This window comes from Salmonella sp. JXY0409-18 (assembly GCF_020268625.1).
Lineage (GTDB): Bacteria > Pseudomonadota > Gammaproteobacteria > Enterobacterales > Enterobacteriaceae > Salmonella > Salmonella enterica.
The window spans coordinates 3,965,464-4,022,196 of sequence record NZ_CP084216.1 but is presented as its reverse complement, the minus strand read 5'-3'; the positions used below and the strand labels follow the sequence as shown (position 1 = coordinate 4,022,196).

Annotated in this window: 56 protein-coding genes (2 of these 56 cut by a window edge); 27 read left to right on the top strand and 29 right to left on the bottom strand. The window is 53.3% G+C overall.

The window, feature by feature from the left end:
• Positions 1-546, bottom strand: the 5' portion of a protein-coding gene (gene msrA / locus LDB27_RS19570) for a peptide-methionine (S)-S-oxide reductase MsrA (RefSeq protein WP_000051465.1). Its footprint begins 93 nt before the window's first position; the window shows 546 of its 639 coding nt (coding positions 1-546); it begins with the start codon at positions 544-546; its stop codon lies off the left edge, out of view.
• 212 nt (positions 547-758) lie between these two features.
• Here msrA and tamA point away from each other — a divergent pair, with 212 nt between their 5' ends.
• The 3 genes from tamA to LDB27_RS19555 are packed head-to-tail and all read left to right on the top strand — an operon-like array spanning position 759 to position 6,615.
• On the top strand, positions 759-2,492 hold the full coding sequence (gene tamA / locus LDB27_RS19565; RefSeq protein ID WP_001120237.1) for an autotransporter assembly complex protein TamA: 1,734 nt from the start codon (positions 759-761) through the stop codon (positions 2,490-2,492).
• Positions 2,489-6,268, top strand: a complete 3,780-nt coding sequence (gene tamB / locus LDB27_RS19560; protein ID WP_000060823.1) for an autotransporter assembly complex protein TamB — start codon at positions 2,489-2,491, stop codon at positions 6,266-6,268. The genes tamA and tamB overlap by 4 nt, the downstream gene beginning before the upstream one ends.
• Positions 6,269-6,270: 2 nt before the next feature.
• Positions 6,271-6,615, top strand: coding sequence for a gamma-glutamylcyclotransferase (locus LDB27_RS19555; protein WP_001219167.1), 345 nt, complete (start codon positions 6,271-6,273; stop codon positions 6,613-6,615).
• 54 nt (positions 6,616-6,669) lie between these two features.
• Here the strand turns inward: LDB27_RS19555 and LDB27_RS19550 are convergent, their stop codons facing one another.
• From LDB27_RS19550 to fbp, 4 genes are all read right to left on the bottom strand, one after another.
• Positions 6,670-7,878, bottom strand: a complete 1,209-nt coding sequence (locus tag LDB27_RS19550) for an MFS transporter (RefSeq protein WP_000203136.1) — start codon at positions 7,876-7,878, stop codon at positions 6,670-6,672.
• Positions 7,875-9,038 carry a metallo-dependent hydrolase gene (locus tag LDB27_RS19545; RefSeq protein ID WP_000977205.1) on the bottom strand — a complete coding sequence of 388 codons (1,164 nt, stop codon included), beginning with the start codon at positions 9,036-9,038 and terminating at the stop codon, positions 7,875-7,877. Before LDB27_RS19545 ends, LDB27_RS19550 begins: the two co-directional genes overlap by 4 nt.
• Before the next feature lie 409 nt (positions 9,039-9,447).
• Complete coding sequence (gene ppa, locus LDB27_RS19540; protein ID WP_000055079.1) at positions 9,448-9,978, bottom strand: inorganic diphosphatase; 531 nt, start codon at positions 9,976-9,978, stop codon at positions 9,448-9,450.
• A 226-nt stretch (positions 9,979-10,204) separates the two neighbouring features.
• The gene (fbp, locus tag LDB27_RS19535) at positions 10,205-11,203 is read right to left on the bottom strand and encodes a class 1 fructose-bisphosphatase (RefSeq protein ID WP_000853764.1); all 999 of its coding nucleotides are present in this window, start codon (positions 11,201-11,203) and stop codon (positions 10,205-10,207) included.
• 174 nt (positions 11,204-11,377) lie between these two features.
• Here fbp and mpl point away from each other — a divergent pair, with 174 nt between their 5' ends.
• Positions 11,378-12,751: a UDP-N-acetylmuramate:L-alanyl-gamma-D-glutamyl-meso-diaminopimelate ligase gene (gene mpl, locus LDB27_RS19530; protein ID WP_001219832.1), complete on the top strand. Its 1,374-nt coding sequence runs from the start codon at positions 11,378-11,380 to the stop codon at positions 12,749-12,751.
• 106 nt (positions 12,752-12,857) lie between these two features.
• Here the strand turns inward: mpl and yjgA are convergent, their stop codons facing one another.
• Positions 12,858-13,409 carry a ribosome biogenesis factor YjgA gene (yjgA, locus tag LDB27_RS19525; RefSeq protein ID WP_000166287.1) on the bottom strand — a complete coding sequence of 184 codons (552 nt, stop codon included), beginning with the start codon at positions 13,407-13,409 and terminating at the stop codon, positions 12,858-12,860.
• A gap of 95 nt (positions 13,410-13,504) precedes the next feature.
• On the opposite strand from yjgA, the gene pmbA reads away from it, so the two are divergent.
• The 13 genes from pmbA to LDB27_RS19460 all read left to right on the top strand — a co-directional run bounded on the left by pmbA (position 13,505) and on the right by LDB27_RS19460 (position 23,643).
• The gene (pmbA, locus tag LDB27_RS19520) at positions 13,505-14,857 is read left to right on the top strand and encodes a metalloprotease PmbA (protein ID WP_000852994.1); all 1,353 of its coding nucleotides are present in this window, start codon (positions 13,505-13,507) and stop codon (positions 14,855-14,857) included.
• 98 nt (positions 14,858-14,955) lie between these two features.
• On the top strand, positions 14,956-15,342 hold the full coding sequence (gene cybC, locus LDB27_RS19515; RefSeq protein WP_001232231.1) for a cytochrome b562: 387 nt from the start codon (positions 14,956-14,958) through the stop codon (positions 15,340-15,342).
• A 277-nt stretch (positions 15,343-15,619) separates the two neighbouring features.
• Positions 15,620-15,958, top strand: a complete 339-nt coding sequence (locus tag LDB27_RS19510) for a glycine dehydrogenase (RefSeq protein ID WP_001255103.1) — start codon at positions 15,620-15,622, stop codon at positions 15,956-15,958.
• 10 nt (positions 15,959-15,968) lie between these two features.
• The gene (locus LDB27_RS19505) at positions 15,969-16,331 is read left to right on the top strand and encodes an SFCGS family glycine-rich protein (protein ID WP_000435389.1); all 363 of its coding nucleotides are present in this window, start codon (positions 15,969-15,971) and stop codon (positions 16,329-16,331) included.
• Complete coding sequence (locus LDB27_RS19500; protein ID WP_000975187.1) at positions 16,331-16,633, top strand: DUF4312 family protein; 303 nt, start codon at positions 16,331-16,333, stop codon at positions 16,631-16,633. The genes LDB27_RS19505 and LDB27_RS19500 overlap by 1 nt, the downstream gene beginning before the upstream one ends.
• 22 nt (positions 16,634-16,655) lie before the next feature.
• Positions 16,656-17,432: a DUF4311 domain-containing protein gene (locus LDB27_RS19495; RefSeq protein ID WP_000478578.1), complete on the top strand. Its 777-nt coding sequence runs from the start codon at positions 16,656-16,658 to the stop codon at positions 17,430-17,432.
• Positions 17,433-17,443: 11 nt separating this feature from the next.
• Positions 17,444-18,088 carry a DUF4310 family protein gene (locus LDB27_RS19490; RefSeq protein ID WP_000392130.1) on the top strand — a complete coding sequence of 215 codons (645 nt, stop codon included), beginning with the start codon at positions 17,444-17,446 and terminating at the stop codon, positions 18,086-18,088.
• Between the two features lie 58 nt (positions 18,089-18,146).
• A complete protein-coding gene (locus LDB27_RS19485) occupies positions 18,147-19,280 on the top strand; it encodes an amidohydrolase/deacetylase family metallohydrolase (RefSeq protein WP_000459952.1) in 1,134 nt (377 codons plus the stop codon).
• Positions 19,264-20,382 (top strand): DgaE family pyridoxal phosphate-dependent ammonia lyase, encoded by a 1,119-nt coding sequence (locus tag LDB27_RS19480; protein ID WP_001139165.1) that lies wholly within the window; start codon positions 19,264-19,266, stop codon positions 20,380-20,382. The genes LDB27_RS19485 and LDB27_RS19480 overlap by 17 nt, the downstream gene beginning before the upstream one ends.
• Entirely contained in the window at positions 20,379-21,119 is a 741-nt protein-coding gene (gene dagF / locus LDB27_RS19475) for a 2-dehydro-3-deoxy-phosphogluconate aldolase (protein WP_000779262.1), read from the top strand. The genes LDB27_RS19480 and dagF overlap by 4 nt, the downstream gene beginning before the upstream one ends.
• Before the next feature lie 16 nt (positions 21,120-21,135).
• A complete protein-coding gene (locus tag LDB27_RS19470; RefSeq protein WP_001212145.1) occupies positions 21,136-23,049 on the top strand; it encodes a BglG family transcription antiterminator in 1,914 nt (637 codons plus the stop codon).
• A gap of 77 nt (positions 23,050-23,126) precedes the next feature.
• On the top strand, positions 23,127-23,369 hold the full coding sequence (locus tag LDB27_RS19465; protein ID WP_000212724.1) for a type II toxin-antitoxin system RelB/DinJ family antitoxin: 243 nt from the start codon (positions 23,127-23,129) through the stop codon (positions 23,367-23,369).
• Positions 23,359-23,643, top strand: coding sequence for a type II toxin-antitoxin system RelE family toxin (locus LDB27_RS19460; protein WP_000220578.1), 285 nt, complete (start codon positions 23,359-23,361; stop codon positions 23,641-23,643). The genes LDB27_RS19465 and LDB27_RS19460 overlap by 11 nt, the downstream gene beginning before the upstream one ends.
• Positions 23,644-23,646: 3 nt before the next feature.
• On the opposite strand, the gene nrdG is transcribed toward LDB27_RS19460, so the two are convergent.
• From nrdG to treR, 5 genes are all read right to left on the bottom strand, one after another.
• Positions 23,647-24,111, bottom strand: a complete 465-nt coding sequence (gene nrdG / locus LDB27_RS19455) for an anaerobic ribonucleoside-triphosphate reductase-activating protein (protein WP_001009178.1) — start codon at positions 24,109-24,111, stop codon at positions 23,647-23,649.
• A gap of 216 nt (positions 24,112-24,327) precedes the next feature.
• On the bottom strand, positions 24,328-26,466 hold the full coding sequence (gene nrdD / locus LDB27_RS19450) for an anaerobic ribonucleoside-triphosphate reductase (protein ID WP_000187827.1): 2,139 nt from the start codon (positions 26,464-26,466) through the stop codon (positions 24,328-24,330).
• A gap of 408 nt (positions 26,467-26,874) precedes the next feature.
• On the bottom strand, positions 26,875-28,527 hold the full coding sequence (gene treC, locus LDB27_RS19445) for an alpha,alpha-phosphotrehalase (RefSeq protein WP_000155039.1): 1,653 nt from the start codon (positions 28,525-28,527) through the stop codon (positions 26,875-26,877).
• A gap of 49 nt (positions 28,528-28,576) precedes the next feature.
• A complete protein-coding gene (treB, locus tag LDB27_RS19440) occupies positions 28,577-29,995 on the bottom strand; it encodes a PTS trehalose transporter subunit IIBC (RefSeq protein WP_000048817.1) in 1,419 nt (472 codons plus the stop codon).
• Between the two features lie 137 nt (positions 29,996-30,132).
• Positions 30,133-31,080 (bottom strand): trehalose operon repressor TreR, encoded by a 948-nt coding sequence (gene treR, locus LDB27_RS19435; RefSeq protein WP_001181294.1) that lies wholly within the window; start codon positions 31,078-31,080, stop codon positions 30,133-30,135.
• Positions 31,081-31,231: 151 nt separating this feature from the next.
• Between treR and mgtL the strand changes: the two genes are divergently transcribed.
• Positions 31,232-31,330: a mgtA regulatory leader peptide MgtL gene (mgtL, locus tag LDB27_RS23990; RefSeq protein WP_107320725.1), complete on the top strand. Its 99-nt coding sequence runs from the start codon at positions 31,232-31,234 to the stop codon at positions 31,328-31,330.
• Between the two features lie 140 nt (positions 31,331-31,470).
• The gene (gene mgtA, locus LDB27_RS19425; RefSeq protein ID WP_000920860.1) at positions 31,471-34,179 is read left to right on the top strand and encodes a magnesium-translocating P-type ATPase; all 2,709 of its coding nucleotides are present in this window, start codon (positions 31,471-31,473) and stop codon (positions 34,177-34,179) included.
• A 115-nt stretch (positions 34,180-34,294) separates the two neighbouring features.
• Here mgtA and LDB27_RS19420 read toward each other — a convergent pair whose 3' ends face one another.
• The 5 genes from LDB27_RS19420 to pyrL form a co-directional block, all read right to left on the bottom strand.
• Entirely contained in the window at positions 34,295-34,741 is a 447-nt protein-coding gene (locus LDB27_RS19420) for a transposase (RefSeq protein WP_000252559.1), read from the bottom strand.
• Positions 34,742-34,815: 74 nt separating this feature from the next.
• Positions 34,816-35,202 carry a 2-iminobutanoate/2-iminopropanoate deaminase gene (gene ridA / locus LDB27_RS19415; RefSeq protein ID WP_000047544.1) on the bottom strand — a complete coding sequence of 129 codons (387 nt, stop codon included), beginning with the start codon at positions 35,200-35,202 and terminating at the stop codon, positions 34,816-34,818.
• A 76-nt stretch (positions 35,203-35,278) separates the two neighbouring features.
• Positions 35,279-35,740: an aspartate carbamoyltransferase regulatory subunit gene (gene pyrI / locus LDB27_RS19410; protein WP_000148566.1), complete on the bottom strand. Its 462-nt coding sequence runs from the start codon at positions 35,738-35,740 to the stop codon at positions 35,279-35,281.
• A 12-nt stretch (positions 35,741-35,752) separates the two neighbouring features.
• On the bottom strand, positions 35,753-36,688 hold the full coding sequence (pyrB, locus tag LDB27_RS19405; protein ID WP_000013055.1) for an aspartate carbamoyltransferase: 936 nt from the start codon (positions 36,686-36,688) through the stop codon (positions 35,753-35,755).
• A gap of 35 nt (positions 36,689-36,723) precedes the next feature.
• Positions 36,724-36,825 (bottom strand): pyr operon leader peptide, encoded by a 102-nt coding sequence (pyrL, locus tag LDB27_RS19400; RefSeq protein WP_000249504.1) that lies wholly within the window; start codon positions 36,823-36,825, stop codon positions 36,724-36,726.
• On the opposite strand from pyrL, the gene LDB27_RS19395 reads away from it, so the two are divergent.
• Positions 36,805-36,945 carry a hypothetical protein gene (locus LDB27_RS19395; RefSeq protein ID WP_077905461.1) on the top strand — a complete coding sequence of 47 codons (141 nt, stop codon included), beginning with the start codon at positions 36,805-36,807 and terminating at the stop codon, positions 36,943-36,945. The genes pyrL and LDB27_RS19395 overlap by 21 nt on opposite strands.
• Here the strand turns inward: LDB27_RS19395 and LDB27_RS19390 are convergent.
• The 5 genes from LDB27_RS19390 to arcA all read right to left on the bottom strand — a co-directional run bounded on the left by LDB27_RS19390 (position 36,915) and on the right by arcA (position 42,328).
• Complete coding sequence (locus tag LDB27_RS19390; RefSeq protein ID WP_000666051.1) at positions 36,915-37,403, bottom strand: arginine repressor; 489 nt, start codon at positions 37,401-37,403, stop codon at positions 36,915-36,917. The two genes, LDB27_RS19395 and LDB27_RS19390, sit on opposite strands and share 31 nt — an antisense overlap.
• Before the next feature lie 186 nt (positions 37,404-37,589).
• Positions 37,590-38,993 carry a YfcC family protein gene (locus LDB27_RS19385; RefSeq protein ID WP_000514437.1) on the bottom strand — a complete coding sequence of 468 codons (1,404 nt, stop codon included), beginning with the start codon at positions 38,991-38,993 and terminating at the stop codon, positions 37,590-37,592.
• A 55-nt stretch (positions 38,994-39,048) separates the two neighbouring features.
• Complete coding sequence (gene argF, locus LDB27_RS19380) at positions 39,049-40,053, bottom strand: ornithine carbamoyltransferase (protein WP_000237031.1); 1,005 nt, start codon at positions 40,051-40,053, stop codon at positions 39,049-39,051.
• 111 nt (positions 40,054-40,164) lie between these two features.
• A complete protein-coding gene (gene arcC / locus LDB27_RS19375; RefSeq protein ID WP_000428751.1) occupies positions 40,165-41,097 on the bottom strand; it encodes a carbamate kinase in 933 nt (310 codons plus the stop codon).
• A gap of 10 nt (positions 41,098-41,107) precedes the next feature.
• Positions 41,108-42,328 (bottom strand): arginine deiminase, encoded by a 1,221-nt coding sequence (gene arcA, locus LDB27_RS19370; protein WP_000410843.1) that lies wholly within the window; start codon positions 42,326-42,328, stop codon positions 41,108-41,110.
• A gap of 675 nt (positions 42,329-43,003) precedes the next feature.
• Between arcA and LDB27_RS19365 the strand changes: the two genes are divergently transcribed.
• Positions 43,004-43,456: a YhcH/YjgK/YiaL family protein gene (locus LDB27_RS19365; protein WP_000583457.1), complete on the top strand. Its 453-nt coding sequence runs from the start codon at positions 43,004-43,006 to the stop codon at positions 43,454-43,456.
• A 72-nt stretch (positions 43,457-43,528) separates the two neighbouring features.
• On the opposite strand, the gene argF (LDB27_RS19360) is transcribed toward LDB27_RS19365, so the two are convergent.
• Entirely contained in the window at positions 43,529-44,533 is a 1,005-nt protein-coding gene (gene argF, locus LDB27_RS19360; RefSeq protein WP_000103041.1) for an ornithine carbamoyltransferase, read from the bottom strand.
• Entirely contained in the window at positions 44,503-44,598 is a 96-nt protein-coding gene (argL, locus tag LDB27_RS23985; protein ID WP_223148976.1) for a putative translational regulatory protein ArgL, read from the bottom strand. The genes argF (LDB27_RS19360) and argL overlap by 31 nt, the downstream gene beginning before the upstream one ends.
• Positions 44,599-44,698: 100 nt before the next feature.
• Here argL and rraB point away from each other — a divergent pair, with 100 nt between their 5' ends.
• Both rraB and miaE read left to right on the top strand, forming a co-directional pair.
• A complete protein-coding gene (gene rraB, locus LDB27_RS19350) occupies positions 44,699-45,115 on the top strand; it encodes a ribonuclease E inhibitor RraB (protein ID WP_000002940.1) in 417 nt (138 codons plus the stop codon).
• A gap of 11 nt (positions 45,116-45,126) precedes the next feature.
• Positions 45,127-45,939 carry a tRNA isopentenyl-2-thiomethyl-A-37 hydroxylase MiaE gene (miaE, locus tag LDB27_RS19345; protein ID WP_000218450.1) on the top strand — a complete coding sequence of 271 codons (813 nt, stop codon included), beginning with the start codon at positions 45,127-45,129 and terminating at the stop codon, positions 45,937-45,939.
• Between the two features lie 244 nt (positions 45,940-46,183).
• On the opposite strand, the gene LDB27_RS19340 is transcribed toward miaE, so the two are convergent.
• Positions 46,184-46,672 (bottom strand): DUF3617 domain-containing protein, encoded by a 489-nt coding sequence (locus tag LDB27_RS19340; protein WP_000826191.1) that lies wholly within the window; start codon positions 46,670-46,672, stop codon positions 46,184-46,186.
• A 106-nt stretch (positions 46,673-46,778) separates the two neighbouring features.
• A complete protein-coding gene (locus LDB27_RS19335) occupies positions 46,779-47,282 on the bottom strand; it encodes a GNAT family N-acetyltransferase (RefSeq protein WP_001519079.1) in 504 nt (167 codons plus the stop codon).
• 194 nt (positions 47,283-47,476) lie between these two features.
• Between LDB27_RS19335 and LDB27_RS19330 the strand changes: the two genes are divergently transcribed.
• Positions 47,477-48,664 (top strand): YjgN family protein, encoded by a 1,188-nt coding sequence (locus LDB27_RS19330; RefSeq protein ID WP_001045141.1) that lies wholly within the window; start codon positions 47,477-47,479, stop codon positions 48,662-48,664.
• Positions 48,665-48,805: 141 nt separating this feature from the next.
• On the opposite strand, the gene LDB27_RS19325 is transcribed toward LDB27_RS19330, so the two are convergent.
• From LDB27_RS19325 to pepA, 3 genes are all read right to left on the bottom strand, one after another.
• Positions 48,806-51,661, bottom strand: a complete 2,856-nt coding sequence (locus LDB27_RS19325) for a valine--tRNA ligase (RefSeq protein ID WP_000416333.1) — start codon at positions 51,659-51,661, stop codon at positions 48,806-48,808.
• Positions 51,661-52,104 (bottom strand): DNA polymerase III subunit chi, encoded by a 444-nt coding sequence (gene holC, locus LDB27_RS19320; protein WP_001523689.1) that lies wholly within the window; start codon positions 52,102-52,104, stop codon positions 51,661-51,663. The genes LDB27_RS19325 and holC overlap by 1 nt, the downstream gene beginning before the upstream one ends.
• Before the next feature lie 136 nt (positions 52,105-52,240).
• Complete coding sequence (gene pepA, locus LDB27_RS19315; RefSeq protein ID WP_000397158.1) at positions 52,241-53,752, bottom strand: leucyl aminopeptidase; 1,512 nt, start codon at positions 53,750-53,752, stop codon at positions 52,241-52,243.
• Between the two features lie 280 nt (positions 53,753-54,032).
• Here pepA and LDB27_RS19310 point away from each other — a divergent pair, with 280 nt between their 5' ends.
• From LDB27_RS19310 to lptG, 3 genes are all read left to right on the top strand, one after another.
• Positions 54,033-54,083: a hypothetical protein gene (locus tag LDB27_RS19310; RefSeq protein ID WP_212724070.1), complete on the top strand. Its 51-nt coding sequence runs from the start codon at positions 54,033-54,035 to the stop codon at positions 54,081-54,083.
• Positions 54,084-54,146: 63 nt separating this feature from the next.
• Positions 54,147-55,247, top strand: a complete 1,101-nt coding sequence (lptF, locus tag LDB27_RS19305) for an LPS export ABC transporter permease LptF (protein ID WP_000584132.1) — start codon at positions 54,147-54,149, stop codon at positions 55,245-55,247.
• The gene (lptG, locus tag LDB27_RS19300) at positions 55,247-56,329 is read left to right on the top strand and encodes an LPS export ABC transporter permease LptG (protein WP_001182242.1); all 1,083 of its coding nucleotides are present in this window, start codon (positions 55,247-55,249) and stop codon (positions 56,327-56,329) included. Before lptF ends, lptG begins: the two co-directional genes overlap by 1 nt.
• Before the next feature lie 216 nt (positions 56,330-56,545).
• Here the strand turns inward: lptG and idnR are convergent, their stop codons facing one another.
• On the bottom strand, positions 56,546-56,733 hold the 3' end of the coding sequence (gene idnR / locus LDB27_RS19295; protein WP_001244065.1) for a DNA-binding transcriptional regulator IdnR. Its footprint extends 811 nt past the window's final position; only the last 188 of its 999 coding nucleotides appear in the window; its start codon lies beyond the right edge, outside the window; its stop codon occupies positions 56,546-56,548.

Here is a 56,733-nt window from a genome sequence, read left to right as displayed (position 1 = left end):
GTAGTAAAACGGCGTCGCATGGGTGATTTCCGTGGTAATAGGGCGATGGTTTCCGGCGGCGGCCATTGCCGACTGAAAGCGCTCGCGACTGGCGTGAGCAGCGGCACTCTGTTCCGGCGTTAAGGGATAAATCGCAGAACGGTATTGCGTACCGTGATCGTTACCCTGTTGCATCCCCTGCGTTGGATCGTGATTTTCCCAGAAAATCTGTAAAAGCTGCTCATAACGGATAACGGCAGGATCGTACACTATCCGTACCGCTTCGGCATGACCGGTCTGCCCGGAGCAGACTTCCCGGTAGGTTGGATTAGGCGTGTAACCGCCCGCATACCCTGCCGCGGTGCTATATACGCCGGGCAATTGCCAGAATAAACGTTCTACGCCCCAGAAACAGCCCATAGCGAAGTAGGCGATCTCCATCCCGGCAGGGACATTGGTCATAGAGTGTTCATTTACCGCATGCAGAGTGGCGATCGGCATCGGGGTGTTGCGTCCTGGTAACGCATCTGCTTGAGTAACCAGATGTTTTTTATCAAATAAACTCATGAGCTATTCTCCCGAAAGCGTTAATTGGCGTTAAGGTTGTAACGAGACGCATCTTTGCACACAATAACAACATTAATGTATCTGGATTTAACCATAAGAAATATTTGGGCAGTCGTCTGCTTTTCAATCGCAATTGTTGATTTTATGTTAAGCCGCGGAGCGGTAGTGTGATTTTTTCCAGGGGTGGGAATAGGGGATATTCAGGAGAAAATGTGCCACATATCCGTCAGTTATGTTGGGTTAGCTTACTGTGCCTGAGCAGTTCTGCGGTAGCCGCAAATGTTCGTCTGAAAGTCGAAGGGCTATCCGGAGAACTGGAAAAAAACGTTCGCGCACAGCTCTCTACGATTCAGAGCGATGAGGTGACGCCGGATCGGCGCTTTCGCGCCCGAGTTGATGATGCGATTCGCGAAGGGCTTAAAGCGTTAGGCTATTACGAACCCACTATCAAATTCGACTTGCTTCCACCGCCTGCGAAAGGACGGCAGGTATTAATCGCCAGGGTTACGCCCGGCCAGCCGGTGTTGATTGGCGGTACAGAAGTCATTTTACGCGGCGGCGCGCGCACGGACAAAGATTATCTGGCCTTACTGAAAACGCGTCCGGCAATCGGCACGGTGCTGAACCAGGGAGACTATGACAATTTTAAAAAGTCGTTAACCAGCGTGTCGCTACGTAAAGGCTATTTCGACAGCGAATTCGTTAAAAGTCAGTTGGGAATTGCTCTGGGCCGTCATCAGGCGTTTTGGGATATTGATTATGATAGCGGTGAGCGCTATCGCTTCGGGCCTGTCACCTTCGAAGGTTCGCAGATTCGTGATGAATATTTACAAAATCTGTTGCCGTTTAAAGAGGGCGATGAGTACGAGTCGAAAGATTTGGCGGAACTAAACCGCCGACTTTCCGCTACCGGATGGTTTAATTCTGTCGTGGTGGCGCCGGAATTTGAGAAATCGCGTAAAACAAAAATTCTGCCGTTAAAAGGCGTGGTATCGCCGCGAACCGAAAACACGATTGAAACTGGGGTGGGGTACTCCACCGACGTCGGGCCGCGCGTGAAAGCGTCGTGGAAAAAACCGTGGATGAACTCCTACGGTCATAGCCTGACCACCAGCACCAGTATTTCTGCGCCGGAACAGGTGCTGGATTTTAGTTATAAAATGCCGCTGCTGAAAAACCCGCTGGAGCAATACTATCTGGTACAGGGCGGTTTTAAACGTACCGATTTGAATGATACGGAGCAGGACTCGACCACGCTTGCCGTGTCGCGTTACTGGGACCTTTCCAGCGGTTGGCAGCGGGCGATTAACCTGCGCTGGAGTTTCGACCACTTTACCCAGGGGAACGTCACCAATACCACCATGCTGTTCTACCCGGGCGTGATGATCAGCCGAACCCGCTCGCGAGGGGGACTGATGCCAACCTGGGGCGATTCGCAGCGCTATTCAGTAGACTATTCGAATACGGCCTGGGGCTCCGACGTGGATTTCTCCGTACTGCAGGCGCAAAACGTCTGGATTCGGACTTTGTACGATCGCCACCGTTTTGTGATGCGCGCCAATTTGGGCTGGATAGAAACCGGTGATTTCGACAAAGTTCCGCCGGATTTACGTTTCTTCGCCGGGGGCGACCGCAGTATTCGCGGCTATAAATACAAATCTATTTCGCCTAAAGATAGCGACGGCAATCTTAAAGGCGCCTCAAAACTGGCAACCGGATCGCTGGAGTACCAGTATAACGTCACCGGCAAATGGTGGGGGGCGGTGTTTGTCGATAGCGGCGAGGCGGTGAGTGATATTCGCCGCAGCGATTTCAAAACCGGGACCGGGGTCGGCGTGCGCTGGGCGTCGCCGGTTGGGCCTGTCAAACTCGATTTTGCCGTACCGGTCGGCGACAAAGACGAACACGGTTTACAGTTTTATATCGGTCTGGGGCCTGAATTATGAGTTTATGGAAGAAAATAAGCCTCGGCGTGTTGATTTTCATTGTGGTGTTACTGGCGAGCGTTGCGTTTCTGGTCGGGACGACGACGGGGCTGCATCTGGTATTCAGTGCGGCGAACCGCTGGGTGCCGGGGCTGGAGATTGGGCAGGTCACCGGCGGCTGGCGGGACTTATCGTTAAAAAATATCCGCTATGAGCAGCCGGGCGTTGCGGTGAATGCGGGCGAAATTCATCTGGCCGTCGGGCTTGATTGCCTGTGGCGCAGTAGCCTGTGCGTCAATGATCTGGCGCTAAAAGACATCAATGTCGCTATCGACAGCAAAAAAATGCCGCCTTCCGAACCGGCGCAAGAAGAGGAAGAAAGCGGACCGCTGAACCTCTCCACCCCCTGGCCCATCACGCTGTCGCGCGTGGCGCTGAATAACATCAATATCAAGATTGATGACACTACCGTTTCGGTGCTGGATTTTACCTCCGGGCTGGCATGGCAGGAGAAAAACCTGACCCTGAAACCGACGCGGCTTCAGGGACTGCTGATCGCTCTGCCGAAGGTCGCTGACGTGGCGCAGGAAGAGGTGGTTGAACCCAAAATCGAGAAACCTCAACCGGATGAAAAGCCGCTTGGCGAAACGCTAAAAGATCTGTTTGCAAAACCGGTAATGCCGGAGATGACCGATGTTCACCTGCCGCTCAATCTGAATATCGAGTCATTTCGCGGCGAGCAGCTACGCATCACCGGCGATACCGATCTGACGGTGCGCACGATGCTGCTTAAAGTCAGCAGTATCGACGGTAATATGAAGCTGGATACTCTGGATATCGACGCCAACCAGGGCACGGTGAAAGCCTCCGGTACGGCGCAGCTCGCCAATAACTGGCCGGTCGATATTACGCTCAACAGTACGCTGAATATCGATCCGCTAAAGGGTGAAAAGATAAAACTCAAGGTCGGCGGCGCGTTACGCGAACAACTGGAGGTCGGGGTGAACCTTTCCGGGCCGATGGATGTCGCGCTTCGCGCCCAGACGCGGCTGGCGGAGGCCGGTTTACCGCTCAATCTTGAGGTCGTCAGCCAACGCATTGCCTGGCCATTGACGGGTGATACCCAGTTTCAGGCTGACGATCTGAAGCTCAAACTGAGCGGTAAGATGACCGACTATACGTTGTCGATGCGAACCGCCGTGAAAGGACAAGATATTCCGCCGGCGACCATCACGCTGGATGCCAAAGGGAATGAGCGGCAGATTAATCTCGATAAACTCACCGTCGCCGCTCTGGAGGGAAAAACCGAACTGAAAGCGCTGGTGGACTGGCAGCAGGCGATTAGCTGGCGTGGCGAACTGACGCTGAATGGCATCAATACCGCTAAAGAGATCCCGGACTGGCCCGCGAAGCTTAACGGCGTCATGAAAACCAAAGGCAGCCTCTACGGCGGCACCTGGCAGATGGATGTCCCGGAGCTCAAGCTGACCGGCAATGTGAAGCAGAACAGCGTTAACGTCAACGGGACGCTAAAGGGCAACAGCTACATGCAGTGGACGATCCCGGGGCTGCACCTTGCGCTGGGCCCAAACAGCGCCGATATAAAAGGCGAGCTTGGCGTTAAGGAGCTGAATCTTGACGCCGCCATCGATGCGCCAGGGCTGGATAATGCGCTGCCAGGACTGGGCGGCATGGCAAAAGGAATCGTTAAAGTCCGCGGTACGGTAGAAGCGCCGCAGCTGTTGGCGGATATCACCGCCCGCGGCTTGCGCTGGCAGGAGCTGTCTGTCGCCCAGGCGCGCATTGAGGGCGATATTAAATCCACCGATCAGATAGCGGGCCATCTCAACGTTCGCGTAGAGCGGATTTCGCAGCCCGACGTTAACATCAATCTGGTGACGCTTGACGCCAAAGGCAGCGAGAAGCAGCATCAGCTACAGCTCCGTGTTCAGGGAGAACCGGTATCCGGTCAACTCTCCCTGACAGGCAGTTTTGATCGCGAGGCGGCGCGCTGGAAAGGGACGTTAAGCGACACCCGTTTCCAGACGCCAGTGGGGCCATGGTCGTTAACCCGCGCGATTGCGCTGGACTACCGTAATAAAGAACAGAAAATCAGTATCGGGCCGCATTGTTGGCTGAACCCGAACGCCGAGCTGTGCATCCCGCAAACCATTGATGCGGGCGCCGCAGGGCGGGCGGTGGTCAATCTCAACCGCTTTGATCTGGCGATGCTGAAGCCATTTATGCCTGATACCACTCAGGCCAGCGGGGTCTTTAGCGGGAAAGCGGACGTGTCGTGGGATACCACCCAGGAGGGATTGCCGCAGGGGAAGGTCACGCTTTCCGGTCGTAACGTGAAGGTCACGCAGACCGTCAATGACGCGCCGTTACCGGTCGCGTTTGAGACGCTGAACCTCAGCGCCGAACTGCATAATAATCGCGCCGAGCTGGGATGGCTGATTCGCCTGACGAACAATGGTCAATTCGATGGCCAGGTGCAGGTAACCGATCCTCAGGGGCGGCGCAATCTCGGCGGTAACGTCAACATGCGCAATCTCAATCTGGCGATGGTCAACCCTGTCTTTTCGCGCGGCGAAAAAGCGGCGGGAATGTTAAACGCCAGGCTACGTCTGGGCGGCGATGTGCAAAGCCCGCAGTTGTTTGGTCAGTTGCAGCTTAGCGCGCTGGATATTGACGGTAATTTTATGCCGTTTGAGATGCAGCCGAGCCAGCTCACCATGAACTTTAGCGGTACGCGTTCGACGCTCGCCGGTATCGTGCGAACACAACAAGGGCAAATTAACCTGAACGGTAACGCCGACTGGAGCCAGATTGACAACTGGCGCGCGCGGGTGACGGCGAAAGGCAGCCGGGTGCGGATTACCGTTCCGCCGATGGTGCGCCTGGATGTCTCGCCGGATGTGGTCTTTGACGCGACGCCTTCGCTGTTCACGTTGGATGGGCGTGTGGACGTTCCGTGGGCGCGAATTGTGGTGCACGACCTGCCGGAGAGCGCGGTTGGCGTCTCCAGCGATGTGGTTATGCTCAATAATGACCTGCAACCAGAAACGCCGCAGACAGCGTCTATTCCCATCAACAGTAATCTGACGGTCCACGTCGGCAACAACGTGCGCATCGACGCCTTCGGGCTTAAAGCGCGTTTGACCGGCGATTTGAAAGTCGCGCAGGATAAGCAGGGACTGGGGCTGAATGGTCAAATCAATATTCCTGACGGCCGATTCCGCGCCTACGGCCAGGACCTGCTTGTCCGTAAAGGCGAGCTGCTGTTCTCCGGCCCGCCGGATCAGCCGCTGCTCAATATCGAAGCGATCCGTAACCCTGACGCCACCGAAGACGATGTCATTGCGGGCGTGCGTGTCACAGGCACTGCTGATGAACCCAAAGCGGAAATCTTCTCCGATCCGGCGATGCCGCAGGCTGAAGCGCTTTCTTATCTGCTGCGTGGGCAGGGGTTGGACAGCAATCAGAGTGATAGCGCAGCAATGACCTCCATGCTTATTGGCCTGGGGGTTGCGCAAAGTGGTCAGGTTGTGGGTAAAATCGGAGAGACATTCGGCGTAAGTAATCTGGCGCTGGACACGCAAGGGGTGGGCGATTCGTCTCAGGTTGTGGTCAGCGGCTATGTACTGCCGGGTCTACAGGTGAAGTATGGTGTAGGGATATTTGACTCTCTGGCGACGCTCACGTTACGTTATCGCCTGATGCCTAAGCTATATCTGGAAGCAGTGTCTGGCGTAGATCAGGCACTTGATTTGCTCTATCAGTTTGAGTTTTAGCAATGCGAATATTTGTCTATGGCAGTTTACGACAGAAACAAGGCAACAGTCACTGGATGACCAATGCCCAATTGCTTGGCGATTACCGTATCGATAACTACCAGTTGTATAGTCTGGGCCACTATCCAGGCGCAGTTCCGGGAAACGGAGCGGTATACGGTGAAGTTTATCGAATTGATAACGCCACGCTGGCCGAACTTGATGCTTTGCGCACCAGGGGCGGTGAATACGCACGCCAGTTAATCCAGACGCCTTACGGCAGCGCATGGATGTATGTATATCAACGTCCTGTTGATGGGTTAACTCTGATTGAAAGCGGTGACTGGTTAGACAGAAACCAGCCCTGAACTGAACACGCCACCCTCGGGTGGCGTTGTTTTTTTACATTCTGGCTGATGGCGCTAGCGCCGGGCATGGTGAGCTCTTATTCTGCCGTAGATCAATAATGACGCGCCGCCCAGGATAACAATGCATCCGAGAACCATAAATCCCTGCATGTAGCTGCCGGTTGTCCGGTAAAAATAGCCGACCATTAGGCCTGCCAACGTACCGCCGCCGCCAGCGCCGATGCCATTAATAATACCGGAGGCTGGGCCAATCGCATGGGGTTTAACGTGCGACTGGATAATCGACCAGATATTGGGGGTAAAGCTGGCGGCATAATAACCCATCGCCAGGGTAATGAGCGTGATTTTAAAGCCTGGCGCATCGACAAATGGCAGGAGAAATAACATCACGCCGGGGATTAGTAGGCCCAGTGAAGCAATAAGTACACGTTTTTGTGTCTTATCACTGATCCATGAGATAGGGATTGCCAGTATAACCGCAGTCAGATAAGGCAGAGAACTGACCAATGCTTTACTGAATCCAGTATAGCCGAGAGAATTGACAACCATGGGGATCCATAACGTAATTCCCCAGAACAACATCCCTTGAGTGATGTAGGTAAAAATAAGGAGTAGGAAGGGGGTTCCGCCCAGCGATTCCAGGGTAAGTTTAGTTTGCTCTGTTGGCGCCGGCGCACGATAATAAGGCGCTTCTTCCTGTTTTTTCAGCATTGTTATATAAAGTGGAACCACGACAACAATGCCGATCACACCAGTGATAATAAAAACATTTCGCCAACCGAAGGCAGCATCCAGCGGGGACAAAATCATAAATCCCAGGCCTAATGCCAGGAACTGTCCATAATACTGGATAATACTGTTCGCCTGCGTCCGTTCTTTGTCTGAAAACCAGTCGCTGGCGAAGCGGGACTGCTGCGGCCAATAAATGCCTTCGGTAATGCCAAGCACCAGCCGACAAATCAAAATAACGTACACTGACGAGGTAAATCCGACAAAAACGGTCGCAATCGACCAGATTAGCACCATCAGAATGACTATTTTTTTCGGATCGTATCGCTGGGTAAATACGCCGCCAAAAATATTTGAAAAGGCATAGCCAATAAGAAATATGGTTAATACAATGCTGGCCGTTGCGCCATCAATATTCAGGTCGTGTGTAATCGTAGGTAACGTAACGGAAAGATTAGAACGGTCAAGATAAGCAACAAAAAGGCCGAACATTAATGTCGCGCCGATCCGTAGCCATTTTTGCATTGAGGTCATTTTTCAACTCCGTTTGGCCGCGCGCCAAAATCAATTTGACGAAATAATATCTCACCGGATTTTATGGTCATTTGTGGTACCAGCACATGCGTCCCCGTGAGCGTTTCACCATGAATATCGGCAAATTCAACATGCCTGTTTTTTAATTTAAAGATGGCGATATCGGCAAATGCCCCAGGGGCCAGCGTACCAATTTCTGCTGCCATGCCCAATAAAACTGCTGGGGTATGGGTACAGGCGTTAATGACATCGGTAAGCGCGACGCCGAGTGCTAAATATTTCGATAAAATCCATGGTAAGGCGTAAACAGGCCAGGCGAGTTTAGTGATGGTTGAGAGATCGCTACTGATGATATCCGGAAGAAAGCCATTGGCGATGGCCCGGCGTGCCGTGTTCATTGAAAAATGGCTGCGACCATTGGCGGCATCAAATATAACGCCTCTTTCCCTTGCCTGACGGACTTCGGCTAAGACAGCGCCTTCATCAGTAAGAATGGTGCTACCTTTGCCGTGAAACGCATGAGCGATAATATCGCCGTGGCGTAGCAAGGAGACAAGTTCTTTCATGGGAACGACGGGATGAGTCGAGTGTATTGCCACGGGGCACCTTAAATCGTTGGCAATACGAAGGGATTCAGTCAGCGGTTTTAAGCCATATTCAGCAATGTCCTCAGTCTGAACCTTGAGTTTTAATCCCTGAAGAACATTGCGATACTGGCGAAACAGCGCGTGGATCTTATTTTCATCAATGTTGTCAGGATCATAATTTTCTTGTGACCAGGTTTGGCCCGGCGGCGACACGGTCAGAAACGCTTTGATTCGAACTTTGCTGGCGCAAATCACCGTTCGGTAGAAGGCATCAAAGTTTGCCGTACCGGCAGAACCTGCATCCACGACGGTGGTGACGCCATTCGGCGGCATGTACATATCAGGCCTGACGCCGCCTTCCGTCGCGTCATAAAAAACATGCGCGTGATAATCGATAAGACCGGGAGTGACGATCATACCGTCGGCATGGATAATCCGGGTCTCCGAAGTTACAGGATATTTATCGGCATCAACGATAATATCGTTAATGATGCGTAAATTGTTAATCTCATTAATATTACGAGCGGGATCGATGATATGTCCACCGGTAATTAATATATCATTTTTCATCATAATCTCTTAAAATAGTAAATAATTATGGCAGCCCTTAAAAATATATTAAAAAGTGTGTTTTGAGCGGATATTATGTTGGATTAAAAATACGGTTATTGGTAGGGAGAGCTTAGGATACCTTATTAAAAAGGTAATCGGGCCTATGCACTAAATAAGAATTTGGCGCTTGCTAATATTTAGGGCGTAAGTCCAGAGGAGTCTGCGGGCATTCACAAAACAATTATTATCTTAAGCTTTTTAGAGAAAATGTGAGCGTATTCAACCCTTTTTAATAAAAAATAAGGTAAAGTCTTATTCATTCCGTGAATGTTAAACTAATAATGATAAAAATTGTGTTCTATTCATTAGCCAATAAAAAGGCCCTCATTACTATGAGAGCCTTTATCTTGACGCTTATGTAAAAGCGGACTTATTTCTTCGCTGCGCGCTCGAAGGAGGCAACGATTTCCGCTTTAGCCGCTTCGGCGTTGTCCCAACCGTCAACTTTCACCCATTTGCCTTTTTCGAGATCTTTATAATGCTCGAAGAAATGAGTGATCTGCGCTTTCAGCAGTTCCGGCAGATCGTTCACATCTTTAATGTGATCGTACTCTTTGCTCAGTTTGGTGTGCGGTACGGCAACCAGTTTCGCATCTTCACCGGATTCGTCGGTCATTTTCAGTACGCCAACCGGACGGCAACGGATGACGGCGCCTGGCTGCAGCGGGTACGGCGTCGGGACCAGAACGTCTACCGGGTCGCCGTCCAGAGACAGGGTATGGTTGATGTAACCGTAGTTGCACGGATAGAACATCGCGGTGGACATGAAGCGGTCAACGAACAGCGCGCCGCTCTCTTTGTCAACTTCGTATTTGATCGGATCTGCGTTAGCCGGGATCTCGATAACGACGTAGATATCTTCCGGCAGTTCTTTACCCGCCGGGACGTTGAGTAAGCTCATGTCTGTTTCCTTTGAATTTATGACAAACAAGTGGCGAGTATTATAGCCAACTCACGCCGAAAGTCTTCGCTTGTTTTCGTTTCCGCCTCATCTGGCGCGTCGTTGCGGAGCATGAACTACAAAGGTTAAGAAACGAAAAAATCACGGGCCTGATAAGGCAACGCCGCCATCGGACATGTTATTGCCCAATGGCGGCTTCATGCGTTATTCCGCATGGTGGTAAAGATTACGCGTCCGGGTATTCGCGGATAAAGCGTTCCACATCGTCAACCATATGGCGGTTGCCGACGAAGAACGAGCGGCGCTGGTGCAGGCTTTCCGGAATGATATCCAGAATACGTTCTTTACCATCGCTTGCTTTGCCGCCGGCCTGTTCTGCGAGGAACGCCATCGGGTTGCACTCATACAGCAGACGCAGTTTTCCCTGCGGATGGCTGGCGGTGCTGGGGTAGAGATAGATGCCGCCTTTCAGCAGGTTGCGATGGAAATCGGCCACCAGAGAGCCAATGTAACGTGAGGTATAAGGGCGACTTGTTGAACTATCTTCTTCCTGGCAGAATTTGATGTACTTCTTCACGCCATTCGGGAATTTAATGTAGTTGCCTTCGTTAATGGAGTAGGTTTTACCCTTTTCCGGGAAACGCATACGTTCCTGGCACAGACAGAACACGCCCAACGACGGATCGTAGGTGAAAGCATGTACGCCGCAGCCAGTGGTGTAAACCAGCATGGTGGACGAGCCATACACGACATATCCCGCAGCGACCTGTTTGTTGCCGGGTTGCAGGAAATCTTCTTCGGTGACCGGCGTGCCGACGGGCGTCACGCGGCGATAAATCGAGAAAATCGTACCGACAGAGACGTTAACGTCGATGTTAGAAGAGCCATCCAGAGGGTCCATCAGCACCACATATTTCGCGTGTTCGCAGCCTTCAAAGACGACGATTTCGTCCTCTTCTTCCGATGCGATGCCCGCTACAATATCGCGCGCTTTTAGTGCAGCTTTCAGTTTCTCGTTCGCGAACAGATCGAGTTTCTGCTGAACCTCGCCCTGTACGTTCTCAGCACCGCTGGCACCCAGGATATCGACCAGACCGGCCTTGTTGATATCGCGGTGGATGATCTTGGCGCCCAATTTTATTGCCGACAGCAAAGCAGTGAGCTCACCGGTAGCCTGAGAGAACTCGTGCTGCTTTTCGACAATAAATTCACCTAACGTTTTCATAACACTTTCCCTGCAATTGATTGGAGTAAAGCGACCGTAACAATCTTAACAAACATTTCAGATGATGCGCTCAGGTGAATCGCGCCAGCAAAGTACAGATTTACCTGAAATGCGTTTCTCACTTGCCAGACATGTGCGTAAAATGGCTCGCAGATAAAAAAAGGATAGTGACGTATGCGCATTCATATTTTGGGAATTTGTGGCACTTTCATGGGGGGGCTGGCGATGCTGGCTCGCTCGCTTGGTCATGAAGTAACGGGTTCGGACGCCAATGTGTATCCGCCGATGAGTACCTTACTTGAGAAGCAAGGCATTGATCTGATCCAGGGTTATGACGCCAGCCAGCTCGATCCGCAGCCGGATCTGGTGATTATCGGCAATGCGATGACGCGCGGGAATCCGTGCGTGGAAGCGGTGCTGGAAAAAAACATTCCCTTTATGTCTGGTCCACAGTGGCTGCACGACTTTGTGTTGCGCGATCGCTGGGTACTGGCGGTCGCCGGTACCCACGGCAAAACCACGACCGCAGGCATGGCGACCTGGATACTGGAAGCGTGCGGGTACAAACCGGGCTTTGTGATTGGCGGCGTACCGGGTAACTTTGAGGTTTCCGCGCGCCTGGGCGAGAGCCCGTTCTTTGTTATCGAAGCGGATGAGTACGACTGCGCGTTCTTTGATAAACGTTCTAAATTTGTGCATTACTGCCCGCGGACGCTGATCCTCAACAACCTTGAGTTTGATCATGCCGACATCTTCGACGATCTGAAAGCGATCCAGAAGCAGTTCCACCATCTGGTGCGCATCGTACCGGGGCAGGGGCGCATCATCTGGCCGGAAAACGACATCAACCTGAAACAGACCATGGCGCTGGGCTGCTGGAGCGAGCAGGAGCTGGTGGGCGAGCAGGGACACTGGCAGGCGAAGAAGCTGACTACGGATGCTTCCGAGTGGGAAGTGTGGCTGGACGGCGAAAAAGTCGGCGATGTGAAATGGGGCCTGGTCGGCGAACATAACATGCACAACGGTCTGATGGCGATTGCCGCCGCGCGCCACGTGGGCGTCGCGCCCGCAGAAGCGGCCAGTGCTCTGGGGTCATTTATTAACGCCCGCCGCCGTCTGGAACTGCGCGGTGAAGCGAACGGCGTGACGGTGTATGACGATTTTGCTCATCACCCGACGGCAATTCTGGCCACGCTGGCGGCGCTGCGCGGTAAAGTGGGCGGCACCGCGCGCATTATCGCAGTGCTGGAGCCGCGTTCTAACACGATGAAGATGGGGTTATGCAAGGATGACCTGGCACCGTCGTTAGGGCGTGCGGATGAAGTGTTCCTGCTGCAGCCGCCGCATATTCCGTGGCAAGTGGCGGAAGTCGCTGAAGCCTGCGTACAGCCTGCTCACTGGAGTGGCGATGTCGATACGCTGGCGGAAATGGTGGTGAAAACCGCACAGCCTGGCGATCACATCCTGGTGATGAGCAACGGCGGTTTCGGCGGCATCCATCAGAAATTGCTGGATGGGCTGGCGAAAAAAGCACTGGTTGTGGAGTAAAAAATGCCCGGTGGCGCTGCGCTTACCGGGCCTACAATACGTACATTCCTGTAGGCCGGATAAGGCGCCAGCGCCGCCATCCGGCAGACGCTACCAACGTGTAAAATTACCCTTCGTTTTCCGCCAGCTCGCGCAGATACTGGAAAATCTGACGCGCTGATTTCGGCGGTTTGTTGCCTTCTTTCTCTTTCTTCGCATTGCGGATCAATGAACGAAGCTGTTGACGATCGGCGTGCGGCCACAGGGTCAGTACTTCGGCTACCGCGTCATCGCCTTCGACGATCAGACGATCGCGCAGATGCTCAAGCTTGTGAAACAGCACCACCTGCTGATTATGGCGGTTCTTCAGCTTGTCCAGCGCCTGGCGAATAGGTTCAACGTCGCGTTGGCGCAGCATTTTTCCGATAAGCTGCAACTGGCGGCGGCGTCCTTCCATTTTGATTCGCTGGGCCAGTTCAATGGCGTCGCGCAGATCGGCGTCCAGCGGGATCTTATCCAGCGCGTTTTTCCCCAGATCCACCAGTTCCGCGCCCAGGCGTTTTAATTCCTCGGCATCGCGTTTAATTTCACTTTTACTGACCCAGATAATTTCATCGTCTTCGTCTTCGATGTCATCACCGGGAACGTCGTCGAGCCAGTCTTCGGGCTGCTTTGTCATGTCAGGCTCCTTAAAAAAAGAGGCTAATGTTACCAGTTAAGATGCGCACTGAAAAACGGTTCTCTGTTAGACTTCAGAGAAACTCTCTCTACATTATGGCATTTGCAATGAAAGTAATCTCACAAGTTGAAGCGCAGCGTAAGATTCTGGAAGAAGCAGTTTCGACAGCGCTGGAGTTAGCCTCAGGCAAATCGGATGGGGCGGAAGTCGCCGTCAGCAAGACCACCGGCATTAGCGTCAGCACCCGTTATGGTGAAGTAGAGAATGTCGAATTTAATAGCGACGGCGCGCTGGGCATTACGGTGTATCACCAGAACCGCAAAGGCAGCGCCTCTTCGACGGATTTAAGCCCGCAGGCGATTGCCCGTACCGTGCAGGCCGCGCTGGATATCGCGCGTTACACGTCGCCGGACCCGTGCGCAGGCGTGGCGGACAAAGAACTGCTGGCGTTTGACGCGCCGGATCTGGACTTGTTCCACCCGGCAGAGGTTACGCCAGACGAAGCCATTGAACTGGCCGCGCGTGCGGAACAGGCTTCTCTAAAGGCGGATAAACGCATCACCAATACCGAAGGCGGGAGCTTTAACAGCCATTACGGCATTAAAGTGTTCGGCAACAGCCACGGCATGTTGCAGGGATATTGCTCCACGCGCCATTCGCTCTCAAGCTGCGTCATCGCTGAAGAGAACGGCGATATGGAGCGTGATTACGCTTACACCATCGGTCGGGCAATGGCGGATCTGCAAGCGCCGGAATGGGTCGGGGCCGAGTGCGCGCGCCGTACCTTATCCCGCCTGTCGCCGCGCAAGCTCTCCACCATGAAAGCGCCGGTCATTTTCGCCAATGAAGTGGCGACAGGGCTATTTGGTCATCTGGTCGGGGCGATTGCCGGCGGCGCGGTATACCGTAAATCCACTTTTCTGCTCGACTCGCTGGGCAAACAAATTCTGCCGGAATGGTTAACCATCGAAGAACACCCGCATCTGCTAAAAGGGCTGGCGTCTTCACCGTTCGACAGCGAAGGCGTGCGTACAGAGCGCCGGGACATTGTGAAGGATGGCGTACTGACGCAATGGTTGCTGACCAACTATTCCGCCCGCAAACTGGGGCTGAAAAGTACCGGTCATGCTGGCGGCATTCATAACTGGCGTATCGCCGGGCAGGGGCTGAACTTTGAGCAGTTACTGAAAGAGATGGGCACCGGCCTGGTGGTGACGGAACTGATGGGCCAGGGCGTCAGCGGTATTACCGGCGACTACTCCCGCGGCGCTGCGGGATTCTGGGTTGAAAATGGTGAAATCCAGTACCCGGTAAGTGAAATTACCATTGCCGGTAATTTAAAAGAGATGTGGCGTAATATTGTCACCGTGGGTGATGATATTGAAACGCGCAGTAATATACAGTGCGGTTCGGTATTGTTACCGGAGATGAAAATCGCCGGACAATAATACCCGTCATACTTCAGGCTGCAGGCGCGTTGGCTGCCTGCAACTCGAATTATTCAGGGTATTACACTTATCGTTAATAATAAAAAAGGAAGTGAGCAATGCGTAAAAGCCTGTTAGCTATTCTTGCTGTGTCATCGCTGGTATTCGGTTCGGCTGTTTTTGCTGCCGATCTTGAAGATAATATGGATATTCTCAATGATAACCTGAAAGTTGTTGAGAAAACGGATAGTGCCCCTGAACTGAAAGCGGCATTAACCAAAATGCGCGCGGCCGCGCTGGATGCTCAAAAAGCTACGCCGCCAAAGCTGGAAGATAAAGCGCCGGATAGCCCGGAGATGAAGGATTTTCGTCACGGTTTTGACATTCTGGTCGGCCAAATTGATGGCGCGCTGAAGCTGGCGAACGAAGGTAACGTTAAAGAAGCGAAAGCGGCGGCGGAAGCGCTAAAAACCACCCGCAATACGTATCATAAAAAGTATCGTTAATTTTTGTGGGATGGCGGCTTCGCTTTATCCGCAGGTCGCCATCCGGCAAAATGTAATACCCATCACACTTTCTCACTTTATACGGCAACGTCATTGTTTCGCCATTTCCTCTTTATGCCGCGATAGATCTCACACTTTCCCGGCGATAATTCATTAATGCCGCCTTTTCTGTGGCGCAGATCACCTATCCCACTCGCGTTTCCACTTCGAGGTGGAAAATAACTCGCTACAAACTTTTAACCCTTACCGCTAGTTTTATCTCATTGCCATTAACGGGGTGAGACGCGTGGATAACGGAGCAGTAAAACACGATGCCGGTGAGCGAATTAACGAACTGGCTGAACAGGTGTTAACGCAGGTGGATGGCCTGCTGGGGAGGCATCACATTGTCCCCAATGCGGTACAGACGCAAATGCTGACCTCGCACGTTCGCGCGATGGCGCACCGGTCAATTACCGGCGAGCCTTTACCGGAAGTCGATGCCAGCTTGTTTGATGAAATCTCAGCCGAATCAATGGCGCTCGCCCGCGAAATCGTGGCGGCGTTTGGCAACCTTCCTGACGAAGAAGCCTGGCTATTATCGGTACATTTTGAAGTCGCGAAAGACAACCTCTAAGGAGCAAAAAATGGAACAGATTACCGTCGTGATTGGCGATCGCCTGGGTAAAGGCCAGAAAGTGGCGGCAGGCGTGGAAAAAGCGGGCGGTCGCGCGGTCGTCGTACCGGGCGTCGCGGCAGACATGAAGCTGGGCGATGTGATGAAAGCGGAAAACGCCACCTTCGGCATTTCATTTTGCGGCAGCGGCGGCGCGGGCGCTATCACCGCGCAAAACAAGCATGGCTACAAAGCCAAATATGGAATGCGGTCAGTGGATGAAGGCGTCACCGCTATCAATGAAGGCTGCAACGTGTTGGGTTTTGGCTTTATGGATAAAGAAGAGCTCGGCGAGCGCCTGGTGCAGGCGTGGCAAAAGAAATACGGCGCCTGATGATGAAAGAGCAATTCACCACCACGGTGAGAGTAAAAGGCAAGGGCGACGCCAAAGCACGCGCCTTTGCCGATGCGCTGAACCATGTTCAGTCGGCGGTGATGAGAGAGTCGCCGTATATCTTACTGCGTATTGAGCCACAGGATGTGCGGATTGTTCAGGCGCATGAGTCGGTGCGTAAAGAGGCCTTTCTGTTTTTCTTTTTGCGCCGGGAACGACGCACTTACAGCGTGGAGCTGGATGTGACCGTCAACGTGACCGCCATCAATCTCGACAGGGTGGATTTCGTCGCGAAACGCTGATTTTTATTAAAAAGGCATAGTTATGTTCCTGATAATACTAATTAAATCGCTCATTATCGGTGCGCTGGTCGGCGTAGGGGTGGGCGCTGGGGCTGCACGCATGTTTCACGCGCCAACCACGCAGGGGATGGGCGCGTTCCGTACGTTGGGCGAACTCAACTCTTGTGAAGGCGACCCGGCATCTCACTTCTCCTTTGGACTGGGTTTCTTCTTTAACGCCTGGGCGTCGTCTGTGGCGGCCGGATCGTTCACCCAGGATGTCGATCACCGCATCATCCCTAACTGGGGCGCGGCGGCGCTAATGATCAAAAACCGTAACGTTGGCGAGACGCTGCACGACCCGAAAAAAATGGCGATCGCCTGCGCCGTCATCGGCATGATCGTCGTGACGTTCCTTAACCTGACCGCCTCATCCGTGCCAGAAGCGCTACAGGTGACAGCGGTTAAGGTGCTGGTACCGGCGGCAAACCTGCTGGTCAACATCGTCATGCCTGTGATCTTCTGGTTAGCGGCGATCGACGCTGGTAAAAAATCGGGCTTCTGGGCCACCGTTTTCGGCGGCGCGGCGCAGCTCATCATGGGGAACGCCGTACCGGGGCTGGTACTGGGTATTTTGATCGGTAAAGGCGTAGAAGAGAGCGGCTGGAACCATGTCACCAAAGTGATGATGGTCGCCATCGTTTTGCTGTTTGTGTTGAGCGGCTTCTTCCGCGGCTTCGACATGAAAATGATCGAGTCTTTCAACATGACGGTACCGAACTGGCTTGAACTGATCCACAACTCGCTCAGCGGCAAATAACGGAGGCCACAATGGAAGAGAATAAAGGTTTTTGGTATGCCGACTGGTCGTTCCCGATCTTTGTTGGCCTGCTCTCCTCCGGCGTTTTCGCCGGGACGCATATGTACTATCTGTACGGTATCGGCGCATTTAACGAAGTCGCTTTTGTGGCGATGTTGAAAGCGGGGATGGATACCGGCGTCTACGGCGCGGTCGCCGCTTTCGGCGCCAGCTTTTTATTTGCCCGCATTATCGAAGGTTCGCTGGTCGGGATTCTGGATATCGGCGGGGCAATTCAGACTGGCGTGGGCTTAGGGGTTCCGGCGTTACTGCTGGGGGCTGGCTTTGTCTTCCCGGTGGCGAACTTTATCGCTTCGCTGATAACCGGTCTGGTGATTGGCCTGGCGATTGGCTACATCATTGTTCTGGCGCGTAAGTTCACCATTAATCAGAGCGACTCCACGTACGGGGCGGACGTCATGATGGGGGCTGGTAACACTTCAGGCCGTTTTCTGGGGCCGTTGATTATCCTCAGCGCCATGACGGCATCGATTCCTATTGGTCTGGGCTCTCTGGTGGGCGCGCTGCTGTTTTATATCTGGCAGAAGCCGATTACCGGCGGCGCGATTTTAGGCGCGATGATCCTCGGTTCCATCTTCCCGATTGCGATTAGCTAACTGTTGATTTGTAGGCCGGATAAGGCGGTTGCGCCGCCATCCGGCAAAGGAGAGAACGATGTTTGATTTACTCCTGCGCCATGCGCGTCTGGTCGATGACACGCTGACTAATATTGCCCTGCAAGATGGCAAAATCGCGGCGTTGGGTGACGTTGATGGCCCGGCGGTGAAAACCATTGACCTGCGCGGCGAGTGTTACGTTAGTGCGGGTTGGATTGATTCGCACGTTCACTGCTACCCGACATCGCCGATTTACCACGACGAACCGGACAGCGTGGGTATTGCCACTGGCGTTACCACAGTGATTGATGCCGGCAGCACTGGCGCAGATGATATTGACGATTTTTACACCCTGACCCGTCAGGCGACCACCGACGTTTATGCGCTATTGAATATTTCCCGCGTCGGGCTGATAGCTCAGAATGAACTGGCTAACATGGCCAATATTGACGCCGATGCGGTCCGACAGGCGGTAAAACGCCACCCGGATTTTATCGTCGGCCTCAAGGCGCGGATGAGCAGCAGCGTGGTAGGCGTTAACGGCATCACGCCGCTGGAACGCGCTAAAGCCATGCAGCAAGAAAACGGCAACCTGCCGTTGATGGTGCATATTGGCAATAACCCGCCGGATCTGGACGAAATCGCGGAGCGTCTGACGGCGGGCGATATCATTACCCACTGTTACAACGGTAAGCCGAACCGTATTCTGACGCCGGAAGGCGAGCTGCGCGCCTCGGTGACACGAGCGCTGGCGCGCGGCGTGCGTCTGGACGTCGGGCATGGTACCGCCAGCCTGAGCTTTGCGGTGGCGAAACGCGCCATTAGCCTGGGGATTTTACCGCATACCATCAGTTCCGATATCTACTGCCGTAACCGCATCAATGGCCCGGTGCATTCGCTGGCTAATGTGATGTCGAAATTCCTCGCCATCGGCATGTCGCTGCCGCAGGTCATTGCGTGCGTGACGGCCAATGCCGCCGATAGCCTGAATCTGAAAACCAAAGGGCGTCTTCAGCCAGGTCTGGATGCCGACCTGACCCTCTTTACGCTTAAACGCCAGCCCGCCGTGTTGGTAGACGCGGAAAACGACAGCTTACAGGCTGAAGAATTGCTGACGCCGCTTGCCGCGATACGCGCAGGCAAGGGCTATATGACCGAACAAGGGAGCGCGGAACATGCCTTCGATTTTTGAGAAGTATCAATTAAAACAGGTGATTAATGCCTCCGGACGTATGACGGCGCTCGGCGTCTCCACGCCGCGCCCGGAAGTGATAGACGCGGCGATGGCCGGAATGAATCAGTATTTCGAGATGAAAGATCTGATGAATAAAACTGGCGAGTACATTGCGAAATTGCTGGAGGTGGAAGGGGCGACGGTAGTCTCCTGCGCCAGTGCGGGCCTTGCCCAGTCGGTTGCCGCGGTACTGGTGCAGGACAGCGACTGGCTGCTGGAAAACCTGCACGTTACACCGATTGAAAATAACGAAATCGTCCTGCCAAAGGGCCACAACGTCAACTTTGGCGCGCCGGTGGGAACGATGGTGGCGCTGGGCGGCGGCAAACTGGTGGAAGCCGGTTACGCCAACGAATGTTCCGCCGCGCAGTTGGCGGCGGCCATTACGCCGCGCACGGCGGCTATTCTCTATATCAAATCTCACCACTGCGTACAGAAAAGTATGCTTAGTGTGGAGCAGGCTGCGGTAGTGGCACGCACGCATAATCTCCCGCTGATTGTGGACGCGGCGGCGGAAGAAGATTTGCAGTGCTACTACCGCGTGGGCGCAGATCTCGTTATCTATAGCGGCGCGAAAGCGATTGAAGGGCCGACCAGCGGGCTAGTGATTGGTAAAACGCAGTATGTTGAGTGGGTAAAACGTCAGTCAGCGGGCATTGGCCGGGCGATGAAGGTCGGCAAAGAAGGAATTATTGGCCTGACCTGCGCCATTGAATTGTACCTGCGGGCGCAAAAAGAGAGCGGCGCGGAGATGGTAGAAAAAATGGCGCCCTTTATCGACACGTTGAACACGTTTAACGGCGTCAGCGCCCGTGTGGTGTGGGACAGCGCCGGACGCGACATCGCGCGCACGGAAATTAAGTTTGATGAAGCCGTTACCGGCATCGCCACAGGCGAACTGGTCGACGCGCTGAAGCAAGGGGAATACGCGATTTACTTTCGCGGATACAAAGCCAACGAAGGAATTATTGAAGCGGATGTCCGCAGCGTCGATCGCGCGCAGTTAGCGATTGTGGCGCGTCGTATTGGCGAGGTGATTAATCAGGAGAAACAAGCATGAAACTGACCCCTAACTTTTACCGCGATCGCGTTTGCCTGAACGTACTGGCCGGTTCGAAAGATAACGCCCGGGAAATCTACGCGGCGGCGGAAGGTCATGTGCTGGTTGGCGTGCTCTCCAAAAACTATCCGGATGTGGCAAGCGCAGTCGCGGATATGCGTGAATATGCGGCGCTTATCGACAATGCGCTCTCCGTCGGACTGGGGGCAGGCGATCCTAACCAGTCGGCGATGGTGAGCGAAATCTCGCGTCAGGTACAGCCGCAGCATGTCAACCAGGTGTTTACCGGCGTCGGGACCAGCCGGGCGCTGCTGGGGCAAAATGAGACGGTGGTGAACGGTCTTGTCTCGCCGACCGGCACGCCGGGACTGGTGAAAATTTCCACCGGCCCGCTAAGCAGCCGCGCGCCGGACGGCATCGTACCCATAGAAACGGCGATTGCGCTACTCAAAGATATGGGCGGCAGCTCCGTTAAATACTTTCCGATGGGAGGACTCACCTGTCGCGACGAGTATAAAGCGGTGGCTGACGCCTGCGCCCGCCATGATTTCTGGCTGGAACCGACGGGCGGTATCGATCTGGAAAACTTCGCCGAGATTCTGCACATCGCCCTTGATGCAGGTGTAAGCAAAATCATTCCTCACATTTATAGTTCGATTATTGATAAGGTGAGCGGCAACACCCGTGCGGACGATGTGCGTCAGTTACTCGCTATCGTCCGGTCGCGTGTCGGCTAATCATGAGGAGAGAGACGTGCGATTCCCCAACCAACGTTTAGCGCAGCTATTTGCGATGCTGCAAAACGAGACGCTGCCGCAGGACGAGCTGGCGCAGCGGTTGTCGGTCTCCACGCGTACTGTTCGGGCGGATATCGCCGCGCTGAACATGTTGCTGACGCCGCATGGCGCGCAATTTACTCTCAGCCGCGGCAATGGGTATCAGCTCAAAATTGATGATCCGGCACGTTATCAATCCCTGCAAACGCAGCAATCTCCCACGCTGGCGCGCGGTCCGCGCACCAGCCAGGAGCGGATACACTATTTGCTGGCGCGTTTTTTAACCTCCGCTTTCTCGCTGAAGCTGGAGGATTTAGCAGATGAATGGTTTGTCAGCCGTGCGACGTTGCAGAACGATATGGCGGACGTGCGCGAGCATTTGCTGCGTTATCATCTGACGCTGGAAACGCGTCCGCGTCATGGCATGAAACTGTTTGGCGGAGAGATGGCGATTCGCGCCTGTCTGACCGACCTTTTATGGACGCTGGCGCAGCAGGAGCCCTCCCATCCGTTAATTGTTAGTACCACGCTGAACACCGAGGTGTCTCAACGGCTGCAGTCTCTTTTGCCGGATATTTTCTCTCATTGTCAAATCCGCCTGACCGATGAGGGCGAGCTGTTTCTGCGTTTATACTGCGCGGTGGCGGTACGGCGTATTCGCGAGGGGTATCCGTTATCGGAATGCGTGGCGGAGGAGGTCGATGAAAAGGTGCGCCATGCGGCGCATGAAATTGCGGAGCTACTACAACAGCTGGCCGACAAGCCGCTGTCGGAGCCGGAAGTAAGCTGGCTGAAGGTGCATATTGCCGCCCGCCAGGTACAGGAGATTGCCCCCAGCGCCATTAATGCCGATGATGAAGAGGCGCTGGTGCGCTATATCCTCAATTTTATTAATACCCAGTACAACTATAACCTATTGAATGATAAACAGCTTCACGCGGACTTGCTGACCCACATCAAAACGATGATCACCCGCGTGCGCTACCAGATCATGATCCCCAACCCACTACTGGAAAATATTAAGCAGCACTATCCGATGGCGTGGGATATGACATTGGCGGCGATATCGAGTTGGGGAAAATACACGCCGTATACCATTAGCGAAAACGAAATCGGTTTTCTGGTGCTGCATATTGGCGTTGGGCTGGAACGTAGTTACAACATTGGCTACCAGCGGCAGCCGCAGGTACTGCTGGTGTGTGATGCTGGTAATGCGATGGTGCGGATGATTGAAGCGGTACTGGCGCGGAAATACCCGCAGATTGAGATAGCCCGCACTTTGACGCTACGCGACTATGAGGCGCGGGACAGTATTGTGGAGGATTTTGTGATTTCCACGGCGCGGATCGGTGAAAAAGATAAACCGGTCATCATGATCGCGCCCTTTCCTACCGACTATCAATTGGAGCAGATCGGTAAGCTGGTGCTGGTGGACAGAACCCGTCCGTGGATGCTGGATAAATATTTCGATGCCTCGCATTTTCGCATTGTGGAAGGGGAAATAGATCAACAGACGCTGTTTAAAACGCTGTGCGATCAGTTGCATGAGGAAGGCTTTGTTGATGCGGCGTTTCTCGATTCGGTTATTGAACGTGAAGCTATCGTCAGTACGTTATTAGGCGACGGGATTGCCTTGCCACACGCGCTGGGGCTGCTGGCGAAGAAAACGGTGGTTTATACGGTGCTCGCGCCACAGGGGATTGCCTGGGGTGATGAAACGGCGCACGTTATTTTTTTACTCGCCATCAGCAAAAGTGAATATGAAGAGGCGATGGCCATCTACGATATTTTCGTCACTTTCCTGCGCGAACGCGCCATGACGCGCCTCTGCGCATGTCAGAATTTTACGCAATTTAAAACGGTCGCGATGGAGTGCGTGAGTCGTTTTTGAGAGGCGTTATCCAGAATTCGATGTAATGCGAATGTAATGCTAAACTGCATTACACATTCGATTTTACTGGAGGCATAATGGCCACGCTGAACGTCCGTCTGGATGACAAACTCAAAAATGAGGCTTATGCCGTGCTGGAAAAACTGAACATTACTCCAACGGAGGCCGTGCGATTACTGTTCCAGTACGTCGCGGAAACGGGGCGCATGCCAGTGAAAACCGTCACTCTTAGCGACAGTGAGGATGCACTGATTCAGACAGTTCGGGAGAGGCTGTCTAGTCCGCAAAAGGGAATCAAGGTTAGTCTGGATGACTTATGAACTGGAATTCGACCCGAGGGCCTTAAAAGAGTGGCATAAGCTGGGCGATACGGTGAAGGCTCAGCTTAAGAAAAAGTTGGCTGATGTGCTATTGAACCCCAGAATTGACTCTGCCCGTTTAAACGGTCTTCCTGACTGCTATAAAATTAAGCTTAAATCGTCCGGTTATCGTCTGGTGTACCAGGTTCGGGATGACGTTGTGATTGTGTTTGTTGTCGCGGTCGGCAAGCGAGAACATTCAGCCGTCTATCACGATGCAAACAAACGGCTTTAGCGATCAACGCAAATGATGCACTACCTGGTTGCTGCTACCGCGCCAGATAAGCGCCGGGTCTTTCAGATCCTGCACAAATTTGCCATCGACCAGCACGTTGATGAGATCGACCACCTGCATCTGTGCGGCGTTAAGTTCATCGAGCTTGTAGCCGGTCCACACCCAGATATCTTTCCCCGGGCACTCCGCGTGGATACGTTGTACCAGTGTCAGGATATCCGGTACGTTTTGCGGATGCAGCGGATCGCCGCCCGACAGCGAGATCCCCTGACGGTGAATGCGCGTGTCGTTCAGATCGGCAATGATCTTATCTTCCATCTCTTTGGTAAACGGCTGGCCGGAGTTCAGCCGCCAGGTGCTTTTGTTATAGCAGCCAGGGCATTCATGCACGCACCCTGACACAAACAGGGTGCAGCGGGTGCCGGGGCCGTTAACGATGTCTACGGGGTAGTATTGGTGAAAGTTCATGTTTCCTCGTTGCATTTGGCGCTGTAGCGGCGTTGGCCGCTCTTACTTACCCAGGTCACTTACTTATGTAAGCTCCCTGGGATTCGTTCGTTTGCCGCCTTGCTACAACACCAACTGCTTAGAGGAAATTCATGAAATTGGAACTATAGCCAGCGGTTGTAGGCCGGATAAGGTGTTTACACCGCCATCCGGCATTTACGCATTGCAAACGGAGGATTAACCTATCTGCCCATTGCCTAAATGCTTCACGCGGCGCTTCACTTCTTCCTGCTTACCGGCGTTAAACGGGCGTGCGTCCGGGCTGCCTAAATAACCGCACACGCGGCGGGTGACCGAGACGCGCGCGGCGTCGTGGTTGCCGCATTTCGGGCAGGTGAAACCTTTACTGGTACATTCGAACTCGCCGGTAAAGCCGCACTCGTAGCATTCATCGATCGGCGTGTTGGTGCCGTAATACGGTACATGCTGATAGCTGTAATCCCAGACATCTTCCAGCGCCTTCAGGTTGTGCTGAATGTTCGGGTATTCGCCGTAGCAAATGAAACCCCCGTTCGCCAGCGGCGGATACGGCGCTTCGAAATCGATTTTGTCGTACGGGTTAACCTTCTTCTCCACGTCGAGGTGGAAGCTGTTGGTGTAGTAACCTTTATCGGTTACGCCCGGCACCACGCCGAACTCGGCGGTATCCAGACGGCAGAAGCGGTCACAGAGGTTTTCACTTGGCGTGCTGTACAGACTAAAGCCGTAGCCAGTCTCTTCTTTCCACTGATCCACGGCCTGGCGCAGACGTTCCACAATGGCGATACCTTTGGCGCGCAGCTGCTCGCTGTCATAGACATGTTTGTCGCCAAACAGCGCGTTGATGGTCTCATGAATGCCGATGTAGCCCAGAGAGATGGACGCACGACCATTTTTAAAGATTTCAGACACGTCGTCGTCCGCTTTCAGCCGCACGCCGCAGGCGCCTTCCATATACAGGATAGGCGCGACACGGGCTTTCACGCCTTCAAGGCGGGCGATACGGGTCATCAGCGCCTTCCGCGCCAGCGCCAGACGTTCATCCAGCAGTTTCCAGAATGCGGTTTCGTCGCCTTTTGCTTCCAGCGCGATGCGCGGCAGGTTAAGGCTAATCACGCCCAGGTTGTTACGCCCGTCGTGGATCTGCTCGCCGTTTTCGTTCTCCCACACGCCGAGGAAGCTGCGGCAGCCCATTGGCGTTTTGAACGAACCGGTGACTTTGACCACCTGATCGTAGTTGAGGATGTCCGGATACATGCGCTTGCTCGCGCACTCCAGCGCCAGTTGTTTAATGTCGTAGTTCGGATCGCCAAACTTGTGGTTCAAACCGTCGCGGATAGCGAAGACCAGTTTCGGGAACACGGCGGTTTTGCGATTTTTACCCAGACCGGCGATACGGTTACGCAAAATAGACGCCTGGATCAGACGCGACTCCCAACTGGTGCCGAGGCCAAAACCAAAGGTCACGAAAGGCGTCTGGCCGTTAGCGGTGTGCAGCGTGTTAACTTCGTATTCCAGCGACTGGAAGGCGTCGTAGCACTCTTTTTCGGTGCGAGAACGCGCATACCCTTCGGCATCCGGGATCTGCCACTCATCGGCGGTTTTGCGGTGCTTGTTGTAGCTTTCGGTGACAAACGGCGCCAGCACTTCGTCGATACGGTTAATGGTGGTGCCGCCATAAATATGGCTGGCGACCTGCGCGATAATCTGCGCGGTAACGGCAGTGGCGGTAGAGATAGATTTCGGCGGTTCGATCTCAGCGTTACCCATCTTAAAGCCCTGGGTCAACATGCCTTTCAGGTCGATCAGCATACAGTTGAACATCGGGAAGAACGGCGAATAGTCGAGATCGTGATAGTGGATATCGCCGCGCTCATGCGCTTGTACTACGTCACGCGGCAACAGGTGCTGGCGGGCATAGTGTTTGGCGACAATCCCGGCCAGCAAATCGCGCTGGGTGGGAATGACTTTACTGTCTTTGTTGGCGTTTTCATTGAGCAACGCGGAGTTAGTTTGCTCTACCAGGCCGCGAATTTCCTGGTTCAGACGACCACGCTTTTCACGCTGAATGTCGCGATCGTGACGGTATTCGATGTAGGCGCGGGCAAGCTGTTTGTACGGGCCGGACATCAGTTGGTTTTCAACCGCAGTCTGGATCTCGTTAATATCCACCTGACTGCGCGCGTTCATTTGGCTGCTAACGACTTCTGCGACGGTGGCACAGTAACCTGCGTCATCGACTCCCGCTGCTTTAGCTGCACGTAGAATGGCTTCCTTAATGCGCTCTGATTTGAATGGCACTTTACAGCCATCTCGTTTCATCACATGCGGTGTCATGATCACTCCATATTTGTAAGAACAGGTTATCCACAGAGGCCGGGGAAGCCATAACAGGTTTATTCATCTCTTTTCCAACGACTTCCCGCAATCCTGACCCAGGTTATCCACAATTCACCTTGTGTCGAGTGAACGGATGTTGTAGCAATTGTAGTCAATTAATACAACATATTGGGTCGGCGTGCATTTTAAAGTCTATATGTAGTGATTTGCATCAAGGATGTTTGCAATTTTATTGATGTAGAACAAGGTAAAAATCAGAGCGTACAGATGGCGGGCGCTGTAGCGTTTGTAAAAGATAGCAAGAAAAATCTGATTAATTATTCAACAAAAACAGACAGTAACCAGGAGCAACGCCACAGCCCGTGTCAATAGGCCTGTGGCGTTTATCCGTATAAGGACGTCGCGTTAGCGTTGTAACCACCAGATGGCTTCAAATGGGCGGAGCGTCATCGCGGCTGGCTGGCTGGCGACCTCGCCATAATTGTGCAGTAGCGCCTGCCACTGTCCTTTGATATGCGGTGGATGCCACTCCTGACACTGGTCGCTCAGATTGGCGACAACCAGCAGGGTTTGCCCCTGCCACTGGCGACGATAACACCATACTGATGGGCTATCCGGGAGGAGATCCTGATAATCGCCCCAGATCAGTACAGGCTGGGTTTTACGTAGCGCAATCAGCTTTTGATAGGTGTAAAACACCGAGTTTTCATCGCGTAATGCCGCCGCGACATTAACCTCCGTATAGTTATCGCACAGGCTTATCCACGGCTCGCCCTGGGTGAAACCGGCGTTTTTACCGTGGTTCCACTGCATCGGCGTGCGGCTGTTGTCGCGGGATTTACTGGCCAGGATAGCCAGTAGTTCGTCGGGGTCGCGTCCGGCGGCGCGTAGCGCGGCAAACATGTTATGGCTTTCCACGTCGCGATAATCGGTGATGCGGGTAAAGTGTGGGTTGGTCATGCCGATTTCTTCGCCCTGATAGATATAAGGCGTCCCTTGCATACCGTGCAGCGCCATCGCCAACATTTTCGCGGCTGGAACCCGGTATTCACCCTCGTCGCCAAAGCGGGAAACGATGCGCGGCTGATCGTGATTACACCAGAATAACGCGTTCCAGGCGACGTTATGCATCCCCTGTTGCCAGTGGCGGAACAACGCTTTCAGCGCCACATAATCAGGTTTTGCCAGCGTCCACTTTTCGCCATTGGGGTAATCCACCTTCAGATGATGAAAATTGAAGGTCATCGAGAGTTCGTCGCCGCTAAGCGCGGCATATTGCTGGCAGTTTTCCAGCGTGGTAGAGGACATTTCGCCTACCGTCATCAGATTACGCGGCGTAAAAACGTCACGGTTCATTTCGCGTAAAAACGTATGCGCGCGCGGTCCGTCGGTATAAAAGCGGCGTCCGTCGCCCGTCGGATCGTCAGGAAAATCCTGATCTTTGGCGATCAGGTTCACCACGTCCAGACGCAGGCCATCCACGCCGCGATCGGCCCAGAATTCGCAGACCTTTTTCAGCTCGGCGCGCACGGCGGGGTTTTCCCAGTTCAGGTCGGCCTGTTCAGGCGCGAAAAGGTGTAAATAATATTGTTCGCTCTGGCTATGCCAGCGCCAGGCGCTGCCGCCAAATTTGGATTGCCAGTTATTCGGGCAGACATCCGGCGTGCCATCGCGCCAGATATAAAACTGACGGTATGGACTCTCTTTGTTCAGCGCTTCGCGAAACCAGGCGTGCTGGGTAGAAGTATGGTTAAACACCATATCCAGGATGATGCGAATACCGCGTGCTTTCGCCTGCGCGACCAGCTCGTCAAAATCATCCAGCGTGCCGTAGGTCGGGTCGATGGCCGTATAATTTGCGACGTCATAACCGTTATCCACCTGCGGCGAGATATAAAACGGCGTGAGCCAGATGGCATCCACGCCGAGTCGCTGTAGATAGTCAAGGTGCTGCGTGACGCCGCGTAAATCGCCGGTGCCGCTGCCGGTCGTGTCCTGAAAACTTTTTGGGTAGATCTGATAAATAACGCCGTTTTGCCACCAGAGGGGAATAGTCATTGTTGTTTCCTGCAAGTGCGTTGGGACGCAACTGCGCCCCGAAGAAGTATTAGACAATTTGTAATGTGCCCTGACGATGCTTACGCTGATAGATAAAGGTGGTCAGAATCACCGGGATAACGATCGCGATAACCATCGCCATGCCGTACACCTGCCAGTAGCGCGGCGGTATAGACAGGATGCCCGGCAGGCCGCCCACGCCGATACCGTTGGCGATGACGCCGTTCAGACCGCAGAGCAGTCCCGCCAGACCAGATCCGATCATCGCGCACAGCATCGGAAAACGATACTTTAGATTGATACCGTACATCGCCGGTTCGGTTACCCCAAGGTAAGCGGAAATGGCGGCAGGAACGGAGATCTCGCGTTCATTGTGTTTACGGCTGGAGATGATGATGCCCACCACGGCGGAGGCCTGCGCGATATTCGACAGCGCAATCAGCGGCCAGACTGGCGTACCGCCCATGCTCTGGATCATCTGCATATCGATAGCGAGCGTTGTCTGGTGGACGCCGGTAATGACCAGCGGGGCATACAGGAAGCCGAACAGCGCCGCGCCTATCGGGGCGAAACTGCCGGTCATCAGATAACGTACCGCAAAGGCCACACCGTCGCCGATCATACGACCAAAGGGGCCGATAAAGGTGTGGGCGAGAAAGACGGCCAGTATCAACGAACACACCGGGACGACGACCAGGTAGAGATAATCCGGCACGATGCGTTTCAACCGCGTTTCAATAAACCCAAGCGCCAGCCCTGCCAGTAGCGCCGGGATAACCTGCGCCTGGTAGCCCACTTTCTCAATGCTAAATAAGCCGAAGTTCCAGACGTCCGGCGTTTGCTGGCCCAGCAGATACGCATTCATCAACTGCGGCGACACCAGCGTCACGCCGAGCACGATACCAAGAATCGGCGTGCCGCCCATTTTTTTCACCGCCGACCAGCAGATCCCCACCGGCAGATAGAAAAAGATCGCTTCGCCGATCAACCATAAAAAATCATAAAGCGTTTTTAGCGCTGGATGCATCTGCGCCAGCGTTTGGCCGTTGCTCATCGGCACATCGCCGATCACGTTACGAAAGCCTAAGATCAAACCGCCGCTGATCAACGCCGGTAGTAGCGGAAAGAAGATCTCCGCAAAGTGGGAAATTAACTGCTCATGCCATTTCATGTTCTGGCGAGCGGCTTTTTTGGCCTGCTCTTTATCAGCATACGCTTTGCCGGTGGTCTCCAGCAGCGCGTTATAGTAATCGCCAACGTCGGTGCCAATCACCACCTGAAACTGCCCGGCGTTGGTGAAACAGCCTTTAACCATCGGTAATTGTTCGATCTCTTTTGGCCTGGCGTTCGCGGGCTGGTGGAGCACAAAGCGCAGGCGAGTAATGCAGTGGCTCACCGTGGCGATGTTGTCGCGCCCGCCGACCAGGTCAATCAGCCGGTCGATATCGGCTTGTTTTACTTTGCTCATCGTAAAGCCTCATGGCAGAGGAGGTATGTTATGGGTTGGCGCAAGAGTATCTCTTCAACGTTGGTTTAAAAATGGGAACGTTCCCGAAACGCAGCGACGATCACAAATTACTCGTGGTATTTCGTTTAATCAGTCACTCAGGCGAGGGTAGAAGGAATGACGATCCGGCGCGGATCGCAGCGGCCATTGATCTGTTCGATCAGCTGCGAAGCCGCCTGTCGTCCGGCTTCAGCATAGCCAGGATCGACAGTGACGATCTCCGGGTGCAGGAATTTTATCAGCGGCGTGTTCCCGACGCTTGCCAGTTGCAGCGTCTCAATACGTTGCTCCTGTAAATACTTACTGGCGCCCAACGCCAGCGTATCGGTGGCGCAGACTAACGCGGTGGTATCCGGCATGATGACGCTTGCCGTATGCTCATAGCCCTGCTTCATGGCAAGACCGGGCAGGGCGGCGACGGGATGAAGTTTATGTTTTTTGCAAAACGCCAGGTATGCGTCATGCCGACGTTTGCCAGTGGTAATATCGCTATGGGGAACGCCCAGAAAGCTAATGTTGCGGTGTCCCTGCTCATACAGCCGCTGCATAAGGATATGAATCGCGCCCTCGTCGTCGTAACAGACGGAGGCAAAACCTTGCGCATCTCTTGCCAGCAGCACCAGCGAGGCTTTCCAGGGGGCGATCAACTCTTCTGTGATGCCGGTAAAGCCAAACAGCACCACGCCATCAATGTTACGTCGTCTGAGCATGCCCAGATGTTCCATTACCAGCGTCGGCGAGAACTGACTTTCCATCATAATAGGGTCGTAGCCCTGTTCATAAAACGCAGGCAGCATGGTTTGAACCGCGAGGTTTTCAGACAACGAATCAAGGCGAGTGACGATAATAGCGACCACTTTATCGCTTTGTCCCCGCATCGCACGGGCGGAGCGGGACGGAAAGAAACCGTGTTGATTCATCACCGCTTCGACACGCTCGCGGGTACGTTCGCTTACGCCGCTTTCATTGTTAAGCACGCGGGAAACGGTTGATTTCCCTACGCCGCTCAGGCGGGCGATGTCTTTGATAGTGAGCCGGTTTTGCATCCTGTTTTCCCGTGGCGTGACGCTGATGGTGATTGGTGATAAAAAGAGTAACTTTACTCAAGCGAAGGGCAATGGGCAAAGTCTGGTTTATCGTTGGTTTAATTACGTAACGGTATGATACCGCCATAATTGCCACAAAACTTATGGATTTATGCGTATAATCCACGGCGCAAATCGTTTACTTACCGGAGGCGACATGGACCCTGAACCCACCCCTCTCCCGCGATGGAGAATTTTCCTTTTCCGGTAAGCCTGCCTCTGCTGTCTTACCGGTGTGTAAGACAGTGACACAATAACGTCCCTGTTTTTATTTAAACATTGCTCATCGGGCAAGGCTTTGCCGCGCCTGAAGAATTTTCTGCGCCTGACTTCGGCGCGGAGGGATTACCTATGCTAAAAACCATTACCCGCCAGCTTTTTGCCCGGCTTAATCGTCATTTGCCTTATCGTCTGGTTCACCGCGATCCGCTGCCCGGGGCGCAGACCGCGGTAAATGCGACTATCCCGCCTTCGCTGAGCGAACGCTGTCTGAAAGTCGCGGCAATGGAGCAGGAGACTCTCTGGCGCGTTTTTGATACGCACCCGGAGGGATTAAACGCCGCCGAGGTAACGCGCGCGCGTGAAAAGCATGGCGAAAACCGCCTTCCGGCACAGAAACCCTCGCCGTGGTGGGTGCATCTGTGGGTATGTTATCGCAATCCTTTCAACATCTTACTCACGATTCTTGGCGGCATTTCTTATGCCACGGAGGATCTGTTTGCCGCAGGCGTTATCGCCCTGATGGTCGGTATCTCAACGCTGCTGAATTTTGTGCAGGAAGCGCGCTCGACGAAAGCAGCGGACGCGCTAAAAGCGATGGTGAGTAATACCGCTACCGTACTGCGGGTTATTAATGAAAATGGCGAAAACGCCTGGCTGGAATTACCCATCGATCAACTGGTGCCCGGCGATATTATTAAGCTGGCGGCGGGGGATATGATCCCGGCGGATTTACGGATTATCCAGGCGCGCGATCTGTTTGTCGCCCAGGCGTCGCTGACCGGCGAATCTCTGCCGGTCGAGAAAGTCGCCGCGACGCGTGAGCCCCGGCAAAATAACCCGCTTGAGTGCGACACGCTGTGCTTTATGGGGACGAACGTCGTGAGCGGAACGGCGCAGGCCGTGGTGATGGCGACCGGCGCCGACACCTGGTTTGGTCAATTGGCGGGGCGCGTGTCGGAACAAGATAACGAGCAGAACGCTTTCCAGAAAGGAATTAGCCGCGTCAGCATGTTGCTGATCCGCTTTATGCTGGTCATGGCGCCGGTAGTACTGATTATTAATGGTTACACGAAAGGTGACTGGTGGGAAGCGGCGTTATTTGCGCTTTCGGTCGCGGTAGGGCTCACCCCGGAAATGTTGCCGATGATCGTCACCTCCACCCTCGCGCGCGGAGCGGTGAAGCTCTCGAAACAGAAAGTTATCGTGAAGCACCTTGATGCGATTCAGAACTTCGGCGCGATGGATATTCTGTGCACCGATAAAACCGGCACTCTGACGCAGGATAAAATTGTGCTGGAGAATCATACGGATATTTCTGGTAAGCCCAGCGAGCATGTACTGCATTGCGCCTGGCTGAACAGCCATTATCAGACCGGTCTAAAAAACTTACTGGATACGGCGGTCCTGGAGGGAGTAGACGAAACCGCCGCGCGTCAGCTCTCCGGACGCTGGCAGAAAATCGATGAGATTCCGTTTGATTTTGAGCGTCGCCGGATGTCGGTGGTGGTGGCCGAAGATTCGAGCGTGCATCAACTGGTCTGCAAAGGCGCGTTACAGGAGATCCTGAACGTGTGTACTCAGGTGCGCCACAACGGCGATATTGTGCCGCTGGACGACAATATGCTGCGCCGGGTGAAACGCGTTACCGACACGCTGAACTGTCAGGGGCTACGCGTGGTCGCCGTCGCGACCAAATACCTGCCTGCGCGTGAGGGCGATTACCAGCGTATCGATGAGTCTGACCTGATCCTGGAAGGGTATATTGCTTTTCTCGATCCGCCGAAAGAGACCACCGCGCCGGCGCTGAAAGCGCTGAAGGCAAGCGGAATTACGGTGAAAATTCTCACCGGCGACAGCGAGCTGGTAGCGGCGAAAGTTTGCCATGAAGTTGGGCTGGATGCGGGCGATGTCATTATTGGCAGTGATATTGAAGGGTTAAGCGACGACGCGCTGGCGGCGCTGGCCGCCCGTACGACGTTGTTTGCGCGTCTGACGCCGATGCATAAAGAGCGCATCGTCACTTTGCTCAAACGCGAGGGGCATGTGGTCGGTTTTATGGGCGACGGGATTAACGATGCCCCGGCGCTGCGGGCGGCGGATATTGGTATCTCGGTAGATGGCGCGGTGGACATCGCCCGTGAAGCCGCCGATATTATTCTGCTGGAAAAGAGCCTGATGGTGCTGGAAGAAGGCGTCATTGAAGGTCGTCGTACTTTTTCTAATATGTTGAAATATATCAAGATGACGGCCAGCTCAAATTTCGGTAACGTGTTTAGCGTACTGGTGGCGAGCGCCTTTTTGCCGTTCCTGCCAATGCTGCCGCTGCACTTGCTGATTCAAAACCTGCTGTACGATGTATCCCAGGTGGCGATTCCGTTTGATAATGTCGATGAAGAACAAATTCAAAAGCCGCAGCGCTGGAATCCGGCGGATTTGGGGCGCTTTATGGTCTTTTTCGGTCCGATCAGCTCGATTTTCGACATTTTGACCTTTTGTCTGATGTGGTGGGTATTTCATGCGAATACGCCAGAAACGCAAACTTTGTTCCAGTCCGGCTGGTTTGTGGTGGGATTACTGTCGCAAACGCTGATTGTGCATATGATCCGTACCCGTCGTCTGCCGTTTATTCAAAGTCGCGCCGCCTGGCCGCTGATGGCGATGACATTGTTGGTGATGGTCGTGGGAGTTTCGTTGCCGTTTTCGCCGCTGGCGTCTTACCTGCAATTGCAGGCGCTGCCGTTAAGCTATTTCCCGTGGCTGATTGCCATTCTGGCGGGCTATATGACGTTAACTCAGTTGGTGAAAGGGTTTTACAGCCGACGTTATGGCTGGCAGTAAACACTTTCGTCGGGGATTCGCCAGCGTGCTTAATCCCCGATATCGCTAACCAGGTCAGATGCCCGTAAAGCTCGACAAGTTTAACGCGATCGGCTTTATCTTTAAATTTCAGGGCTTATTCAAGCAACTGTAGAATGCTATATGCAGGCATAAAAAAGAGGAATGTCCAGCTAAGTTTGTAAAATGTGTTCTCTGCCCCCAATCCGGAACGAGAGGAGGAGATGTCCCACCGCCGGATATGTTTTGCGGATATGCGACGAAAGCGGCGAATATAGCTAACGCAATAAACTAAGTAAGGAGGAATCGCTAAGGCGCCAGTGGGTTTAGGAAACATAAGAGTAAGCAATATGGCTGCGACAATGAAGCATAAAAAGACTATCGTCGCGGTAGATTCTATCTGTTTTAATTCCTGGCGTACGCTTTCAGCATGCTTCTCCTGCCAGCGACGGAGCGTGCTGTTGCTAAATCCATATTCTTCGCACAACGCCTTATTCGGTACGCCGTTTTTCGACTGTTGCAGAAAATCGGCGATTTGTTCCTCGGTAAAACGCGATCTTACCATTGCCGCCTCTCCATGGCTGTTGGTGCCCCGAACCGGGCAAACTTGCGCCGCCCGGCGGGGATGACGTCCGGCGCTTAGCGACGAACAGCGATCGCTTCAATCTCAATTTTCACGTCTTTCGGCAGACGGGCAACTTCCACGCAGGAACGCGCCGGGAAGGTGGCGTTGTGCTCGGTGAAGAAGGCTTCGTAGGTGGCGTTGACGGTCGCAAAGTCGTTAAGGTCTTTCACGAAGACGGTCGTTTTCACAATGTCGCCTACTTTCAGGCCAGCGGCTTCCACGATAGCTTTAACGTTTTCCAGCGACTGACGTGCCTGAGCGGATACATCTTCCGCTACGGCACCGGTTTTCGGATCGACCGGGATCTGACCGGAAGTGATTACCATGCTACCCAGGTCAACGCCCTGTACGTATGGGCCGATTGCTGCTGGTGCATTTTCCGTCGCAATAGTTTTGCTCATGATTTCTCCTGAATTACAGCGGTAATAGAATGTCCCCGCTCATTATAGGGAGCCGGGATCTCATAACCAACCCCCATTAGTTGGCCAGCACCACATTATGCGAAAACTCTTTTTCACAGTATTTGCATTTGAGGGCGATATCATTGGCGCGTTTTTTCACTGCAAAGCTGGAGGATACCGGTTCCGCGTGGCTGATGCAGTTGCTGTTCGGGCAAACCAGCACATTATTAATACGCTCCGGCAGGCTGGGACGTGATTTCCCGACTACGTCGTAGTTGTCGATGCGGTTAACGGTGGCCTGCGGCGCGTACAGAGCAAGTTGGTTAACCTGCTCATCGGTGAGGAAGGTGTTTTCTATTTTGATTAAGTCTTTACGCCCCATCTCGCCAGACGGGAGATTCAGACCGATAGTGATTCGCTGATCGGTCTCGGTCAATTTAAACAGACTCAGCAGTTTAAAGCCTACCTGCGCAGGGATATGGTCAATCACGGTGCCGCATTTAATGGCTTCAACCTGCAGTTTGTTATCGTGTGTCATCGTTTTTCTCCCTTACAGACTCAGTTCGCTATTCAGTACTAACGCCAGTAACGCCTGGCGAGCGAAAATACCGTTGCCCGCCTGTTGGAAGTACCAGGCGTGTGGCGTTTTATCCACATCCGTGGTGATTTCATCAATCCGCGGCAGCGGGTGCAGCACTTTCATATTTTCACGCGCGCCGTTCAGGTCGCTGGCGCGCAGAACAAACTGCGCCTTCACATTGGCGTACTCCGACGGGTCGAGACGCTCTTTCTGTACGCGAGTCATATAGAGGATGTCGACGTCGGCCATGACCTCTTCAATAGACCCATGCAGGCTCCAGGCCATTCCTTTTTCATCAAGCATATCCAGAATGTACTGCGGCATCGCCAGCGCGTCCGGCGCGATAAAATAAAAACGGTTGCCGCTAAATTTCGCCAGCGCCTGGGTTAGCGAATGCACGGTGCGGCCATATTTCAGATCGCCGACCATCGCGATATGCAAGTTATCCAGACGGCCCTGGGTTTCCTGGATGGTGAACAGATCCAACAGGGTCTGCGTCGGATGCTGGTTTGAACCGTCGCCCGCATTGAGCACCGGCACCTGACCGGAAAACTCCGTCGCCAGACGTGCCGCGCCTTCTTGCGGATGGCGCATCACAATCGCGTCCACGTAAGTGCTAATCACTGAGATCGTGTCGGCTAACGTTTCTCCTTTTTTCCCCAGCGACGTGTTGGCGCTGTCGGAGAAGCCCACTACGCTGGCGCCCAGGCGATGCATTGAAGTTTCAAACGACAGGCGGGTACGCGTGGAGGCTTCGAAAAAGCAGCTGGCGATCACTTTATGTTTCAATAGCTCCGGCTGCGGGTTGGCTTTTAATTTCGCCGCCGTCGCCAGTACCAGATTAAGATCGTCGCGGCTGAGGTCGTTTATGGAAATGATATGTTTTTGATATAGCGGGTTAGCCATGTTTATCTCCTGACGCCTGGGCAAAAAAAAGCCCCTCAATTGAGGGGCTTGGTATTGGTTTTCAACGGAAAGAAAAACGGCAGGCCTGCGTCCTTTTTCAGACGCGGTAAGACAGAATGTCGTACACACTGAACCATGCTTCCTCCCGGCAAATTGTCCGCGATTATACTCAGCTCTGTTTGGGGATCAAGCAATTAATGCATGATTTACTCATCGCAAACGGTTCTTATGAATTTAAATTCATTTTAAGCAAATAATTAATTTGTTTGTGTACCAGCGCCGTGCGCTGAACGACCCGTGGTGCGACCCAGACAATACTGCTACCGGCAACGACGCCGAGAATTTCCGGCAATGCGTGGTAATCCAGAATTCTCGCGACGGCGCGACCATAACCTGCCGCCGTATGGATAAGGATAAATTCGCTATTATGTTCAACGCTGACGACCATTTCGGCTATTGAACGTCCGGCATCCGGTGAAGGACGCCGCTGGGGATTTACGGAATAAATCTTTTGTCCCTTCGTATTTCTGATTTTTATTGCGCCCAGCAGCTTGAGCAGGCGCGAAACCGTAGACTGACTGATACCTTCAAATCCCTCATTTTGTAAATCGCGGCGAATCTCCTCCTGGGACAGGTAACTTTTTTCACTAATCAGGCGCTGACAAACCGCCAGTTGCTGTTGTTCTTTGGCGGAGTAATCATCGTATTCCTTCATAAATGCACCTTATCTTTATTATTGATATCAACGGACTGGCGAAATTCATCACATTTGTCACATTGATTGCGGATCAATCGGGCGGTTTTGCAGGAAAATGAGAAGCCGATCAAAAAAGGTGACGGCGTGCCTGATGGCGCTGTGCTTATCAGTCCTGTCGGATAAGACGCGTCGCCATCTGGCTCGTTACATCATCGCTCCGATGCTCAGTGCCGCCATGTTCAGCAATGTCAGGATCAGCAACAGCGGCGCGACCCATTTCAGATAGCGGACATAGGGAACACGCGCGATTGCCAGACCGCCCATGACCACGGCGGAGGTGGGAGTAACCAGGTTCACAATCCCGGAGGCCGACTGGTAGGCGGTTACGACCAAATCCCGCTGTACGTGGGCAAAATCCGCTAACGGCGCCATAATGGGCATCGTCAATACGGCAAGACCGGAAGAGGAGGGCACCAGGAAGGAGAGCAATACTTCCAGCCAGTAGGTTACGTTTATGAAAATGGTGGTAGAGAGGCCGGAAACCAGACTTTCCGCGCTGTGCAAAATAGTGTGGGTAATCATACCGTTATCCATGACCACCACAATGCCGCGCGCGATACCAATAATTAGCGCCACGCCGAGCAAATCCCGCGCGCCGTCGATAAAGGTACTGGTGAACGCTTCCTCGCCCATCCGCGTTATCACGCCAACGATAATCGCCGCCGCCAGAAAAACGCCGGAGATTTCCGCCATCCACCAGCCGAGAACCGCCACGCCGTAAATCATCACCGCGAAAGAGGCGGCGAAGATCAGCAGCACCCATTTCCGGGTAGCCGTAAACTCCAGCAGAGTATTGGCGCGATTGCCGAGGAAATGGGCGCGGTTTTCCTCCATTTTATCCGCCACGACAGAAAGCTCAGGATGGGCGCGGACTTTGCGCGCATAGCGCATTACCCAAAACACGCACAGTACGTAGCCGACAATTAACAGCAGTACGCGCATCAGCATTCCCTGAGTAAAAGGGATGCCGGCGGCGTTGGCGGCAATGACCGTGGCGAAAGGGTTAATGGTCGAACCGAGCGTGCCTATCCCCGCGCCGAGTAGTACGGTTGCCGCCGCCACTAACGGATCGAAGCGGGCCGCCATCATAACCGGCACCAGCAGCGTGTAGAAGGGCAACGACTCCTCCGCCATGCCATAGATAGTGCCGCCTGCGGCGAACAGCGCCATCAGAATGGGGATCATCCACTCATCTTTGCCGTTGAGTTTGACTGTTACCCGTTCAATACCGGCATCAATCGCCCCCGTTTTATTCACCACCCCCAGAAAGCCGCCGATAATCAAGACAAACAGCGCGACGTCAATGGCGCCGGCGGTGTAGGTTTCGTGGTTATAGAGGCCGTCAATCGGCGCCAGTAAAACAGCGGTAATCCCTTGCGGATGCGCGTCCACGGGGGCATACGTTCCCGCCACCGGCACCTCTTTTCCCAGCGTGGCGTTCATCGCCATTTGGTATTTTCCCGCCGGCACAATCCAGGTCATCACCGCGACCAGGGCAATAAGAATAAACAGGATGGTATAAGCGGTGGGAAATTTAAATTTACCCATGATGTTCTCTCCTGATATCACGGATATGCGCCGCGAGGGCGCATATCCTGTGGGATTAGTCGCCGAGCGTCGCCACCATGACCGCTTTGATGGTGTGCATCCGGTTTTCCGCTTCATCGAAGACTATCGAGCCTGCGGACTCGAACACCTCTTCCGTGACCTCCAGTCCTTTCAGGCCGTAAGCCATTTCGATTTCGCGTCCCACTTTGGTGTGCTCGTTATGGAAGGCGGGCAGGCAGTGCATAAACTTCACATCAGGATTACCGGTAGCGTTTACCACCTGCTGGTTGACCTGATATGGCGTCATCAGACTGACGCGTTCCGCCCAGGCTTCTTTGGGCTCTCCCATCGAGACCCAGACGTCGGTATAGAGGAAATCCACGCCGTGAACGCCGTCTTCAACGCTCTCCGTTAAGGTGATACGAGCGCCGGTAACGCTGGCAATTTCCCGGCACTGCGCGACCAGCGCGGCATCAGGCCAGAAGGACTTTGGCGCTATCAGGCGGATATCCATGCCCATCTTCGCCGCGCCCACCATCAGCGAGTTGCCCATGTTGTTGCGCGCGTCGCCCAGGTAGGCGAAGCTCAGTTCCGGCAGCGTTTTACCCGGCGCGTGTTCCAGCATGGTCATCAGATCGGCCAGGATCTGTGTGGGGTGAAATTCATCGGTCAGGCCGTTCCAGACGGGAACGCCCGCGTATTCCCCCAGCTCTTCCACAATGTGTTGACCAAAACCGCGATATTCGATGCCGTCATACATCCGCCCCAGGACGCGAGCAGTATCTTTCATGGACTCTTTATGGCCGATCTGCGAGCCGCTTGGGCCGAGATAAGTCACCTGCGCGCCCTGGTCGAAAGCGGCGACTTCAAACGCGCATCGGGTGCGGGTAGAGGTTTTTTCAAAAATCAGCGCGATGTTTTTGCCGATCAGCGTTTGCTTTTCGCATCCGGCTTTTTTTGCGGCTTTCAGCTCAATAGCCAGATCGATGAGGTGTTGGATTTCCGCCGGGGTGTAGTCAAGCAGCTTCAAAAAGTTACGATTTTTCAGTGAAATAACCATTACAATATCCTTGTTAAAATGAATTGCCTGATGGCGCTGCGCTTATCCGGCCCACGGTTATGCGCGCTCTGTAGGCCGAATAAGGCGGAAGCCGCCATCCGGTAAAAAGCCTTATGCGTCAACGTCGGCGGTTTCACACCGAATCAAAGTGCCTTTCTCGCCCGCGAGAATGGCTTGCCCATCCGCCAGCGAGCCGATTCCGGCAATGCCGCGGCAATGGCTGACAAACTCAGCGCAGGCGGTCACTTTCGGGCCCATCGAACCGGCGTCGAACTGCATTTCACGAAGCAGCTCCGGCGTAACTTGCGCCAGCGGGCGTTGGGTGGGCTTACCCCAGTCGAGATACACCGCGTCGGCATCGGTCAGAATGAGCAGCGCGTCGGCGTGAATTTGGCTGGCAAGCAGGGCTGCGGACAGATCTTTGTCGATCACCGCCTCGATACCGTGGTAGCCATCGGCTTTTTCCACGACCGGCACACCGCCGCCGCCGTTACAGATAACCAGGTGATCGCGGCTAATCAGCGCGCGGATGGCATCGTTTTCCACAATGCGTTTCGGCTGCGGGGAGGGCACAACGCGGCGGAAGGCGTTACCGTCGGCTTTGAATACCCAGCCCTTTTCTGCCTGTAACGCACGGGCCTGCGCTTCGTCGTAAATCGGTCCGATATATTTGGTTGGATTGAGGAATGCCGGGTCGTTGGCATCGACTTCGACCTGGGTGAGCAGGACGCTGATTTCACGCTCCGGCAGATGATTCTTCAGCGCCTGTTGCAGCATGTAGCCAATCATGCCCTGGCTTTCCGCACCGAGGATATCGAGCGGGTAGGGCGTAACGTTAGCGTAGGCGCTATTTTGTAGCGCCAGCAGTCCTACCTGTGGGCCGTTGCCGTGCACTAACACCACGCGCCATTGCCGGGTAAGCTGGGCGATGGTTCTGGCCGCCAGTTCGATATTTTTACGCTGAATATCAGCCTCCAGCGGTTCGCCGCGTTTGAGCAGCGCATTGCCGCCCAGCGCGACGACCAGTGTGCGTTTGTTTTCCATAACGTCTCCTTTAAATACCATCGCGTTCCAGTGGACAGCTCATGCAGCGTGCGCCCCCGCGCCCGCGACCCAGTTCATCGCCGGGAATGGGAAGGATGGTAATGCCGGCTTTGTCGTATTTTTCGTTGGTCCAGATGTTGCGCTCATAGCCCACCACCACGCCGGGACGCAGGGTGAGCACGTTATTGGCGTCATTCCACTGTTCGCGCTCAGCTTCAAATGCGTCGCCGCCAGTGGTGATTAAGCGCACCTGATCGATGCCAAGCGCTTTTTCAAGAGCATGAACCAGCGTGCTCTCCTGGGTTCGTTTCAGACCGCCGCGTCCGTCTGGCGTCAGCGTCCAGCACTGAACGTCCGGGCGAACGACTTCCGGATAGACGGAGAAGGTGTCGATATCAATGTGGGTCATGACGGTATCAAGGTGCATGCAGGAGCGATGTTTTGGCAGTTCAACGGCAATGACGCGTTCCGCCTGACGATGTTTAAACAATGCCTGCGCCAGGAACTCGACGCCCTGCGGCGTAGTACGTTCAGACATACCGATCAACACCGCGCCGCGGCCAATCACCAGCACATCGCCGCCCTCTAAAGTGGCGTGGTCGTAATTAATGTCCTCGTCGCCGAAATATTTAATGAAATCACCGCCTGCGAATTGAGGATGCCAGCGATAAATAGCTCGTAAATTATTCGTTTCACGTTGGCGTGCAGGTTTTGCCATGGGGTTAATTGAGACGCCGTTATATATCCAGCAGGACGTGTCACGGGTAAATAGGTGATTCGGTAATGGCTTCATAATAAAGTCATTAATATCGTGAGTATCGACCACCATATTTTTTATGGAGGCGGGGATTTCGCCGTAAGTTAAACCGCCGCTTAAATGGCGAGCCAGTTCACGGTGCGGCATATCCGCCAGCCAGGCGCGAATATCTGCGGCAAAGGTGGGCCCAAGGCGATAATCGGAAATTTGCGTGTCCAGTAGCCAGGCTTTAGCGTCAGCCACATCCAGCGTTTGGGTGAGCAGGTCGGTTAACAGCAACACTTCTATCCCTTGCTGGCGCAGCGTGTTGGCAAAAATGTCATGCTCTTCGCCAGCGCGCTCTACGGATAATACATCGTCAAAAAGTAATTCCTGACAATTTGAAGGGGTAAGTCTTTTTAGGCTGAGATTGGGACGATGCAACATTACGCTGCGTAATTGACCTATTTCAGAACCGACAAAATGCTTTTCCATCATTATACCTTTTACATAATTTCAAGAATAAAGAAGGAGTGGCTGCAAATATTTAGCGTGCTTGCAGTCGCGGCGTTTCAGTTAAATTCGGGAGCAATGATTGAATTTTATTTGGGTTGTTAATGTGATGAGATTCACATCAATCAAGGAGTGCTATTTTTCTTATTTAATATATGAGCCGGGTCAGAGAAATTCAAAAAACAATAAGGCATTAAATGAATTACTACGCAGCTATATGGTTTGTTATTTTTTTATTGTTAATTATTTGTTTGTTGTATTGAATTATATTTAAATCTTAACCAATTGAAAATAAAGTGATTATTTTTAAGTGTTGCATAACTATGCGTGAAGGGGATTTTATTATCGGAGATATTTAAATAATTTAAAAATAACTATGGATAGAGAAGTCATTTATGCGGGGAGAGCGAATTGTGATCGCTAAAACGTTTTTATATTAACGCCTTTAATATCAAAGGGTTGTTAGTGATGGCGATTTGGCGCCGCTGGGGTTTATGCATAGGTACTGCATAAAGTTGGGCGAACTATTAACAATATATAAACACCGCTGGCGATAAACATGCGCTGGCGCAAAATCGATGAGAGTAAGGGTAGTATGGCAGCCATTTTTCTCGTATAAAGAGAAAAATAAAACGCTGTTTTAACTAAGGGAATGCGATGATTATTGGCAATATTGAACATCTGGAGGCTTGGCTGCCGACGGCGTTACGGCAGGCGATTGAGCACGTCAATGCGCATGTCACGGCAACGACCGCGCCAGGTAAGTATGACATTGACGGCGACAGGCTGTTTTATATGATTTCTGAAAATATGACGGAGCCGGGCGAATCGCGCAGCGCAGAGTATCACGCCCGTTATCTTGATATTCAGATTGTGCTACAAGGTCAGGAAGGGATGGCATTCAGTACCCGGCCTGCAGGAACGCCGCACACGGACTGGCTGACGGATAAAGACATTGCATTTTTACCGACGAGCGTCGACGAGAAAACCGTCGTCCTGAACGAAGGCGACTTTGTGGTGTTTTATCCCGGCGAAGTGCATAAGCCCCTGTGCGCGGTGGGAGAACCGGCGCGGGTACGTAAAGCGGTTGTGAAAATGCTGATGGCGTAATATTTTGTCCGGATGGCGGCGCCTGCACGTTGCGATTTTGTAGGCCAACCGCCATCCGGCATCATAACGACATTATTTAGACAGCGTCGCTACCATTACTGCTTTGATGGTATGCATTCGGTTTTCCGCTTCATCAAAGACAATGCTGGCCGCAGACTCAAAAACCTCGTCGGTCACTTCCATCCCGCCATGTAAACCGTACTCTTCGGCCATTTTTTTGCCGAGCGTGGTTTCGTCATCATGGAACGCAGGCAGACAATGCAGGAACTTAACCTGCGGATTGCCGGTTAACGCCATCATCTGGCTGTTGACCTGATAATCACGCAGCAGGGCAATACGCTCCGCCCATTTCTCTTTGGGTTCGCCCATAGAGACCCAAACATCGGTATAGATAAAATCCGCGCCTTTTACGCCCGAGGCGATATCTTCGGTCAGGGTGATGGCGCCACCGTTCTTTTTCGCCATGGCGCTGCACTCCGCCACTAACGCGGCTTGCGGCCAGCAGGCTTTTGGCGCGACCAGACGGAGATCCAATCCTGTTAACGCGGCGGCTTCCAGCATGGAGTTACCCATGTTATTACGCGCGTCTCCGGCATAGACCAACGTCATCTCGTTAAAGGCTTTACCCGGCAGATGTTCCTGCATGGTGAGCAGATCCGCCAGTAATTGCGTTGGGTGATACTCATCGGTTAAACCGTTCCATACCGGCACACCGGAATATTCAGCCAGCGTTTCGACGATCTCCTGGCCATATCCTCGATACTGAATACCGTCAAACATCCGGCCCAGGACGCGGGCAGTATCTTTGATGGACTCTTTATGGCCGATCTGGCTCCCGCTGGAACCCAGGTACGTCACGCGCGCCCCCTGATCGTATGCGGCAACTTCGAAAGAGCATCGTGTCCGGGTCGAGTCTTTTTCGAAGATGAGCGCAATATTTTTACCCACCAGCTTTTGTTCTTCTTTACCGTTTTTCTTATCGGCTTTCAGTTTGGCGGCAAGCTGCAACAGAGCAGTGAGTTCGCTGGCGGTGAAATCAAGTAACTTTAAAAAAGGTTTTTGGTAAAACGTAGACATACTTCCCTCACATGGCTTAGGCCTCTCATTGAATTAAAATTCACTTTATATGGATGATTATTCATTTGCAACCCTGTTTGATAAAACTTTTCTCGATAAGGTGGAGGCAACGTCGGCGGTATGTGACAATAAGAGTATCGGCAGGACATCTATGAGGAACGAGCTATGGCAAACCCGGAATTACTGGAAGAGCAGCGTGAAGAAACGCGGTTAATTATTGAAGAGTTACTTGAGGACGGCAGCGATCCGGATGCGCTGTACACTATTGAGCATCACCTTTCCGCTGACGATTTCGAAACGTTGGAAAAAGCCGCGGTAGAAGCCTTTAAACTCGGCTATGAAGTGACGGAGCCGGAAGAGCTGGAAGTGGAAGAGGGCGATACGGTTATTTGTTGCGACATCCTCAGCGAGTGCGCGTTGAACGCCGAACTCATCGACGCTCAGGTTGAGCAACTGATGAACCTGGCGGAAAAATATGATGTTGAATACGACGGCTGGGGAACCTATTTTGAAGACCCTAATGGCGAAGAGGGTGACGACGACGATTATGTCGATGAAGATGACGACGGCGTGCGTCACTAAAGCTGTATAGTATGACGGTACGGCAGCGTCTGCTGTCGTATTTTTTTAACAGGTTACGTATGAATTACCCGCAAATACTCTCTCCGGTGCTTAATTTCCTGCATTGCCCGACGCCGCAGGCGTGGATTGTCCAGGCCCGCGATCCGCAAAATCTTCCTCTTCTGCTTACCGATCACTTGATCTGCGAACTGAAGGCTGCGCAAACCGCGTTGCTGTTGGTGCGTAAATATGTCGCCGATAAATCGGGCGCCGACGCGCTGCTCGCCTGGCTGCAACCTTACGAGGCGTTCGCGTTTCGTCAGGGGCCGGAGCCGGATTTTGTTGCCCTGCATAGACAGATTAGCAAAAGCGCCATGCCGCAAACTGATGACCCCTGGGGGCGTCAGCTGATCGACCGTATGGTGTTATTGATTAAAGAGGAGTTGCACCATTTTTGGCAGGTACGCGAGGTCATGCAGGCCAGAAACATTCCTTATGTGAAAATCACCGCCAGCCGCTACGCGAAAGGAATGTTGAAAGCGGTACGCACGCACGAACCGCTCACCTTAATTGATAAGCTGATTTGTGGGGCGTATATCGAAGCCCGCTCCTGCGAACGTTTTGCCGCTCTGGCGCCCTGGCTGGATGAGGATTTACAGACGTTTTATCTCTCGCTTCTGCGCTCCGAAGCGCGGCATTATCAGGATTACCTGGCGCTGGCGCAGCAGATTTCCGCCGAGGACATTTCTGCGCGCGTGCGCTATTTTGGCGACGTGGAAGCTGACCTTATCCTGTCGCCAGACCGCGAGTTTCGTTTTCATAGCGGCGTGCCAGCCGCCGGATAAAGGGTAAAATTAAAGATTAGCGTTTTTATCTTTTACGCTGTCGCCGTCTGCAAACGTTGTGGTGGTCATTCCGCCCGGCATCAAGCTGCTGGCGAGCAGGAAAAGTCATTTTCATGATATTCTGTCCTGAGTAAAGCCTGCCCTGCGGCAGGCAAAAAGAACTCACTCAGTGTTATATTCCCGAAAGGTGACCTTGAACAATGCCCTTTTTGCATCATCACTACGGGTTCTTGTGTTGAAATACTTACTGTTTCACGCCTTTTGACGCTTCAGAGCAGGTCTTGCCAACAAAGGTTTGTTTAATTTTGTTGATGGAGGTTGTTTTATTACCTCCTGCATCGACATCTGATTTCATGGTCATCGCAAATTCTGTATCACTTATTTTCGTCGTTTCTACAATAGAGTGCGATTTGGCATCAGGATTATTACACACAGTCTCATTGATCAGTTTGGTATCCGTACTTTCTACAAATGTTGTCGTGCAACCGCCTGCACTGGTAGAAAAACCCTTCACCATTTTTTTAGAATCTTCAGACATTTTAGGGGTATAACACATAAGCGTCGCTATGCCCGAATTTTTTTCATCCATTAATACTTCTTTTGTATCTGGATTGATGGTGCGCATTTCTATATTTTCCATTTTCCATTCGCCGGGCTGTATATCTAATGCATATACATTAGAGATACTAATAAACATAGCGGGGAAAACAATTGCTGATAATAGGCGTTTCATTTATAACTTCCTTGAATAATAAGTGATTCCCGGATAACAGGATGTTTCCGGGATTACTTATATCAGCAAAAATAATACCTGGCGAGGATAAATAAACGCCTGGTTTTCAGAGATCCTTTAACATCCTCACTTCGCAATCGACATGTCCGGTGCAGCCGAGCGGTTCGCTAATATGTTCAAATCCTAAACGTTCGTATAGCGCAATCGCCTCGCGTAAAAAAGCCGTTGTTTCCAGATAGCAGCGTTTAAAACCCTGTTCACGGGCATGATCCAGCGCCATCAGCGCCAGCTTTTTCGCCAGCCCCTGACCACGAATCACCGGTAAAAAATACATTTTTTGCAGTTCACAAATGTCTGGTTCGCTACAGGATAACGGCGCCACGCCGCCGCCGCCCACCACACAACCGTTTTGCTCTACCACCCAGTAGGCCGCGCCCGGTTGGCTATAAACCTGATACAGTTCATCCAGATTGGGGTCGGCAACGGTATAACCTTTATCGGCGGTAAGTCCGTATTCCGCTGAAACCTGACGGATGACACGGGCAATAGCGGCATTGTCGGCGGTAGTGATTCGGCGCACCGTGAGCGTTGGCGAGGCGACATTATTCATAATATGGCTCAATTTTTAAAATTTATTTATAGATTACTTTAATACCACCGTCTTGAGTTACGCGCAAGGAGATCCTGAATCAGACAAAATAAAAGGCGGAAAAATTAAACAAAAATAGTATCGTAGTCAAATCAGTAACAATTTACTGGTTTTTATTATTAATTCTAATAGATTGTAATTCAGGGATATGATTCATGAATAAAGTTATCAGTAGTAAAGATAACCATAATCACACGTTGGTGTTTACAGGCAAGGGCGGAAAGTATTTTGTTATTTGCCTTGTGAATTTCTTGTTGACGTGTATCACGTTGGGAATCTATGCGCCGTGGGCGATGGTGAAATGTCGACGTTATATTTATACTAATATGACGCTAAACAATCAGCCTTTTGCTTACAAAGCCACGGGCGGCGCATTATTTATTAGTGTGTTGTTAGTTTTTATTATTTATATTGTTAGCCTCTCTCTTATTGAACACGGTCATCCCGGTCTCGGTTTTACGCTATTCGGCTTATTAATTGCGATTATTCCTTTTATGGCGGTGAAAGGATTACAGTATCAGGCGATGATGACTTCACTGAATGGCGTACATTTTGGATTCCAGTGTTCCATGCGGCGCGCCTGGTGGTACATGTTCGCTCTTCCGGTACTCCTGATGGTGGCGCTTTATATTGTTCTTTATATTATCTCACTGGTAACCATCGCCGTCGGCGGTTTAGTGTTCAATATCGTTTTTCTCGGTTTGCTGGCTATTATTGGGATAGGGGTCATTAACGGTATTACCTACAGCAAATGGATGACCTTGTTTGGCAATGGCGCAAACTTTGGCATTCATCGTTTCTCGATTCAGGTTAATGTTAAAACGTGCATCAGAGGGTGCGTGTTGGCAATGTTGACCCTTTTCCCTTTTGCTGTCGTGATTGGTTATCTAATCGCGCCGGTGTTCACCGACATGATTCTTTTGAGTATGATGGGGAATGCGCAGGCAGGAGGGGCGCTTATTCTGCAATATTATGGCCAGATAATGGCATGTTATTTCCTCTATTTTCTCGCGATTATTGTGGTAACCAGTTACTTATATGTGGCGTTACGCAACCTGTTTTTAAACAATTTGTCACTGGCGAACGATTCGATTCGTTTTCATTCCTCTGTCACTGCACACGGTATGCTGTGGCGGTTACTGGTGGTGTTTGTGATTTCCGGCGTGACCTTAGGGCTGGCTTATCCGTGGTTGAAAATTTGGCTGGTGAGCTGGCTGGCGCAGAATACACAGGTCCAGGGCGATCTGGATTCGCTTGAGTTAACCAATGATGAGAAGCCGCTGGAAAACAGCCTGCTAATGTGGATTTCTCGTGGCATCATGCCTTACTTCCCGTTTATCTGATGTAAAAAGGCCGACGTTTACGTCGGCCCATAATTCATGTTGTCGGATGGCGGCGTGAATGCCTTATCCGGCCTACCGATCGCGCCATGTCAATAAGCGAACGTGTAGGCCTGGTAAGCGAAGCGCCATCAGGCTTTCAGATTACAGCGCGCTAATAACCGCCTGCTGCTCAATCAGCTTCGCTTTGGCTTCTGCGTAACCGTCCAGCTTCTCACGCTCTTTGGCAATCACCGCTTCCGGCGCACGGGCGACGAAACCTTCGTTGGACAGTTTGCCTTCGATACGGGCAATCTCGCCTTCGATTTTCGCCACTTCTTTCGCCAGACGCGCCAGCTCATCGTCTTTGTTGATGAGGCCTGCCATCGGGATCAGCAGTTCGGCGCCGTCGATGATTTTGGTCACGGAAACCGGACCTTTGTCATCGGCTGGCAGCACGGTGATGCTTTCCAGACGCGCCAGGGTTTGCAGGAAGCTACGGTTGTCGTTAACACGACGAACGGCTTCTTCACTACAGCCGCGCAGCAGCAGTTCCAGCGGTTTGCCCGGGGCGATGTTCATTTCCGCACGAATGTTACGTACGGCGACGATCGCCTGCTTCAGCCACTCGGTATCGGCCAACGCGGCTTCATCCACCTGTGCGGCGTTATATTCCGGGAACGGCTGTAGCATGATGGTGTCGGCGGTAATGCCACAGATAACCTTCACGCGCTGCCAGATGGTTTCGGTGATGAACGGGATGATCGGGTGCGCCAGGCGCAGCAGACCTTCCAGTACGGTGACCAGCGTATGGCGGGTGCCGCGCAGTTCGGCTTCGGTGCCACCGTTCATTACCGGCTTGGTCAGCTCCAGATACCAGTCACAGAACTGGTTCCAGGTGAACTCGTACAGAATGCCCGCGGCGATATCGAAGCGGAAGCTGTCCAGCGCGTCGCGGTACGCTTTAACGGTCTGGTTGAATTCCGCCAGGATCCAGCGGTCCGCCAGCGACAGCGTCATTTCACCGCCGTTGAAGCCGCAATCCTGCTCTTCGGTGTTCATCAGCACAAAGCGGCTGGCGTTCCACAGCTTGTTACAGAAGTTACGGTAACCTTCCAGACGCTTCATATCCCAGTTGATGTCGCGGCCGGTCGAGGCCAGCGCCGCCAGGGTAAAGCGCAGGGCGTCGGTGCCGTGCGGCTCGATGCCGTTCGGGAACTGCTTCTCGGTACGCTTGCGGATTTTCTCCGCCATCTGCGGCTGCATCATGTTGCCGGTGCGTTTTTCCAGCAGTTCCGGCAGGGAGATGCCGTCCACCATATCCAGCGGGTCGATAACGTTACCCTTGGATTTAGACATCTTCTGGCCTTCGTCGTCGCGAATCAGACCGGTCATGTAGACAGTATGGAACGGCACCTGCGGCTTGCCGTTTTCATCTTTGATGAAGTGCATGGTCATCATGATCATGCGGGCAATCCAGAAGAAGATGATATCGAAGCCGGACACCATCACGCTGGTGGGGTGGAACTGACGCAGCGCGTCGGTGTTTTCCGGCCAGCCCAGCGTAGAAAAGGTCCACAGCGCGGAGGAGAACCAGGTATCGAGAACGTCTTCGTCCTGACGAAGCTGAACGTCGGCACCGAGGTTATTTTCCTGACGCACTTCGTCTTCGGTACGGCCAACGTAGACGTTGCCGTCGTTGTCATACCATGCCGGGATACGGTGACCCCACCACAGTTGACGAGAGATACACCAGTCCTGGATATCGCGCATCCAGGAGAAATACATGTTTTCGTACTGCTTCGGTACGAACTGAATGTCGCCGTTTTCAACCGCTTCCACCGCCGGTTTCGCCAGCACGTCGGCACGGACGTACCACTGGTCGGTCAGCATCGGTTCGATAACCACGCCGCCACGGTCGCCGTAAGGGACGGTCAGATCGTGCGGTTTAATTTCTTCCAGCAGGCCGAGCGCGTCAACGGCAGCAACGATGGCCTTACGGGCAGCAAAGCGTTCCAGCTTCTGGAACTCAGCCGGAATCTCGCTGGAATAAACGTCAGACTCTTCACCTTTGGTATCGAACACTTCCGCGCTTTCGCGAATGTCGCCGTCAAAGGTCAGGATGTTGATCATCGGCAGGGCGTGACGTTTCCCGACTTCATAGTCGTTAAAGTCGTGCGCCGGGGTGATTTTTACGCAGCCGGTGCCTTTTTCCATATCGGCGTGTTCGTCGCCCACAATCGGAATGCGGCGGTTAACCAGCGGCAGAATAACGAATTTGCCAATCAGATCTTTATAACGCGGATCTTCCGGGTTCACGGCCACGCCGGTATCGCCCAGTACGGTTTCCGGACGGGTGGTGGCGACGACCAGGTAATCTTTACCGTCTGCGGTTTTCGCGCCGTCGGCAAGCGGATAGCGGATGTGCCACATCGAGCCTTTGGACTCGCGGTTTTCCACTTCCAGGTCAGAGATGGCGGTACGCAGTTTCGGGTCCCAGTTCACCAGGCGTTTGCCACGGTAAATCAGGTCTTCTTTGTACAGGCGAACAAAGACTTCTTTCACGGCATTGGAAAGGCCTTCGTCCATGGTGAAGCGCTCGCGCTCCCAGTCAACGGAGTTGCCGAGACGGCGCATCTGACGGGTAATGGTGCCGCCGGATTCCGCTTTCCACTGCCAGATTTTGTCGATAAACGCATCGCGGCCGTAGTCGTGACGGGTTTTACCTTCTTCAGCGGCAATCTTGCGCTCAACCACCATCTGGGTCGCGATCCCGGCGTGGTCGGTGCCGACCTGCCACAGGGTGTTTTTACCCTGCATACGCTGGTAACGGATCATGGTATCCATGATGGTTTGCTGGAAAGCATGTCCCATATGCAAACTGCCGGTGACGTTCGGCGGCGGGATCATGATGCAGAAGGACTCTTTGCTTTCGTCGCCGTTAGGCTTGAAATAGCCCTGCTTTTCCCAGTGCTCGTAAAGCGGCTGTTCGATATCTTGGGGGTTATATGTCTTTTCCATTATTTCCAGGTTGCCGTATTCAGGTTAAAACCAGCCACGCGGTAGGCTTTGTAGCGTTCGCGCGCCAGTTGTTTCAAAGTTTCTTCGTAAGGGACGAAGTCTACCACTTCTGTGAAAGCGGTGGCAAAATCTGCAAAGCTTGTACGCAGGCTGATTAAAATATCGCGCGGGCTGCTGTTGCGTTTTTGCGGCCAGGCAATTTCAACCGGCGCGCCGCCGCGTGGGCCTTCGCCTGCCAGATTGTGCGGGACAAAACTTTCCGCCGGTCTTGCCCACAGCGCTTCATCCAACCGAATGGCCTGCTTCTCATCTTCGCAGGCGATCAGCACGCGCTTGCCGGCGCGCCAACGTTCTGCGGCAATTTCACACACCAGTTGTTCAACGGCGCTTAAACCATTGACGGTAGTGTCATTATCCAGAAGATAGAACGTCGCATTCTTCATATATGGGGCTTCTTGTGGTGGATTTAAATGCGTTGCCATGATGCATCCCGTAGGCCGGATAAGCGCAGCGCCATCCGGCAAAACGCCTGATGGCGGCGCTAATGCGCCTTATCAGGCCTACGGGGTAATCTCAAACTTACTCTTCGCCGTTAAAGCCCGCGCGATTGAGCAGGAACTGCGACAACAGCGCTACCGGACGCCCCGTCGCGCCTTTCGCTTTGCCGGAGCGCCAGGCGGTGCCGGCGATATCCAGGTGCGCCCAGTTATACTTACGGGTAAAGCGCGACAGGAAGCAGCCCGCGGTGATGGCGCCGCCAGGACGACCACCAATGTTTGCCATATCCGCAAAGTTGGACTCCAGTTGTTCCTGGAACTCATCGCCCAGCGGCAGACGCCACGCGCGGTCGCCAGCCTGCTCGGACGCGCCGATCAGTTCATGCGCCAGCGGGTTATGGTTCGACATCAGACCGGTAATGTGATGGCCCAGCGCAATCACGCAGGCCCCGGTTAGCGTCGCCACGTCGATAACCGCTTCCGGTTCGAAGCGCTCAACGTAGGTCAGCACGTCGCACAAAACCAGACGGCCTTCGGCGTCGGTGTTCAGGACTTCAACGGTTTGACCAGACATGGTGGTCAGCACGTCGCCCGGACGATACGCGCGTCCGCCCGGCATGTTTTCACAGCCCGCCAGCACGCCGATAACGTTAATCGGTAGCTGAAGCTCGGCAACCATACGCATCACGCCGTAAACCGCCGCTGCGCCGCACATGTCGTACTTCATCTCGTCCATCCCTTCAGATGGCTTGATGGAGATGCCGCCGGAGTCGAAGGTCAGGCCTTTACCCACCAGCACGATCGGGCGCGCGTCTTCGGATGGATTGCCCTTGTACTCAATCACCGACATCAGCGATTCATTCTGCGAACCGTGGCCGACCGCCAGATAAGCGTTCATACCCAGTTCGCGCATTTGCTGTTCGCCGATGACGCGGGTGATGACATTTTTGCTGTAGCTGTCGGCCAACTGGCGCGCCTGTGACGCCAGGTAGGCGGCGTTACAGATATTGGGCGGCATGTTGCCGAGATCTTTCGCAGCCTTAATCCCGGCGGCAATGGCCAGACCGTGCTGAATGGCGCGTTCGCCGCTGGTGAGCTCACGGCGGGTCGGCACATTAAAGACCATCTTACGTAGCGGGCGGCGCGGCTCGCTCTTGTTGGTCTTGAGTTGATCAAAGCTATAAAGCGTCTCTTTGGCCGTTTCGACGGCCTGACGCACTTTCCAGTAGTTGTTGCGGCCTTTGACGTGCAGTTCGGTCAGGAAACAGACGGCTTCCATCGAACCGGTATCATTCAGAGTATTTATCGTTTTCTGAATAACCTGCTTATACTGACGTTCATCAAGCTCTCGCTCTTTGCCGCAACCAATGAGGAGGATTCGCTCGGAAAGAACGTTAGGAACATGGTGCAGCAACAGAGTCTGCCCCGGTTTTCCTTCCAGTTCGCCGCGACGCAGCAATGCGCTGATGTATCCGTCGCTAATTTTGTCGAGCTGTTCTGCAATCGGAGAAAGGCGACGCGGTTCAAAGACGCCCACGACAATGCAGGCACTCCGCTGTTTCTCCGGGCTACCGCTTTTTACACTGAACTCCATGCACTATGCTCCTGAATCTTAAAGACAACAGTGGTGGCTACAGCTATACTCGTCGTCTTTCAAGTTGCAGATGCGTTGGCTGCGCCTGCTCACCCCTGTCGCTTACCTGATGTAAGCTCCGGGGCTTCACAGTCTTGCCGCCTGCCTGCAACTCGAAATCCATTAGAGTATAGAAATTGAAAGCTTTCGTAACTCATGTCCGCTGTTGCGGTGACTTCGTGTTAATCTTAACGTTATTACGGCATTGGCACGTCAGAACAAGTTCTGAGAGGTGAATCCGCTGAGTATAATGATCTTAGCGATGATTTCGACGACTCAAGAGAATAAATGACGTTTAAGCCATGAAACAAGCTAAATTCCAGCAAAAAAATGGGTTTTTACGGGCGTATTTAAAGTGATAATCATAAGATATCTGGTGCGGGAGACGCTCAAAAGCCAGCTGGCGATACTCTTCATCTTACTTTTGATCTTCTTTTGTCAAAAGTTAGTGAGGATTCTCGGCGCGGCGGTTGACGGCGATATTCCCGCAAATCTGGTGCTCTCGCTTCTGGGGCTGGGCGTACCGGAAATGGCGCAGCTCATCCTGCCTTTAAGCCTGTTCCTGGGGCTGCTGATGACGCTGGGCAAACTGTATACCGAAAGTGAAATTACGGTCATGCACGCCTGTGGGTTGAGCAAAGCCGTGCTGGTAAAGGCCGCCATGGTACTGGCGTTATTTACCGGTATCCTTGCGGCGGTTAACGTGATGTGGGCCGGTCCCTGGTCGTCAAAACACCAGGATGAAGTGCTGGCGGAGGCGAAAGCGAACCCCGGTATGGCGGCGCTGGCGCAGGGGCAATTCCAGCAGGCGACCAACGGCAGCTCGGTGCTGTTTATCGAAAGCGTTGATGGCAGCGACTTCCACGATGTTTTCCTGGCGCAGATTCGCCCTAAGGGCAATGCTCGTCCTTCTGTGGTAGTGGCTGATTCCGGACACCTTACTCAGTTGCGCGATGGTTCCCAGGTTGTCACCTTAAACAAAGGGACACGTTTTGAAGGAACGGCGTTGCTACGCGATTTTCGCATCACCGACTTCCAGAACTATCAGGCGATTATTGGCCATCAGGCCGTGGCGCTGGACCCGAACGATACCGACCAGATGGACATGCGCACGCTGTGGAATACCGACAACGATCGCGCTCGCGCCGAGCTGCACTGGCGTATCACGTTAGTCTTTACCGTATTTATGATGGCGCTGATGGTCGTGCCGCTCAGCGTGGTGAATCCACGTCAGGGGCGCGTCTTGTCTATGTTGCCCGCCATGCTGCTTTATCTGCTGTTCTTCCTGATCCAGACCTCCATTAAATCGAATGGCGGTAAAGGCAAACTGGACCCGGTTATCTGGATGTGGGCGGTCAACCTGATCTATCTGGCGTTGGCGATTGGTTTAAACCTGTGGGATACGGTGCCGGTCCGCCGCCTGCGTGCCCGTTTTCTGCGTAAAGGAGCGGTATAATGCAGCCATTTGGTGTACTTGACCGCTATATCGGTAAAACCATTTTTACCACCATCATGATGACGTTGTTCATGCTGGTGTCGCTCTCCGGGATCATCAAGTTTGTCGATCAGCTGAAAAAAGCGGGGCAGGGTAACTACGACGCGCTGGGCGCGGGTATGTACACCCTGCTCAGCGTACCTAAGGATATCCAGATCTTCTTTCCTATGGCGGCGCTGCTTGGCGCGCTGCTGGGACTGGGGATGCTGGCGCAGCGTAGCGAACTGGTGGTGATGCAGGCATCGGGTTTCACCCGTATGCAGGTGGCGCTGTCGGTGATGAAAACGGCTATCCCCCTGGTGCTGTTAACCATGGCGATCGGCGAATGGGTCGCCCCGCAGGGCGAGCAGATGGCGCGTAACTATCGTGCGCAGGCGATGTATGGCGGTTCGCTGCTTTCCACCCAGCAAGGTCTGTGGGCGAAAGACGGGAATAACTTTGTCTATATTGAACGGGTGAAGGGCGACGAGGAGCTGGCCGGCATTAGTATTTACGCTTTCAACGATCAGCGTCGTTTGCAGTCGGTGCGTTACGCCGCTTCGGCAAAATTCGACCCGGAGCATAAGGTCTGGCGTTTGTCGCAGGTGGATGAGTCCGATCTGCAAAACCCGAAACAGATCACCGGTTCGCAGACGGTGAGCGGTACCTGGAAAACGAATCTGACGCCGGATAAGTTAGGTGTGGTGGCGCTGGACCCGGATGCGCTTTCCATCAGCGGTCTGCATAACTACGTTAAATATCTGAAGTCGAGCGGACAGGACGCCGGACGTTATCAGCTCAATATGTGGAGTAAAATCTTCCAGCCGCTCTCCGTGGCGGTGATGATGCTGATGGCGCTGTCGTTTATCTTTGGCCCACTGCGTAGTGTGCCGATGGGCGTGCGCGTGGTGACGGGGATTAGCTTCGGCTTCGTCTTTTACGTTCTCGACCAGATTTTTGGCCCGCTGACGCTGGTATACGGCATTCCGCCGATTGTCGGCGCGCTGCTGCCGAGCGCGTCTTTCTTCCTGATTAGCCTGTGGCTAATGCTGCGTAAGTCGTAATCACAGGCTGCCATCCGGCAATGCAGTAAAGCGCAGTGCCTGATGGCGCTGCGCTTATCAGGCCTACTATGACCCGTAGGCCTGATAAGTCCTTTCCGCCGCCATCCGGCAGACCGCCTGGTATTCCTCGAATGATGTAGTGCGTAACCTGACGCGTGGCGCTTTTGGCTACGCGTTAAGCTCAGGCAAGCTGCGGGAAAAAGTAGATCAAAAAATTTATAACGTGCTGCCGTGATAAATCTGATAACCCAAATCAATCGTATTATGGTTGAGATCGTTATTTTTAATTTTGTTGAGCAACATCTGCGCGGCTCTGCGCCCGATCTCAAAACGAGGGGTAATTACGCTGGCGAGGCTCGGTATCATTTGCCTGCCCATCTCCAGACCGTGGAAGCCGGCGATGG

Excerpts from the sequence above, each read along its gene's own strand:
- tamB (WP_000060823.1), top strand. The coding sequence starts at position 2,489 with ATGAGTTTATGGAAGAAAATAAGCCTCGGCGTGTTGATTTTCATTGTG.
- LDB27_RS19555 (WP_001219167.1), top strand. The coding sequence starts at position 6,271 with ATGCGAATATTTGTCTATGGCAGTTTACGACAGAAACAAGGCAACAGT.
- LDB27_RS19550 (WP_000203136.1), bottom strand. The coding sequence starts at position 7,878 with ATGACCTCAATGCAAAAATGGCTACGGATCGGCGCGACATTAATGTTC.
- LDB27_RS19545 (WP_000977205.1), bottom strand. The coding sequence starts at position 9,038 with ATGATGAAAAATGATATATTAATTACCGGTGGACATATCATCGATCCC.
- ppa (WP_000055079.1), bottom strand. The coding sequence starts at position 9,978 with ATGAGCTTACTCAACGTCCCGGCGGGTAAAGAACTGCCGGAAGATATC.
- fbp (WP_000853764.1), bottom strand. The coding sequence starts at position 11,203 with ATGAAAACGTTAGGTGAATTTATTGTCGAAAAGCAGCACGAGTTCTCT.
- mpl (WP_001219832.1), top strand. The coding sequence starts at position 11,378 with ATGCGCATTCATATTTTGGGAATTTGTGGCACTTTCATGGGGGGGCTG.
- yjgA (WP_000166287.1), bottom strand. The coding sequence starts at position 13,409 with ATGACAAAGCAGCCCGAAGACTGGCTCGACGACGTTCCCGGTGATGAC.
- pmbA (WP_000852994.1), top strand. The coding sequence starts at position 13,505 with ATGGCATTTGCAATGAAAGTAATCTCACAAGTTGAAGCGCAGCGTAAG.
- cybC (WP_001232231.1), top strand. The coding sequence starts at position 14,956 with ATGCGTAAAAGCCTGTTAGCTATTCTTGCTGTGTCATCGCTGGTATTC.
- LDB27_RS19505 (WP_000435389.1), top strand. The coding sequence starts at position 15,969 with ATGGAACAGATTACCGTCGTGATTGGCGATCGCCTGGGTAAAGGCCAG.
- LDB27_RS19500 (WP_000975187.1), top strand. The coding sequence starts at position 16,331 with ATGATGAAAGAGCAATTCACCACCACGGTGAGAGTAAAAGGCAAGGGC.
- LDB27_RS19495 (WP_000478578.1), top strand. The coding sequence starts at position 16,656 with ATGTTCCTGATAATACTAATTAAATCGCTCATTATCGGTGCGCTGGTC.
- LDB27_RS19490 (WP_000392130.1), top strand. The coding sequence starts at position 17,444 with ATGGAAGAGAATAAAGGTTTTTGGTATGCCGACTGGTCGTTCCCGATC.
- LDB27_RS19485 (WP_000459952.1), top strand. The coding sequence starts at position 18,147 with ATGTTTGATTTACTCCTGCGCCATGCGCGTCTGGTCGATGACACGCTG.
- LDB27_RS19480 (WP_001139165.1), top strand. The coding sequence starts at position 19,264 with ATGCCTTCGATTTTTGAGAAGTATCAATTAAAACAGGTGATTAATGCC.
- dagF (WP_000779262.1), top strand. The coding sequence starts at position 20,379 with ATGAAACTGACCCCTAACTTTTACCGCGATCGCGTTTGCCTGAACGTA.
- LDB27_RS19465 (WP_000212724.1), top strand. The coding sequence starts at position 23,127 with ATGGCCACGCTGAACGTCCGTCTGGATGACAAACTCAAAAATGAGGCT.
- LDB27_RS19460 (WP_000220578.1), top strand. The coding sequence starts at position 23,359 with ATGACTTATGAACTGGAATTCGACCCGAGGGCCTTAAAAGAGTGGCAT.
- nrdG (WP_001009178.1), bottom strand. The coding sequence starts at position 24,111 with ATGAACTTTCACCAATACTACCCCGTAGACATCGTTAACGGCCCCGGC.
- nrdD (WP_000187827.1), bottom strand. The coding sequence starts at position 26,466 with ATGACACCGCATGTGATGAAACGAGATGGCTGTAAAGTGCCATTCAAA.
- treC (WP_000155039.1), bottom strand. The coding sequence starts at position 28,527 with ATGACTATTCCCCTCTGGTGGCAAAACGGCGTTATTTATCAGATCTAC.
- treB (WP_000048817.1), bottom strand. The coding sequence starts at position 29,995 with ATGAGCAAAGTAAAACAAGCCGATATCGACCGGCTGATTGACCTGGTC.
- treR (WP_001181294.1), bottom strand. The coding sequence starts at position 31,080 with ATGCAAAACCGGCTCACTATCAAAGACATCGCCCGCCTGAGCGGCGTA.
- mgtL (WP_107320725.1), top strand. The coding sequence starts at position 31,232 with ATGCGTATAATCCACGGCGCAAATCGTTTACTTACCGGAGGCGACATG.
- mgtA (WP_000920860.1), top strand. The coding sequence starts at position 31,471 with ATGCTAAAAACCATTACCCGCCAGCTTTTTGCCCGGCTTAATCGTCAT.
- LDB27_RS19420 (WP_000252559.1), bottom strand. The coding sequence starts at position 34,741 with ATGGTAAGATCGCGTTTTACCGAGGAACAAATCGCCGATTTTCTGCAA.
- ridA (WP_000047544.1), bottom strand. The coding sequence starts at position 35,202 with ATGAGCAAAACTATTGCGACGGAAAATGCACCAGCAGCAATCGGCCCA.
- pyrI (WP_000148566.1), bottom strand. The coding sequence starts at position 35,740 with ATGACACACGATAACAAACTGCAGGTTGAAGCCATTAAATGCGGCACC.
- pyrB (WP_000013055.1), bottom strand. The coding sequence starts at position 36,688 with ATGGCTAACCCGCTATATCAAAAACATATCATTTCCATAAACGACCTC.
- LDB27_RS19395 (WP_077905461.1), top strand. The coding sequence starts at position 36,805 with ATGTCGTACACACTGAACCATGCTTCCTCCCGGCAAATTGTCCGCGAT.
- pyrL (WP_000249504.1), bottom strand. The coding sequence starts at position 36,825 with ATGGTTCAGTGTGTACGACATTCTGTCTTACCGCGTCTGAAAAAGGAC.
- LDB27_RS19390 (WP_000666051.1), bottom strand. The coding sequence starts at position 37,403 with ATGAAGGAATACGATGATTACTCCGCCAAAGAACAACAGCAACTGGCG.
- LDB27_RS19385 (WP_000514437.1), bottom strand. The coding sequence starts at position 38,993 with ATGGGTAAATTTAAATTTCCCACCGCTTATACCATCCTGTTTATTCTT.
- argF (WP_000237031.1), bottom strand. The coding sequence starts at position 40,053 with ATGGTTATTTCACTGAAAAATCGTAACTTTTTGAAGCTGCTTGACTAC.
- arcC (WP_000428751.1), bottom strand. The coding sequence starts at position 41,097 with ATGGAAAACAAACGCACACTGGTCGTCGCGCTGGGCGGCAATGCGCTG.
- arcA (WP_000410843.1), bottom strand. The coding sequence starts at position 42,328 with ATGGAAAAGCATTTTGTCGGTTCTGAAATAGGTCAATTACGCAGCGTA.
- LDB27_RS19365 (WP_000583457.1), top strand. The coding sequence starts at position 43,004 with ATGATTATTGGCAATATTGAACATCTGGAGGCTTGGCTGCCGACGGCG.
- argF (WP_000103041.1), bottom strand. The coding sequence starts at position 44,533 with ATGTCTACGTTTTACCAAAAACCTTTTTTAAAGTTACTTGATTTCACC.
- argL (WP_223148976.1), bottom strand. The coding sequence starts at position 44,598 with ATGAATAATCATCCATATAAAGTGAATTTTAATTCAATGAGAGGCCTA.
- rraB (WP_000002940.1), top strand. The coding sequence starts at position 44,699 with ATGGCAAACCCGGAATTACTGGAAGAGCAGCGTGAAGAAACGCGGTTA.
- miaE (WP_000218450.1), top strand. The coding sequence starts at position 45,127 with ATGACGGTACGGCAGCGTCTGCTGTCGTATTTTTTTAACAGGTTACGT.
- LDB27_RS19340 (WP_000826191.1), bottom strand. The coding sequence starts at position 46,672 with ATGAAACGCCTATTATCAGCAATTGTTTTCCCCGCTATGTTTATTAGT.
- LDB27_RS19335 (WP_001519079.1), bottom strand. The coding sequence starts at position 47,282 with ATGAATAATGTCGCCTCGCCAACGCTCACGGTGCGCCGAATCACTACC.
- LDB27_RS19330 (WP_001045141.1), top strand. The coding sequence starts at position 47,477 with ATGAATAAAGTTATCAGTAGTAAAGATAACCATAATCACACGTTGGTG.
- LDB27_RS19325 (WP_000416333.1), bottom strand. The coding sequence starts at position 51,661 with ATGGAAAAGACATATAACCCCCAAGATATCGAACAGCCGCTTTACGAG.
- holC (WP_001523689.1), bottom strand. The coding sequence starts at position 52,104 with ATGAAGAATGCGACGTTCTATCTTCTGGATAATGACACTACCGTCAAT.
- pepA (WP_000397158.1), bottom strand. The coding sequence starts at position 53,752 with ATGGAGTTCAGTGTAAAAAGCGGTAGCCCGGAGAAACAGCGGAGTGCC.
- lptG (WP_001182242.1), top strand. The coding sequence starts at position 55,247 with ATGCAGCCATTTGGTGTACTTGACCGCTATATCGGTAAAACCATTTTT.